The 41,129-nt window shown below is 68.8% G+C and carries 41 protein-coding genes and 1 pseudogene; 17 read left to right on the top strand and 25 right to left on the bottom strand.

The window, feature by feature from the left end; translation table 11 throughout:
• The 4 genes from ftsL to H7I57_RS05465 all read right to left on the bottom strand — a co-directional run.
• Positions 1–987, bottom strand: a 987-nt coding sequence (gene ftsL, locus H7I57_RS05480; RefSeq protein ID WP_264022343.1) for a cell division protein FtsL, incomplete at its 3' end; no start/stop codon positions are given.
• A complete protein-coding gene (rsmH, locus tag H7I57_RS05475) occupies positions 984–2,126 on the bottom strand; it encodes a 16S rRNA (cytosine(1402)-N(4))-methyltransferase RsmH (RefSeq protein WP_264022342.1) in 1,143 nt (380 codons plus the stop codon). The genes rsmH and ftsL, both read right to left, overlap by 4 nt.
• Entirely contained in the window at positions 2,101–2,535 is a 435-nt protein-coding gene (locus H7I57_RS05470; protein WP_264022341.1) for a division/cell wall cluster transcriptional repressor MraZ, read from the bottom strand. The genes rsmH and H7I57_RS05470 overlap by 26 nt, the downstream gene beginning before the upstream one ends.
• 311 nt (positions 2,536–2,846) lie before the next feature.
• Positions 2,847–3,248 (bottom strand): SCO2097 family morphological protein, encoded by a 402-nt coding sequence (locus H7I57_RS05465; RefSeq protein ID WP_264022339.1) that lies wholly within the window; start codon positions 3,246–3,248, stop codon positions 2,847–2,849.
• Between the two features lie 227 nt (positions 3,249–3,475).
• On the opposite strand from H7I57_RS05465, the gene H7I57_RS05460 reads away from it, so the two are divergent.
• From H7I57_RS05460 to H7I57_RS05445, 4 genes are all read left to right on the top strand, one after another.
• Complete coding sequence (locus H7I57_RS05460) at positions 3,476–4,063, top strand: GNAT family N-acetyltransferase (protein ID WP_264022338.1); 588 nt, start codon at positions 3,476–3,478, stop codon at positions 4,061–4,063.
• Positions 4,064–4,110: 47 nt separating this feature from the next.
• The gene (locus tag H7I57_RS05455; protein WP_308204313.1) at positions 4,111–4,800 is read left to right on the top strand and encodes an LppM family (lipo)protein; all 690 of its coding nucleotides are present in this window, start codon (positions 4,111–4,113) and stop codon (positions 4,798–4,800) included.
• A 114-nt stretch (positions 4,801–4,914) separates the two neighbouring features.
• Positions 4,915–5,994 carry a bifunctional (2E,6E)-farnesyl/geranyl diphosphate synthase gene (gene idsA2, locus H7I57_RS05450; protein WP_264022337.1) on the top strand — a complete coding sequence of 360 codons (1,080 nt, stop codon included), beginning with the start codon at positions 4,915–4,917 and terminating at the stop codon, positions 5,992–5,994.
• 4 nt (positions 5,995–5,998) lie between these two features.
• Positions 5,999–7,606 (top strand): alpha-(1->6)-mannopyranosyltransferase A, encoded by a 1,608-nt coding sequence (locus tag H7I57_RS05445; RefSeq protein ID WP_264022336.1) that lies wholly within the window; start codon positions 5,999–6,001, stop codon positions 7,604–7,606.
• On the opposite strand, the gene H7I57_RS05440 is transcribed toward H7I57_RS05445, so the two are convergent.
• Positions 7,527–7,931 (bottom strand): Rv2175c family DNA-binding protein, encoded by a 405-nt coding sequence (locus H7I57_RS05440; RefSeq protein WP_264022333.1) that lies wholly within the window; start codon positions 7,929–7,931, stop codon positions 7,527–7,529. The two genes, H7I57_RS05445 and H7I57_RS05440, sit on opposite strands and share 80 nt — an antisense overlap.
• Positions 7,932–7,991: 60 nt before the next feature.
• Here H7I57_RS05440 and H7I57_RS05435 point away from each other — a divergent pair, with 60 nt between their 5' ends.
• Entirely contained in the window at positions 7,992–9,212 is a 1,221-nt protein-coding gene (locus tag H7I57_RS05435) for a protein kinase domain-containing protein (protein ID WP_264022331.1), read from the top strand.
• A gap of 16 nt (positions 9,213–9,228) precedes the next feature.
• Here the strand turns inward: H7I57_RS05435 and H7I57_RS05430 are convergent, their stop codons facing one another.
• The 3 genes from H7I57_RS05430 to H7I57_RS05420 form a co-directional block, all read right to left on the bottom strand.
• A complete protein-coding gene (locus H7I57_RS05430) occupies positions 9,229–10,629 on the bottom strand; it encodes a class II 3-deoxy-7-phosphoheptulonate synthase (protein ID WP_264022330.1) in 1,401 nt (466 codons plus the stop codon).
• A gap of 62 nt (positions 10,630–10,691) precedes the next feature.
• Positions 10,692–11,171 (bottom strand): polyadenylate-specific 3'-exoribonuclease AS, encoded by a 480-nt coding sequence (locus H7I57_RS05425; RefSeq protein ID WP_264022329.1) that lies wholly within the window; start codon positions 11,169–11,171, stop codon positions 10,692–10,694.
• 15 nt (positions 11,172–11,186) lie between these two features.
• Positions 11,187–12,059 (bottom strand): hypothetical protein, encoded by an 873-nt coding sequence (locus H7I57_RS05420; protein WP_264022328.1) that lies wholly within the window; start codon positions 12,057–12,059, stop codon positions 11,187–11,189.
• Between the two features lie 84 nt (positions 12,060–12,143).
• On the opposite strand from H7I57_RS05420, the gene H7I57_RS05415 reads away from it, so the two are divergent.
• Positions 12,144–13,424 (top strand): glycosyltransferase family 87 protein, encoded by a 1,281-nt coding sequence (locus H7I57_RS05415; RefSeq protein ID WP_264022327.1) that lies wholly within the window; start codon positions 12,144–12,146, stop codon positions 13,422–13,424.
• A 10-nt stretch (positions 13,425–13,434) separates the two neighbouring features.
• Here H7I57_RS05415 and H7I57_RS05410 read toward each other — a convergent pair whose 3' ends face one another.
• From H7I57_RS05410 to H7I57_RS05390, 5 genes are all read right to left on the bottom strand, one after another.
• On the bottom strand, positions 13,435–14,160 hold the full coding sequence (locus tag H7I57_RS05410) for a lysophospholipid acyltransferase family protein (protein WP_264022325.1): 726 nt from the start codon (positions 14,158–14,160) through the stop codon (positions 13,435–13,437).
• A 117-nt stretch (positions 14,161–14,277) separates the two neighbouring features.
• Positions 14,278–14,673, bottom strand: a complete 396-nt coding sequence (locus H7I57_RS05405) for a hypothetical protein (RefSeq protein WP_264022324.1) — start codon at positions 14,671–14,673, stop codon at positions 14,278–14,280.
• Positions 14,670–15,956 (bottom strand): ArsA family ATPase, encoded by a 1,287-nt coding sequence (locus H7I57_RS05400; RefSeq protein ID WP_264022346.1) that lies wholly within the window; start codon positions 15,954–15,956, stop codon positions 14,670–14,672. Before H7I57_RS05400 ends, H7I57_RS05405 begins: the two co-directional genes overlap by 4 nt.
• Complete coding sequence (locus H7I57_RS05395) at positions 15,949–16,386, bottom strand: SRPBCC family protein (protein WP_264022322.1); 438 nt, start codon at positions 16,384–16,386, stop codon at positions 15,949–15,951. The genes H7I57_RS05400 and H7I57_RS05395 overlap by 8 nt, the downstream gene beginning before the upstream one ends.
• 104 nt (positions 16,387–16,490) lie before the next feature.
• Positions 16,491–16,889: an SRPBCC family protein gene (locus tag H7I57_RS05390; protein WP_264022321.1), complete on the bottom strand. Its 399-nt coding sequence runs from the start codon at positions 16,887–16,889 to the stop codon at positions 16,491–16,493.
• Between the two features lie 109 nt (positions 16,890–16,998).
• On the opposite strand from H7I57_RS05390, the gene H7I57_RS05385 reads away from it, so the two are divergent.
• A complete protein-coding gene (locus H7I57_RS05385) occupies positions 16,999–18,807 on the top strand; it encodes an AMP-dependent synthetase/ligase (protein WP_264022345.1) in 1,809 nt (602 codons plus the stop codon).
• Here H7I57_RS05385 and H7I57_RS05380 read toward each other — a convergent pair.
• The 4 genes from H7I57_RS05380 to H7I57_RS05365 form a co-directional block, all read right to left on the bottom strand.
• Positions 18,804–19,940, bottom strand: coding sequence for a glycosyltransferase family 4 protein (locus tag H7I57_RS05380; protein WP_264022344.1), 1,137 nt, complete (start codon positions 19,938–19,940; stop codon positions 18,804–18,806). The genes H7I57_RS05385 and H7I57_RS05380 overlap by 4 nt on opposite strands.
• Positions 19,937–20,788 (bottom strand): peptidase, encoded by an 852-nt coding sequence (locus tag H7I57_RS05375; RefSeq protein ID WP_264022320.1) that lies wholly within the window; start codon positions 20,786–20,788, stop codon positions 19,937–19,939. Before H7I57_RS05375 ends, H7I57_RS05380 begins: the two co-directional genes overlap by 4 nt.
• Positions 20,757–21,896 (bottom strand): peptidoglycan hydrolase RipC, encoded by a 1,140-nt coding sequence (gene ripC / locus H7I57_RS05370; RefSeq protein WP_264022319.1) that lies wholly within the window; start codon positions 21,894–21,896, stop codon positions 20,757–20,759. Before ripC ends, H7I57_RS05375 begins: the two co-directional genes overlap by 32 nt.
• A gap of 151 nt (positions 21,897–22,047) precedes the next feature.
• Positions 22,048–22,302 (bottom strand): hypothetical protein, encoded by a 255-nt coding sequence (locus tag H7I57_RS05365; protein ID WP_264022318.1) that lies wholly within the window; start codon positions 22,300–22,302, stop codon positions 22,048–22,050.
• A gap of 111 nt (positions 22,303–22,413) precedes the next feature.
• Here H7I57_RS05365 and H7I57_RS05360 point away from each other — a divergent pair.
• Positions 22,414–24,204 (top strand): annotated as a pseudogene (locus H7I57_RS05360) (DEDD exonuclease domain-containing protein); the annotation flags it as partial.
• On the opposite strand, the gene trpD reads toward H7I57_RS05360, so the two are convergent.
• Positions 24,142–25,236 (bottom strand): anthranilate phosphoribosyltransferase, encoded by a 1,095-nt coding sequence (gene trpD / locus H7I57_RS05355; protein ID WP_264022317.1) that lies wholly within the window; start codon positions 25,234–25,236, stop codon positions 24,142–24,144. The pseudogene H7I57_RS05360 and the gene trpD overlap by 63 nt on opposite strands.
• 68 nt (positions 25,237–25,304) lie before the next feature.
• Between trpD and ctaE the strand changes: the two genes are divergently transcribed.
• From ctaE to qcrB, 4 genes are all read left to right on the top strand, one after another.
• The gene (ctaE, locus tag H7I57_RS05350) at positions 25,305–25,916 is read left to right on the top strand and encodes an aa3-type cytochrome oxidase subunit III (RefSeq protein WP_264022316.1); all 612 of its coding nucleotides are present in this window, start codon (positions 25,305–25,307) and stop codon (positions 25,914–25,916) included.
• 83 nt (positions 25,917–25,999) lie between these two features.
• Positions 26,000–26,836 (top strand): cytochrome bc1 complex diheme cytochrome c subunit, encoded by an 837-nt coding sequence (gene qcrC, locus H7I57_RS05345; protein WP_264022315.1) that lies wholly within the window; start codon positions 26,000–26,002, stop codon positions 26,834–26,836.
• On the top strand, positions 26,833–28,041 hold the full coding sequence (gene qcrA, locus H7I57_RS05340) for a cytochrome bc1 complex Rieske iron-sulfur subunit (RefSeq protein ID WP_264022314.1): 1,209 nt from the start codon (positions 26,833–26,835) through the stop codon (positions 28,039–28,041). The genes qcrC and qcrA overlap by 4 nt, the downstream gene beginning before the upstream one ends.
• On the top strand, positions 28,038–29,711 hold the full coding sequence (gene qcrB / locus H7I57_RS05335) for a cytochrome bc1 complex cytochrome b subunit (protein ID WP_264022313.1): 1,674 nt from the start codon (positions 28,038–28,040) through the stop codon (positions 29,709–29,711). Before qcrA ends, qcrB begins: the two co-directional genes overlap by 4 nt.
• 77 nt (positions 29,712–29,788) lie before the next feature.
• Here the strand turns inward: qcrB and H7I57_RS05330 are convergent, their stop codons facing one another.
• The 4 genes from H7I57_RS05330 to ctaC form a co-directional block, all read right to left on the bottom strand.
• The gene (locus H7I57_RS05330) at positions 29,789–30,454 is read right to left on the bottom strand and encodes a DUF2561 family protein (protein ID WP_264022311.1); all 666 of its coding nucleotides are present in this window, start codon (positions 30,452–30,454) and stop codon (positions 29,789–29,791) included.
• A gap of 16 nt (positions 30,455–30,470) precedes the next feature.
• The gene (locus H7I57_RS05325) at positions 30,471–31,385 is read right to left on the bottom strand and encodes an MmpS family transport accessory protein (RefSeq protein ID WP_264022310.1); all 915 of its coding nucleotides are present in this window, start codon (positions 31,383–31,385) and stop codon (positions 30,471–30,473) included.
• Between the two features lie 209 nt (positions 31,386–31,594).
• Positions 31,595–32,014 (bottom strand): cytochrome c oxidase subunit 4, encoded by a 420-nt coding sequence (locus H7I57_RS05320; protein ID WP_264022309.1) that lies wholly within the window; start codon positions 32,012–32,014, stop codon positions 31,595–31,597.
• Between the two features lie 8 nt (positions 32,015–32,022).
• Positions 32,023–33,072, bottom strand: coding sequence for an aa3-type cytochrome oxidase subunit II (ctaC, locus tag H7I57_RS05315; RefSeq protein ID WP_264022308.1), 1,050 nt, complete (start codon positions 33,070–33,072; stop codon positions 32,023–32,025).
• 216 nt (positions 33,073–33,288) lie between these two features.
• On the opposite strand from ctaC, the gene asnB reads away from it, so the two are divergent.
• Positions 33,289–35,259: an asparagine synthase (glutamine-hydrolyzing) gene (gene asnB, locus H7I57_RS05310; protein ID WP_264022307.1), complete on the top strand. Its 1,971-nt coding sequence runs from the start codon at positions 33,289–33,291 to the stop codon at positions 35,257–35,259.
• Between the two features lie 7 nt (positions 35,260–35,266).
• On the opposite strand, the gene H7I57_RS05305 is transcribed toward asnB, so the two are convergent.
• Positions 35,267–36,241 (bottom strand): carbohydrate kinase family protein, encoded by a 975-nt coding sequence (locus tag H7I57_RS05305; RefSeq protein WP_264022305.1) that lies wholly within the window; start codon positions 36,239–36,241, stop codon positions 35,267–35,269.
• A 239-nt stretch (positions 36,242–36,480) separates the two neighbouring features.
• Between H7I57_RS05305 and H7I57_RS05300 the strand changes: the two genes are divergently transcribed.
• The gene (locus H7I57_RS05300) at positions 36,481–37,161 is read left to right on the top strand and encodes an Rv0361 family membrane protein (protein WP_264022304.1); all 681 of its coding nucleotides are present in this window, start codon (positions 36,481–36,483) and stop codon (positions 37,159–37,161) included.
• 56 nt (positions 37,162–37,217) lie between these two features.
• On the opposite strand, the gene H7I57_RS05295 is transcribed toward H7I57_RS05300, so the two are convergent.
• Entirely contained in the window at positions 37,218–37,592 is a 375-nt protein-coding gene (locus tag H7I57_RS05295; protein ID WP_264022303.1) for a HesB/IscA family protein, read from the bottom strand.
• Positions 37,589–38,740 (bottom strand): glycerate kinase family protein, encoded by a 1,152-nt coding sequence (locus H7I57_RS05290; RefSeq protein WP_264022302.1) that lies wholly within the window; start codon positions 38,738–38,740, stop codon positions 37,589–37,591. The genes H7I57_RS05295 and H7I57_RS05290 overlap by 4 nt, the downstream gene beginning before the upstream one ends.
• Positions 38,741–38,825: 85 nt before the next feature.
• On the opposite strand from H7I57_RS05290, the gene H7I57_RS05285 reads away from it, so the two are divergent.
• From H7I57_RS05285 to H7I57_RS05275, 3 genes are all read left to right on the top strand, one after another.
• On the top strand, positions 38,826–39,512 hold the full coding sequence (locus H7I57_RS05285; protein ID WP_264022301.1) for a DUF3043 domain-containing protein: 687 nt from the start codon (positions 38,826–38,828) through the stop codon (positions 39,510–39,512).
• A gap of 8 nt (positions 39,513–39,520) precedes the next feature.
• A complete protein-coding gene (gene cobT, locus H7I57_RS05280; RefSeq protein ID WP_264022300.1) occupies positions 39,521–40,561 on the top strand; it encodes a nicotinate-nucleotide--dimethylbenzimidazole phosphoribosyltransferase in 1,041 nt (346 codons plus the stop codon).
• Positions 40,558–41,129 (top strand): adenosylcobinamide-GDP ribazoletransferase (locus H7I57_RS05275; protein ID WP_264022299.1); only part of this gene is annotated, 572 nt, incomplete at its 3' end. The genes cobT and H7I57_RS05275, both read left to right, overlap by 4 nt.

The following is a 41,129-nucleotide window of genomic DNA, read 5'->3' as shown; positions in this document are numbered from 1 at the left end:
CACGACCCCCGGGGCCAGGTGCGACGGGTCCGCACCCACCGGAGGTGCCGCGAGCTGGTCAGCCGGTGGAAGCACGCCGGCTGCCGGTTCCTGGGGCGGCGGCAGCGGCGCGGGTCCCGGTGCAGGCAGCTGACCGGGAGCGGCATGCGGGACCTCGACGCCGGGGGCGACGCCGAGCGGGACGGGGGGTGCGCCGGGCGCGGCCGGACCCGCCAGCGGACCGGGCGCGGTGAGCGGACCTGTCAGTGGTGCGACCCGGACCGGAACCTCACGCGGTTCCACCACACGCGGGGCCGGCGGCGGGGGCGGCACGGGGTCTGCCAGCGGCGCATTCAGTGGAGGTGGCGGGATCCCCTCGGCCGGCTTGGGTGTGCCGACCACGACCCAGTTGCCCGACGGGTCCTGCACCAGGTGTGCGGTGTCCCTCGACGGGATCATGCCCAGATTGCGCGCGGCCTCGGCCAGTGCCGGTGCGGCCTGGGCTTCGAGCACATCGCGCTCGAGTGCTTCCTTCTGCTGCATCAGCGCCTCGTTGAGCTGGCGGGCGTGGCCCAGCTGGTAGGAGCGCTCGGCGGCATCGGTGGACAGCCACAACGTCACACCCAGTCCGAGCCCCAGGGCGGCGATGATCAGCACGACGAACGGGACCCGAGCGACCAGCGTGCGGGGGTTCAGCTCGACGGAGGCCAGCCGGACCAGGATTCGCTCGCGCAGCGGGGGACGGACAACCTTGGGTGCCTTGGCCTTGCGCGCCTTGGCACGAGCCTTGGCCTGGCTGGCGCTCTTCGGTCGTGCGGGATGATCAACCGGCCGAGGTGTCGGGCTGGTCTGCGGGGCCGACCGTTGCGGTCGGCCGTCGCGGGTCGGCGTGCGCCTGCGGGGCGGCGCGTCGACCATCCGCCTGGCCTCGCGGGCCGACTCACGCCCGCGGCGCGTCTGCGCCTTCTTCTTCGATGCGGTGCCGCGTGCAGGCCGCTTTGCCTTCATCGCTGTTCTCCCCCAACTCGTTCGAGCGCACGCAGCCGAACCGGGGCGCTTCGTGGATTCCGTTCGATCTCGTCGGCCTCTGCCCGTTCAGCTCCCCGGGTCAGCGCGACGAATTCCGGCCCGTACCCGGGCAGTTCGACCGGCAGGCCCGGCGGCGTCCGGGAAGCGGTCGCTGCGGCGAACTCGGTCTTGACGATCCGGTCCTCCAGGGACTGGTAGGCCATCACCGCGATGCGGCCGCCCGGGCGCAAGGCCGCCAGCGCCGCGGGTATGGCGTGGCGCAGCGACTCCAGTTCGGCGTTGACCGCGATGCGCAGCGCCTGGAAAGTGCGCTTGCCCGGGTGCCCGCCGGTGCGCCGCGCCGGCGCCGGAATGGCCTGGTACAGCAGCTCGACCAGTTCGCCGGTCGTCGAGAACGGTGTGGAGGCGCGGCGGCGCACGATGTGTGCGGCGATGCGACTGGCGAAGCGCTCCTCGCCGAACTCGCGCAGCAGGCGCGTGAGCGCCTTCTCGTCGTAGGTGTTCAGGATCTCCGCCGCGGTCAGCGGCGATTCCGGGTCCATCCGCATGTCCAGTGGCGCGTCCGTCGAGTACGAGAAGCCGCGCTCCGGACGGTCGAGTTGCATCGAGGACACCCCGAGGTCGAACAGGATTCCGTCGACTTGCCCTGCGGGGCAACCACTTCCGGCTATCGCCTCGGCGATACCGTCGTAGCGGGTGCGTACCAGCGTGACACGGTCGGCGTACGGTGCGAGACGCTCACCGGCGATGCGCAGCGCATCGGGATCGCGGTCGAGGCCGATCAACCGGAGGCCGGGGAACCGGGTCAGGAATCGCTGCGCATGGCCGCCGGCACCGAGCGTCGCATCCACCAGCGTGGCACCGGCGCCATCGAAGGCCTGCCGGGTCAGCGCCGGGGCGAGCAACTCGACACAGCGGTCGAGCAGAACCGGAACATGTGGCTCGTCGTCCACCATCGCAGCACCCCGAGGGATTGTGGCGGCCCCTGCAATGTGGTCCCTGCCCGAGTGAGCGGACCTGACGTCGGGGAAGTACGTCAGGGCCGGTTCGGGCAGAGGCCACACTGCACGGGCCTGCGGGCCAGTGGCCAGATCAAAGAATGTCGCCGAGTGCTTCATCGCTGGCCGCGGAGAAGTTCTCTTCGTGAAGCTCCTGGTAGTCGTTCCACGCCTGCGCGTCCCAGATCTCCAGGAACTCGATCGAACCCGTCACCACGCACTCCTTGGTCAGGTTCGCGTAGCGGCGGTGCTCTGCGGAGAGCGTGATCCGGCCTTGTGCGTCCGGGTACTGCTCGTCGGTGCTCGCAGCCAGGTTCCGCAGATAGGCGCGAGCCTGTGGGTTTCCCCGCTTGGCCTTGGCCGAGACCTCGGCGATCATCTCCTCGAACTCGGCCCGCGGATGGACAGCCAGGCTGTGATCTTGGCTCTTGGTGACCATCAACCCTCCTGCCAGTGCGTCGCGGAACTTGGCGGGCAACGTCAGTCGCCCTTTGTCGTCGAGCCGTGGCGTGTAGGTGCCGAAGAACATCTCGTCACCTCGCAGACCTTCTACTTCACGCCTTGCCCGCCTTACGGAACCCCGGTCGCTCCGTTGTCCGCCACTTTACCCCACAATCCCCCACTTTGCTCCAAATCTTGTGCCGCGTTTCACCGACCTCCCCACTCACGCTGCTCGGCCGGCCAGCCGCGCCGCGGCATGTCGACCGACCAAGCCGCTACCGCGTAGAAAAATGCCAGCTCAACTGGCTGAAACGAACACAGGCACACCAGGTGGGGAGATGTGGGGCAAAAAGAAGGGGCAGTCCTGTCGGACTGCCCCTGAACCGGCGAAGAAAAGGCCTACTCGTCGAAACGACGGCGGAAGCGGTCTTCCATCCGGCTGGTGAACGAGCCGCCGCCCTTGGCACGCTTCTGGCGCTGCGGGCCGACGTCGGTGGGCGTGCGATCACGGGCGGCGCCGCCGCGGGGGCCGGTGATCGCGAAGACCACACCTGCGAACATGACGATGAAGCCGATCACCGACAGAATCGGGAAGCTGCCGATCATCGTGGCCTTGAACGCCACCCCCGACACGAGCATTGCCAGCCCAACGACGAAGAGCGCGGCGCCCTGAATGCGGCGCCTGGTCGATGGTGCGCGCAGAGTTCCACCACGAACGCTGGACGCGAACTTGGGGTCCTCGGCATAGAGCGCGCTCTCGATCTGGTCGAGCATGCGCTGCTCATGATCGGAGAGTGGCATTCGTCCCTCCCTCTTGCCGTGGGGCGTCGCAGTCGTTCGAAGTCGGAGAGTGCCCGTGTACGCGCACTTAACAGTAATGATACGAGCTGAATCTGACGCGTACCACCTAGTTCGACGCACGATTCTATGACGGACACCGCACCGGGGAACCGGCACCTCACCTACCCGCCAACCCACCGGATAATAGGTGGCGGCCGCACGACTGACCCATCGGGAGGAAAAGATCCTTGGCGACGACTCTCATCGAACTGTCGCCGAGCGATATGGCGCACCGTCTCGGCGACGCTTTGGCGGTGTACGTCGACGCCATGCGCTACCCGCGTGGCACCGAGGATCAGCGGGCGTCGATGTGGCTGGAGCACACCCGCAGGCGGGGCTGGAAAGCCGTCGCCGCCATCGAAGACCCCGAGGACACCGACGGCACCACGCCGACCGCGGGGCCGCTGCTCGGTGTGGCCTACGGCTACTGCGGCGCCCCCGACCAGTGGTGGCAGCAGCAGGTCGTCGCGGGACTCCGCCGCAGCGGTGCCGACCAGGAACACATTGCCGACCTGATGAACAGCTATTTCGAACTGACCGAACTGCACATCCACCCACGCGCCCAGGGCCGCGGGCTCGGCGAGGCTCTGGTGCGGCGGTTGCTCGATGATCGCGGCGAACAGCACGTCCTGCTGTCCACGCCGGAGATCAACGGCGAGGCCAACCGGGCATGGCGGCTGTACCGCCGCCTCGGCTTCACCGACGTCATCCGCGGCTATCACTTCGCGGGCGATCCGCGGGCATTCGCGATCCTTGGTCGCCCTTTGCCGCTGTAGTGCCGCACACCGGCCCCGGGTAACCGGTCGTCTGGCACGATGACCTGGTGCCGACCCGTCATCGCACTCGCAAGCGTCTGCTCGCCCTGGTTTTGCTGCTGTTGATGTTGGCGCCGACGCTCATCGGCTGCGTACGGATCAGGGCGTCGATCACCGTGTCGCCGGACGACCGGGTCTCGGGCCAGATCGTCGCCGCCGCCATCCCCCGCGACGAGAACGACAAGGGGCCACAGCTGCTCAACAGCCTGCCGTTCGCGCAGAAGGTCGCGGTGTCCGAATACAGCCGCGACGACTACGTGGGATCGCAGGCGGTGTTCTCCGACCTCTCGTTCGCCGAACTGCCGCAGCTCGCGGCGATGAACCGCGACGCGGCGGGCGTCGACATCTCGCTGCGCCGCGCCGGTGACCTGGTGATCCTCGAAGGCCGAGCCGACCTCACCTCGCTCAGCGATCCCGAGGCCGACGTCTCGCTGAGCGTGTCGTTCCCCGGCGAGGTGACGTCGACCAACGGTGACCAGATCTCCTCCGAGGTCGTCGAGTGGAAGCTTCGTCCCGGCGTGGTCAGCACGATGAACGCGCAGGCGCGCTACACCGACCCCAGCGCCCGCTCGTTCACCGGCGCCGCGATCTGGCTGGGGGTGGGTTCGTTCGTGGTCGCGGGCATCATCGGCGTGCTGGCCTACAACAGCAGGGACCGATCCCCCCGGCCGGGCGAACCACTCGAGCACCCGCAGTAGGCGCGCGGGCGGCCTGACTTGCTACAACTCCGGTCGCACGCTCTACTCTGATGGACACTCGGGGGCAGAGTCCGACGGACTGAAGATGAGCACAGAAAGGGGCGCCCGCTGACCGTGGATGCAGCGGCACCGTCAGCCGTCGAGCTGGCCGCAGCCGTCACCGAGCAGTTGCGGGTTTACCTCCGTGAGCGCCGTCGAGATGCCGCCTATATCGGCGCGGACTACGCCGTGCTGACCGAGGCCGTCGAGGAGTTCGTCCTTCGCGGCGGCAAACGGCTACGCCCGGCGTTCGCGTACTGGGGCTGGCGCGCCGTGGCCGGCACCGAGCCGAGCCCCGACGTGCTCCGGCTCTTCTCGGCACTGGAGCTGCTGCACGCCTGTGCGCTGGTGCACGACGACGTCATCGACGCCTCCGCCACCCGGCGCGGTCTGCCCACCGTGCACCGCATCTTCACCGAACGCCACCGCACCAACAACTGGCACGGATCCCCGGAGCAGTTCGGTCTCTCCGCCGCGATACTCCTCGGTGATCTCGCCCTGGTCTGGGCCGACGACATCGTCGCCTCGGCCGAGATCGACGCACAGGCCCAGCGGCGGGTGCAGCGGGTGTGGGCGGCGATCCGTACCGAGGTGCTCGGCGGTCAGTACCTCGACATCGTCTCCGAATCCAGCGGTTCGGAGACCGTCGGTTCGGCGCTGACCGTCAACATCTACAAGACGGCGTCCTACACGATCTCGCGTCCGCTGCAACTCGGGGCCGCCGCGGCCGCCGACCGCCCCGACATCCTCGAGGCTTTCCACGAGCTGGGCACCAGCCTGGGCGTGGCGTTCCAACTGCGCGACGACGTCCTCGGCGTGTTCGGCGATCCCGCCGTCACCGGCAAGCCCTCCGGTGACGACCTGCGGTCGGGGAAACGCACCGTGCTGCTGGCCGAGGCGATCGAGCTCGCCGAGAAGCGCGACCCTGCCGCCGCCAAGCTGCTTCGAGACTCGATCGGCACCGAACTGACGGACGTGCAGGTCAAAGAGGTTTGCATGGTGATCGAGTCGGTGGGCGCGCTCGCCGCCGTGGAGAGCCGGATCGACACACTGACGCGCCGCGCGCTCGACATCCTCAATTCCGCACCGATCGACGCGCGCGCCAAGTCGGGGCTCTCCGAACTCGCCAGATTGGCCGCGAACCGGACGGCATAGCAGCATGACGACGCCCGCGCCGGCCCAGACCCCGAGAACCGGTCTGCCAGAGTATTTCTCGCAGCGGCTCCGTCCCCATCTGGGGCGGCTGAAGGCGTTCGCGCTGTCGCCGGAGGCCCGCCCCGCGCTGGTCGGGGCGCTCGGAGCCACGCTGATCACCGCGGGTGGACTCGGTGCGGGCAGCACCCGACTGCACGACCCGGTGCTCGAATCGCTGCACCTGTCCTGGCTGCGGTTCGGGCACGGGCTGGTGCTGTCCTCGCTGCTGCTGTGGGGCGGTGTGGCGCTGATGCTCATGGCGTGGCTATGGCTGGGCCGGCGAGTGGTCGACCGGACTGCCACCGAGTACACGATGATCGCCACCACCGGATTCTGGCTGGCTCCGCTGCTGCTGAGCGTCCCGGTGTTCAGCCGCGACACCTACTCGTACCTGGCCCAGGGCGCACTGCTGCGCGACGGCTTCGACCCGTATGCCGTCGGCCCGATCGACAATCCGAACTCGCTGCTGGACAACGTGAGTCCGATCTGGACTACGACGACGGCGCCGTACGGCCCGGCGTTCATCCTGGTGGCGAAGTTCGTCACGATGCTGGTCGGCAACGACGTCGTCGCCGGGACGATGCTGCTGCGGTTGTGCATGCTGCCCGGCCTGGCGCTGCTGATCTGGGCGGCGCCGAAAGTAGCCCGTCACGTCGGCGCCAGCGGCGCGGCCGCGCTGTGGATCTGCGCGCTGAACCCGCTGGTGATCATCCACCTGATGGGCGGCGTGCACAACGAGATGCTGATGGTGGGGCTGATGATGGCGGGCATCGCGCTGACCTTCCGCGGCCGCCACGTGTCGGGTGTCACGCTGATCGCGGTCGCGGTCGCGGTGAAAGCGACGGCGGGACTGGCACTTCCATTCACGGTGTGGGTATGGGCACGCGGGCTGCGCGACCGCCGCGGCTTTTCCGGCGTGAAGGCGTTCGCCGCGGCCACCGCCGCCTCGCTGATGGTGTTCGTCGCGGTGTTCGCCGTGCTCTCCCTCGTTGCCGGAGTCGGACTGGGCTGGCTCACCGCGCTCGCCGGGTCGGTCAAGATCATCAACTGGCTGACCGTGCCCACCGCGACCGCCAACCTGATCAACGCGGTCGGGGGTCTCTTCATCCCGGTGAACTTCTACGCGGTGCTCGAGACCACCCGCATCATCGGGATCGCGGCGATCGCGATCTCGGCACCGTTGTTGTGGTGGCGATACCGCCGCACCGACCGGGACGCGCTGGTGGGGATCGCGTTGCTGATGGGCGTCGTGGTGCTTTTCGTGCCGGCCGCGCTGCCGTGGTACTACACCTGGCCGCTGGCGATCGTCGCCGCGGTGGCCCAGTCGCGGCGGGCGATCGCGCTCATCGCCGGCGTGTCGACGTGGATCACCGTGATCTGGAACCCCGACGGTGCGCACGGGATGTACTCGTGGGTGCGCGTGCTCCTGGCCATCGCGTGCGCCGCAGGTGCGTGGTACTGGCTCGCCAAGGCCCCGGTGCCGGAAACCGGGGTCAGTACGCCATCGCCTGCGCTCGACGAACCACCTCGCGGGCCTGATGCGAATGCAACGCATCGACCGGGCGAGCGTTAGCCTGCCGCTCGGTGGAGCCGTCACGGGTGATCGTCAGCGACTCGTCCGGGGTGAAGAGCCAGCGCATGATCTGGGTGTCGCCGTAGCCCCCGTCGTGCAGGACGACCAGCAGGCCGGACAGGCTCTTGACCACGTGTCCGGTGTCGTCGAAGAAAACCTTGGGCACGACGACGGTGCCGGCGCGGCGGACCGCGACCAGGTGTCGTTCACGGAGATGCTGATGCACTTTGGTCACGGGGATGCCGAGCAGATCCGCCACGGTGGGCAGGTCGTACACGGCCTCGTCGGGATCCAGAACGTCATCGGCAGTCGGAATGCTGCTCACCGCACAGAGTCTAGGTGCACGGGACCGCCTTGGACGGACGCTTGGCCGACGGCTCGTACCATGTGTCCGATGGAGACGCACCAGCACGCCGACCCGCTGAGCGGGGCCGTGCTGGACGGGCGCTACCGGGTGGACAGCTTGATCGCGACCGGAGGCATGTCCGGGGTGTATCGCGGGCTGGATCTGCGATTGGACCGCCCGGTGGCATTGAAGATCATGGATTCGCGCTACGCAGGCGACGAGCACTTCCTGACCCGGTTCCAACGTGAGGCTCGGGCGGTGGCGCGGCTGAAGGATCCCGGTCTGGTGGCGGTGTACGACCAGGGTGCCGGAACCCCGGCCGGTCATCCTCCCTTCCTGGTGATGGAGCTGATCGAGGGAGGCACGCTGCGGGAGCTGCTCCGGGAACGCGGCCCGATGCCGCCGCATGCCGTCGCCGCGGTGCTGCGGCCCGTGCTCGGTGGTCTCGCCGTGGCACACCGCGCCGGGCTCGTGCATCGGGACATCAAGCCCGAGAACATCTTGATCAGTGACGACGGCGAGGTGAAGATCGCCGACTTCGGGCTGGTCCGCGCGGTCGCCGAGGCCAAGATCACCTCGACCAGCGTCATCCTGGGCACCGCGGCGTACCTGTCACCCGAACAGGTGAGCACCGGTGACACCGATTCACGCGGCGACGTGTATTCCGTCGGCGTGCTGGTCTTCGAGTTGTTGACCGGCACCACCCCGTTCACCGGGGACACCACGTTGGCGGTGGCCTACCAGCGGATGGATCATGACGTCCCCCCGCCGAGTTCGGTGATCAACGGAGTCCCGAGACAGTTCGACGATCTGGTGCACTGCGCGACCGCTCGGGATCCCGCGGAACGGTTCGCCGACGCCGCCGAGATGCGCGATCAACTCGAGACGGTGGTCCGGGAGCTCGCCCTTCCGCCGTTCCGGGTGCCCGCACCCAGGAACTCGGCTCTGCACAACTCGGCGATCGAGCCGACGGGGCCGCACGATGCCACCGACGACCTCGACAAACCCACCGACGGCGCCGGTGTGGGCAGGCGCACCAGGGTGTTCACCCGAGACGAGCTGCCCGCCGATTTCGATGACGACGACGAAGACCGGCCCCTCACAGGACGATTCGCCGGAATCGAGCTCACCGAGTTCTACTGGGCGCGGCAGCGAGCCAAGCGGGTGCTGTTCTTCTGGGTGGTCGCCGTGATCACCCTGGCCGGGTCGGCGGCCGCCGGGGCGTGGGCGCTCGGCACCAACCTGAGCACCCTGCTGTGACGGCCGGCCGCGACGATCAGTCGCGCAGCATCTCCGCGACCAGGAAGGCCAACTCCAGCGACTGCTGGGTGTTCAGGCGCGGGTCGCACGCCGTCTCGTAGCGGCCGGCCAGGTCGGTGTCCGAGATGTCTTGCGCGCCACCGAGACATTCGGTGACGTTCTCACCGGTGATCTCGACGTGGATGCCGCCGGGGTGGGTGCCCAGGGCATGGTGCACCTCGAAGAAGCCCTGCACCTCGTCGACGATGCGGTCGAAGTGGCGGGTCTTGTAGCCCGTCGACGACTCATGGGTGTTGCCGTGCATCGGGTCGCACTGCCAGATGACCTGATGACCGGAGGCCTGCACCTTCTCGATGATCCCCGGCAACACGTCGCGGACCTTGCCGTTGCCCATCCGGCTCACCAGTGTCAGGCGTCCGGCCTCGTTGCGGGGGTCGAGCCGCTCCACGTACTCCACCGCCAGCTCCGGCGACGTCGTCGGGCCGATCTTGACGCCGATCGGGTTGGCGATCACCTCGGCGAACGCGACGTGCGCACCGTCGAGCTGACGGGTCCGCTCACCGATCCACACGTAGTGCGCCGACAGATCGTAGAGCTTGGGGCTGGTCTGTCCGTCGTCCGCGCCGTCATAGTCGAGCCTCAGCATGGCCCGCTCGTAGTCGAGCACCAGCGCCTCGTGGCTGGCGTAGATCTCGGCGGTCTGCAGGTTGCGGTCGTCGACGCCGCAGGCGCCCATGAAGCGCAGCCCCCGGTCGATCTCCCCGGCCAGCGCCTCGTAGCGGGCACCCGCGGGCGAGGTCCGGACGAACTCCCGGTTCCAGTCGTGCACCTTCTGCAGCGACGCCATCCCCGACGACGTCAGCGCGCGCACCAGGTTCATCGCGGCGCTGGCGTTGGCGTAGGCGCGTACCAGCCGCGACGCGTCGTGATCGCGCACCGAGGCGTCCGGCGCGAAGCCGTTGACCATGTCGCCGCGGTAGGACTTCAGGCCCAGCGCGTCGATGTCGGCCGACCGCGGCTTGGCGTACTGGCCCGCGATGCGCGCGACCTTGACCACCGGCATGCTCGCGCCGTAGGTCAGCACCACCGCCATCTGCAGCAGCGTGCGGATGTTGGCGCGGATGTGCGGTTCGGTGTTGTCGACGAACGTCTCGGCGCAGTCCCCGCCCTGGAGCAGGAACGCCTCACCGCGTGCGACCGCCGCGAGGTGCGTCTTGAGCCGCTCGATCTCCGACGGCACCGTAACCGGCGGGACGCTCTCCAGCACCGTGCGCATCGCCTTCGCCTGGTCCGCCGGCCAACTCGGCTGTTGCAGAGCAGGCCTGGCCAGCGCCGCGTCCAGTCGCTGCCTCAGGTCCTCGGGCAGCGGCGGGAGGTCCGGCAGCTGGTCGATGGGTACGTCGACGGTCCAATTCACCCGTCCATGGTAACCGCGGGTCAAACCGGCTTTCACACCTGCGCGCCGGCCGCAGCGGGCACTCAGCCGCCGGTGATCAGCTGGTAGCGCAGCAGATTGTGCTTGGCGTCGACGAGCGCATCGTGGGCATCGCGGGGCCGCGGCGGCATCCGCGGGCAGTCGTGCTCCTCCCAGAACTGCCGCAACTCGCGGGTGAAGCGCGGGATCGCCGGTGGCAGATCGGTCATCGGCCCCCACAGCTGGCAGAGCACCACATGGTCGTAGGCGCCCACCCACGCCCACAACTCGATCGGTTCGTCACCGTCGATGCCGAAGAAGTCCTCGAGTTCCGTACGGATCGTCCGCCGCGATCGCCACAGCGGCGAGGCCGGCGACGGCAGTTTGGGCAGCACATGCTTGCGCACCCACCGACCGGCCCGCTCGGGGTCGAATTCGGTTGAGATGGCGTAATATTCGCGACCGTCTTCGGCGGCGACACCAATGGAGATCAACTCGATGGTGCGGCCGTTGTCGATGAACTCCGTGTCGTAGAAGTACCGCACAGTTATGTGACTTCCTCACCTGACGGGGTTGCGATCCGGTGGCGCGGGCGCGGCGTGGATCTCGCGGTCGAGTTGTTCGTCGACCTTGGCATCGTCGGGGAACTTCGGCATCCCCGCAATGGCGTCCTGCAGCCACAGCTTGGCCTGAACGACGGGCCTGCGCAGCCAGCGCTCGCGTTCCAGCGCCCGGTGCATCTTGCGGGGCCGGTTCGTGTACCGCCACCGTGCCCACGGCGCATGGGGCCGCGACAGCCGGACCGCACCGATGACCAGCAGTGGCGTGATGAACATGCCCACCAGACCGGTCCACACCTTGCCTTTGAGCAACACGATCACCGCCAGGCACAGCGTCACGACCGCCGCCGCGACCACGATGGCCCGCGCGAGGACAGACTGATCGCTGCGCCAGATGTCGATGTCGAAGAACGACAGCGGGCTGAACCCGAGGATCAACAACCCGGCCACCGCGACGGCGACGAACACCGCGTCGACCGAGGTCCGCCCGTCTTCGGCCCAGTACACGTCGGACAGGTGCAGGATCAGCGCGAACTCGTCGAGGACCAGCGCCGCCCCGATACCGAAAAGGATTGACGCGGCCGTGAACTCGGGTACTCCCCCGTCGACCGCGAGCGTCACCATCGACACCCCGGAGACCATGACCAAGATCACACCGATCACCACGTGGTGGATGTGCAGCCCCCCGCCGGCCGAGATGTTGCGGGGCTGCCACCACTTGCGGGGTGCGTCGCTGCCTGCATGGCTACGGATGTACCGCACGATCGTGCGGGTCACGAAGAACGTCAGGATGAACGCCACCAGGCAACACACCAGCGGCAGCCGCGACGGCGGAACGGAGAAGTCGAGGTGGAGGTCCAGGGTCGGGCGCACCCAGAAAACTTACGCCGACCTGCGCGTGTCTAGGCCGGGATACCCGCCGACTCGCCGATCGGCACCGATAGTCTGGTCCGCGACATGAGGACTTGGCGGTCGCCCGGCGGGGCTGGTTGGAGGCCAACGCTCGCGTGGCGGCTGTTTCAGCTGATGACCGCGGCGGCGTTGGCCTGGGCGGCGTGGCGGCTCCTCGGGCACACCCCGTACCGCATCGACATCGACGTCTACCGGATGGGTGGGCAGGCCTGGCTCGACGGTCGGCCGCTCTACGCCGACGGCGCGATCTTCCAGACCAAGGGCGGCCTGGACCTGCCCTTCACCTATCCGCCGCTGGCTGCCGTCCTGTTCTCCCCGTTCGCGCTGTTGTCGCTCGACGGCGCCAGCGTGGCGATCACCCTGACCACGCTGATCCTGCTGGTGGTGTCGACGGCGATCCTGCTGACGCGCCTGGACGTGTGGCCGACGACCCGCGTCACCGGGGAGCCGGCGTGGGCTCGACGCGGGTGGCTGGCCGCGGCGATCGTCGCGCCCGCGGTGCTCTTCTGCGAGCCGATCCGGTCGAACTTCGACTTCGGCCAGATCAACGTCGTGCTGATGACCCTGGTGATCGCCGACTGTGTGCCGCGCCGGACGCCGTGGCCGCGAGGGATGCTCCTGGGCCTCGCGATCGCGCTCAAGCTGACACCGGCGGTCTTCCTGCTGTACTTCCTGCTGCGGCGGGACACGCGGGCGCTGCTGGTCACCGCGGCGTCGGCGGTAGTGGCGATGCTGCTCGGCTTCGCATTCGCGTGGCGGGACTCGTGGGAGTACTGGACCGAGACGGTCCGCAACACCGACCGCATCGGCACCGCGACGCTGAACACGAACCAGAACATCGCAGGCGCGCTGGCCCGGTTGGGCCTCGGCGAGGGTGAGCGATTCGTGCTGTGGACGGTGGCATGCTTCGTCGTGCTGGGCCTCACGATCTGGGCCGGGCGCCGCGCCCTGCGCGCCGGGCAGCCCGTGTTGGCCCTGATCTGCGTGGCGATGTTCGGGCTCGTGGTGTCGCCCGTCTCGTGGTCGCATCACTGGGTCTGGGCGGTGCCCGCGGTCGTGGTGACGGCAGTGCTGGCGGTGCGGCTGCGCAACGTCGCGCTGGGCGCCGTGGCGGCGGTCGGGCTGGCGCTGATGGTGTGGACGCCGATCAAGCTGCTGCCCGAGCACCGCGAAACCGCGGCCTCACTGTGGCGCCAGCTCGCCGGGGGGTCTTATCTCTGGTGGGCGCTGGCGGTGATCATCGTCACCGGTGTCGTCGCTGTCCGCGACCCCGGCCACGACACCGCGTCCGTGGACTCTGCGCCCGTCTCCGCCGTCAAGGCTTAGCGCGGCCGCTTCAGCCTGCGGCCGCCTCAGGGAGCCGTGTCGGCGGCTTCACCGCTCCCTGTTCTTTTCCCTCTTTGATGTCCGCCGCGTAGAGGTCGACGTATTCCTGCCCGGACAGCCGCATCAGCTCGTACATCACTTCGTCGATGACGGCCCGTTCGATGAACCGGTTGCCCGCGAGCCCCTCGAAGCGACTGAAATCCATCGGCTCGCCGAACTTGACCTGGACCCGGCCGAACTTCCACATCTTGCTTCCGGGAGGGTTCACCACGTCGGTGCCGATCATCGCGACCGGAATCACCGGGACCTGCGTCTGCAGAGCCAGCCGCGCCAGTCCGGTCTTGCCCTTGTACAGCCGCCCGTCGGGCGAGCGGGTGCCCTCGGGGTACATCCCCAGCAGCTTGCCCTCCCCGACGATGCGCTGTGCGGTCGTCAGCGCGGCCTGGGCGCTGTCGGCATCGGTGCGGTCGATGGGCACCTGGCCGGCGACGGTGTAGAACCACCGCATGAACCACCCCTTGATGCCGGTGCCGGTGAAGTACTCGGCCTTGGCCAGGAAGGTGATCCGCCTGCTGACCACCAGCGGCAGATAGAAGCTGTCGGCCACCGCGAGGTGGTTGCTGGCGAGGATAACTGCTCCGGATTGCGGAACATGCTCAAGCCCTTCGACTTTCGGGCGTCCGAGCAGGGTCAGCAAGGGGCCCATGAAGACGAACTTGAACAGCCAATACCACATGGACCCTCCGCATCACCCGACCGCGGTCGGCCATTGTGCCCGACCGTCGGCACGGTGCTCTGGGACAACCTTACCCACGGTGTGTGCGTGCGACCACAGATGCGCACTCACCGCCGCTCACTCGTCGATGATCACCGTGATGTGCTGATAGCGGCCCGGCTCCGACGGCGTGGTCGGGTCCTGGGGCGACGGCCCGGCCGGAGGTGCGCCGTCGGGTTCCGGCGGCGGGGTCCCGGCCGTGTCGAGATTGTCGACCATCGCCTTGACCAGGGTCAGCAGCGCGACGCTGTGCTCGGCGACCACGTTCAGCAGGGGGTGCTGCTCACCGGAGATCAGTGCGGCGAGCGCGCAGACGGGGCACCAGACCTGTTCACACTTGCCAGGGCCGCCGGCCTGGGCCCTGGCCGCCGCAAGGCGCACCGCAGGGTCGAGGCGTTCCAGGATCGACTGCGCGAGCTGGCGCAGTTCGGGACCGATGTCCGAATGGCGCGGGCCGGTGCGGGACTCGTTCAAGCCGGCCACACCTCCGGGTTCGGTCGAAATCGCACTGTCAGCTCGCTGCCACGGAGCGCGGCGTCGATGACGATGCACCGGCGCAGCACCGATGCCAACCGGACACGGCGCCGCATCGCTCCGACGCCGATGATCAGGTCGTCGTCGACCCTACCCAACGACAACGCCGACGAGTCGACCTGCGGCAACTCCAGCCGTAGCCGGTAGACGGCGTCGAGCCCGCTGCCGGACTCCCTGTCGACGACCGGCCGCAACGGACCGGGAGGCGGTGAGCCGTCCCTGCGGCGGGCGCAGTCGAGCAGTTCGCCGAGCGCCTTCGGCCCGATCGGCTCACCCGCCAGGTGGGGTACCAGGACCAGTTGCACGTCGGGAATCACGCGATCGAGTTCGTCGAGCACGGTCCGCTGCTCGGATATCCGCTCCGCGTACCAGTCGAAGGCCGGATGCTCGGGGAGGTTGCGGTATTCGAACGAATCATCTTGTACCAGAACCTGGTTGACGATCAGCTCATCGACCTGCACACCCATCAGCGCCAGAGAGCCCAGGGTGCGGACCGCCTCGGCCGCGACCACCCGCTCGGCGGTCATCACCAGGTGGGCGCTGACCCGCGAACCGTCGGTGAGCAGGGTGCTGAGCTGCTCGGTACCCGCGCCGATCCGCTCCACCAGGGCGATCACCGCCGCCGAGCGCCCATCGTCGGCGCTGGACAACCGGCGGTGCCTCGGCCAGGCCCGCTCGAGGTAGAGGGCGAACGTCGCAGGCAGCGTGAGCATCCGCATCGCGTCGGCGGTCGACGCGCAGTCCACCACGACCAGGTCCCACTGCCCCGAGTCGGCGAGCTCACCGACCTCGTGCAGTCCGAGCACCTCCTGGACTCCCGGCAACGCCGAAAGCTCTTCTGGGGCAATATCACCGAGGTCGGAGTCGGGAAACCTCTCGGACAGCGGGGCGGCGATCTCCCGCCACCGGTTCGCCAGCAGTGCCAGGGTGTCGAGTGCGAGGGCGTCCAGGGACCCGCCGCCGGACGCCGCGGTGTCGAGGTCGGCCAGCACCCGGGTGGGCTCACGCCTGCCGGTGGGCCTGATGGTCGCACCGAGCACGTCACCGGTCGAATGCGCCTGGTCGGTGGACACGATCAGGACCCGCATCCCGGCGCGCGCAGCACGCACGGCCGTCGCGGTCGCCAGCGTCGACTTACCCACGCCGCCCTTGCCGACGAAAAGACTGATCCGGGTTGCCCCGGACGCCCGGGCCGCGTCGGCGGCGTGCCTGCCCTCAGTCAGCCTCGACTCGTTTCTTCAGGTCCTTCAGTGCGGTATCCGTCAGCCGCCGTTCAGCCTTCCTTTTCAGCAGGCCGATCATCGGGATGACCAGGTCGACCGACAGTTCATAGGTGACATCTGTTCCGGATCCCTTGGGCGCCAAGCGATATGCACCGTCGAGAGACTTCAGCAACGTGCTCGACACCAGCGACCACGTCACCGAGTTGCGGTCGGCGGGCCACCTGTAGGTCAACACCATGGTGTCCTTGAGAACCGCGGCGTCCAGAACCAGCCTGGCCACCTTCGGATAGCCGGCATCATCGGTCTCGAGGACCTCGGTCTCCTTGTACTCGGCGACCCAGTCCGGATAGGAGCCGATGTCGGCGATGACGTCCATCACCGTCGAAGGATCGGCATCGATGTAGATGGTCTGTGCCGTCTTGTCCGCCACTGAAATCATTCCCCGCTAGGTCTTGGTCGCTGGCCAAAAATCTACTCTCCCGTCACCGGCCTGGCCCCCGTACCGGCGTTTGGGGGCGCACCCGGGCGGCTGGATCAGGCCAGCCGCGACACTCCCACCTGCCGTCCGGCCTCCAGCTTGCGTTTCACCTCGAAGGCCATGTCCTTGCCCGCCACCCGGCGCCGATGGTTCATCTTGGGGAGGTTCATCTTCGCCAGTTCCCATGCCGCGACGCCGGACGGCTCGGCGTGCAGGAAGTAGTGCAGCACGACACCGTCCGGACCGCTGCGCACCTTCTCCAGCCAGATCTCCATCGTCCCCGTCAGCGCGCCGGTCACGGTCCAGCGCTGACCGACCTCGCCCCGGTCCTCCACCACCGTCAGCCGCAGGTCGGGCCACCACCGCCGCCAGTTCGCCGGGTCGGCGACCGCGTCACCGACCGCGACCGGGTCAGCCGCGATGAACGTCTCGTCGGCGATCTGGAAGCTGTTCATGACAGACAAGCTTCACACATCACGGGGTATCGGGATCCGTCGGCCGACTACGCTGGACATGGTCAAGTTGTTTGTCGAGCCGCCTGAGAATCACGAGAGGGCCTCCACCGTGCGCGAGTTCAGCGTTCCCGCATCATTCACCGTCGGCGAGCACGACAACATCGCCAGCTCCGTCTACGACCACGAACGTGACGATCCCGACCACGTGATCTTCCAGCGTCTCGTCGACGGCGTCTGGGTCGATGTGACGTGCCGCCAGGCCGCCGGCCAGATCCGTTCGGCAGCAAAAGGTTTGATCGCCCACGGCGTTCAGCCCGGGGATCGCGTCGCGATCCTGTCGGCAACGCGCTACGAATGGCCGATCCTGGACTTCGCCATCCTGTCGATCGGTGCGGTGACGGTGCCGATCTACGAGACCAGTTCGGCCGAGCAGGTGCAGTTCGTGCTGGCCGACTCCGGCGCGGTCGCGGCGTTCGCCGAGACCGACGCCCATGTCGGCAGGATCGAGCAGTTGCGGGACGGGTTGCCCCAGCTGCGCAGGGTCTACTGCATCGAGGGCGCCGCGGCGGCGGCCCTCGACGAGTTGGCCGAAGCGGGTGAGAGTGTCGACGCCACGGCCGTCGACGAGCGGCTGGCGGGTATCCGGTCCGCCGACCCGGCGACCTTGATCTACACGTCGGGCACGACCGGGCGGCCCAAAGGATGCCAGCTGACGCACTCCAACCTGCTGTACGAGACCCGCGGCGCCAAGGAGTGCTTCCCCGATCACCTGACCAAGGGCGAGAAGCTGCTGGTCTTCCTGCCCCTGGCGCATGTGCTGGCCCGCGCGCTGACCATCGGCGCCTTCGCCGGCGGGGTCACGCTCGGCTTCACCAGTGACATCAAGAACCTGGTGCCGATGCTGGCGGTGTTCAAGCCGACGCTGGTGGTGTCCGTGCCGCGGGTGTTCGAGAAGGTGTACAACACCGCCGAACAGAACGCCGAGAACGGCGGCAAGACCAAGATCTTCGCGGCCGCGGCAGACACCGCGATCGAATGGAGCAAGGCCCAGGACACCGGCGGCCCCGGGCTGCTGCTCAGGCTCAAGCACGCGCTGTTCGACAAGCTCGTCTACGGCAAGCTGCGGGCCGCACTCGGCGGCAACTGCCGCGCCGCGATCTCCGGCGGCGCCCCGCTGGGCGCGCGGCTCGGCCACTTCTACCGCGGCGTCGGACTGAGCATCTACGAGGGCTACGGGCTCACCGAGACCAGCGCGGCGATCACCGTGAACCGAGTGGGCGACCTGCGGGTCGGCTCGGTCGGCAAGCTGCTTCCCGGCAACAGCATGAAGCTGGGCGAGGACGGCGAGGTGCTGGTCAAGGGCGGTGTGGTGTTCCACGGCTACTGGGGCAACGAGTCCGAGACCGCGGCGGTGTTCACCCACGGCTGGTTCCACACCGGTGACCTCGGCTCGATCGACGACGACGGCTTCGTGACGATCGTCGGTCGCAAGAAGGAGATCATCGTGACCGCCGGCGGCAAGAACGTCGCCCCGGCGCTGCTCGAGGACCGGCTGCGCGCCCATCCGTTGATCAGTCAGGCGATGTGCGTCGGCGATGCGCAGCCGTTCATCGCCGCGCTGATCACCATCGACCCGGAGGCGTTTGCCGGCTGGAAGGAACGCCACGGCAGGGACGCGGGCGCATCGGTGGCCGACCTGTCCACCGATCCCGATCTGCAGTCCGAGGTCGAGCTGGCGGTCAAGGACGCCAACGAGGCGGTCTCCAAGGCCGAGCAGATCCGCAAGTTCCGCATCCTGCCGGTCGACTTCACCGAGGACACCGGCGAGCTGACGCCCACGCTCAAGGTCAAGCGCAAGATAGTGGCCGAGAAGTTCGCGGCGGACATCGAGGCGCTCTACGCCAAGGCGTCGGCCTAGAGCAGCCGGGCCAGGCGTTCGGCCTGCCGCTGCCACTGCCAGTTGTCGACGACCCAGCGGCGGCCGGCCTCGCCCATCGCCGCGGCACGGCGGGGGTCGGCGAGCAGGTCGCCGACGGCGGCGGCGACGGCCCCGACGTCCCAGCCGTCGACGACCAGGCCCGTCTCCCCGTGGAGCACTGTTTCCGGCGCGCCGCCCGACCGGCCCGCCACCACAGGTACCCCGCAGGCCGACGCCTCCAGGTACACGATGCCCAGTCCCTCGACGTCCAGGCCGGCGCCGCGGGTCCGGCACGGCATCGCGAAGACGTCGGCCATCGCGTGGTGTGCGGGCAGTTCGTCGCCCGGCACGCCCTCGGTGAAGACCACGTGCTCGGCGACCCCGAACGAGTGGGCGAGGCGGTGCAGCGACGTTCGGTAGGGCCCGCCACCGACGATCACCAACGCGGCGCCGGGCACCCGTTGCCGGATCGCGGGCAACGCCCGGATCAGCATGTCCTGCCCCTTGCGCGGCACCAGCCGGGACACGCAGACCACCACCGGCCGCCCACCGAGCCGGTACCGGGCGCGCAGTTCTGCCCGCGCCACTTCGTCGGGGACGAAACGGTCGGTGTCCACGCCCGGCGGCACCAGCTCGAGGGCCGCCCGGGGCCCGAACGCCGACGCGAACCGGCCCCTGGTGTAGGAGCTGATGTAGGTGACGACGTCGGTGTCGTCGCCGATGCGGCGCAGCGCCGTTCGCGCCAGCGGCAGCATCGACCAACCGACCTCGTGGCCATGGGTGCTGGCGATGACCCGGTCGGCTCCGGCAGAGCGGGCCAGCGGGCTCAGCAGGGCCAGTGGGGCGGCGGCGCCGAACCACACGGTGTCCACGTCGCGGTGGCTGATGAGCCGGCGCATCCGCAACGCGACCGTCGGCTCGGGCACCATCAGGGTCCCCGGGTGGCGCACGACGTCGTAGCCTGCGGCCGCGGCGGCCTTGTCGTAGTCCGGCGCGCCCTTCCACTTCGGCGCGTACACGGTGATGGTGTGGTCACCCGAGCCGACCAGGTGGGTGACCAGCGCCTCGAGATAGGACTGGATGCCACCGCGACGCGGTGGAAAGTCGTTGGTGACCAATAGAACCCGGCTCATCGAATCGAACTGCTCTGCCAGTCCCGCCACCCGGTGAGCACCGCGGGCAGCTCGACCCCGAGCGCCTGCGTGACTGCGGTCGGGAAGTCGGGATGGCCGTGCCCGCACGCGGCGACGTACAGGGCCCGCAACCGGTCGGTCCCGTAGGTCTGGGCGACGTAGGTGGCCAGCGACCAGGCCCGGTCGTAGGCGGCCGAGCGACCAGGGCCCGGGGTGGCCAACTCGGCGTCGGTCGGCAGCTGCGCCGACAGCGTCGTCGGCATCGCCGCGGGCACCGGGCGACCGACGAAATCGGCGACGCCCTCGGTGAGCCACACCGGTGCGTCGGCGGCGGTGTCGGTTCGCGCGGCGAAGTGGAAGAGCTCGTGGCGCAGCACCATCCGCAGGTCCGCGTCATTCATGGAGGCGGCGGCCGGCGCGAACATGATCCGGTCCGCGGTGGTCGTCGCGGCGACGTCGAGGCCGCCGCCCGCCAGGGTCGCGAACTGGTGCTGCGATCCGGCGACGACGACAGGGATCGCCGTGGGCCACTGCGCACCCCAGAACGCGGTGACCGCGTCGGCGGCGCCGGGGAGTTCGGTGGCGACGCGGTCGAGCAGCGCGGGCCCGCCGGGGGCGCCCATGTCGATCAACTGCGCGGTGCGGCCGTCCGGCGTGGCCACCACACGTGAGGCATCGCTGGGAGCGGTGGACGACGGCGGCGCGGCGACCGCCGGACCCGCCGGGACGGTCTGCGGACCGGCCACCAGCAGCACCGCGCAGATCAGCTCGGCGCCGAGAACCGCGCCGAGCCGACGTCGATCCAGCGCGCGGGCCTCAGTAGCGCCGGACGTTGTGGATCGGCGCATTGTCCACGGGGGCGACTCGCACCGGTGTGCCGTAGGTGGACGCGTGCACCATCATTCCGTCTCCGATGTAGATGCCGACGTGCGACGCATCGGAGTAATAGGTGACCAGGTCACCGGGCTGCATCTGATCGCGCGACACCGCCTGACCGCCCCGCGCCAGTGCCTGGCTCGAGTGTGGCAGCGAGATCCCGGCCTGCTGGAAGGACCACATCACCAGGCCGGAGCAGTCGAAGGCACTCGGGCCGGACCCGCCCCACGAGTACGGGGAGCCGATGCGGCTCAGCGCGGCCTGGATCACCGTCGTCGAGGCGGGGGAACCGGGAGCCGCGATATCGCCGGGCGGGATCGCGCCGGGGACACCTGGCAGGGGTTCGGGCGCCGGGGGCGCGGCCAGCACCGCAGGATCCTGGCCCGGCGGCACCGCGCCCGGCGGCGCGGGCGGTGGCGGCGGCATGGCGGCCAGCACCTCCCGCTGGACCGGGGTCAGCGCCTCGTACTGCGACTTGACGACCGCGATCTGCACCTGCAGCTGGCTCTGCTTGGACTGGAGGTCGGCGCGCACGGCGGCCGCCTGCTCGGCCGCTGTCTTGGCCTCGGCGGCGGACGCGGCCGAGGCCTGCTCGGCGAGCTGCGTCTGCCGGCCCAGCTCGCGGTAGCCGGCCATCTGGGCCTGCATCTCATGAGCCATCACGCGCTGCACGGCGAGCTGATCGATGAGCCCCTGCGGTGAGGACGCGGTCAGCATCGCGTCGAAGCCCGAGGTCCGACCGCCCATGTACTGAGCGGCGGCGAGCGTGTCGACCGACTGCTGGAACCGGTCGAGCTGCGCCTTGGCTGCCTCCACGGCCGCGATGTCGCTCGCGTGCTTGGCTTCTGCGGTCTGCTGGATCTCCAGCTTGTTGTTCAGATCGAGCTGCGCCGAGTGCATCGCCTCGGTGGTCTGTTCGGCCTGTCGGGAGAGTTCGTTGAGCTTTGCCAGCGCATCGTCGGCCGGATCGGCCTGCCCCTGTCCTGCCAACACCGACAGCGAAACGATCAAACCAGCTATCACGGTGATGATGAGTCGCCAAGAACGACGGGTGCTCCGGTGCGCGCGAACGAGCCTCAAGATTTGCGTCCTTCAACTGCCGTAACGAGCCGCCTCGAACTGCTCTTAGGTCTCAGATAGGTTACGAAACGGCATCGGCCTTGTCCAACAGGAGACGCAAATTTAACAGTCCCTCCGGTGCGGGACCGACCGGCCGTCTCACCGCGTGTCGTCAGGCAACTCCGGAGCTTCCCTGCCGGTGAACCGGGACGAGGCGCAATCGCGGGGCCAGGCCCACTTCGGCCAGCACTTCCAGCGCCAGGCGCTCGTCGACGAGCAAAGTTTCGGGCACGCCGAGCAGCACACTCACGACGCAGTCCTGGCATCCCACTCCTCGGACAGCGCAGTCATCACAGTCGATCGTCACCGTTCCAGCCTCAGTTCCGGGGTCGGGCGGTTCGCCCGGTGGCCGCTGATCCCGTGCCATCGCAGTCGTCCTCTCGTCGGAGTCATCCGCACGCTATCGACGGGTACCGACAAGTCGGCTCCACGGCGTTTCCCGGCCGACGTTGTCGGGGCCCGCGCCTACGGTCAGCGCATGGGTCAGCTGAGCTTTGCGGACATTGATCCATCCGCGGATCCTCTCCCAACGCCGACACTGCGGGAAACCACGTTCGTCGTCGTCGACCTCGAGACCACCGGCGGCAGGCCGACAGGCGACAGGCATGACGCGATCACCGAGATCGGCGCGGTCAAGGTCCGCGGCGGCGAGATCCTCGGCGAGTTCGCGACACTGGTCGACCCGGTTCGCAGCATCCCTCCCCAGATCGTGGCGCTGACCGGCATCACGTCGGCGATGGTCTACGACGCCCCCCGCATCGATTCGGTGTTGCCCGCTTTCCTCGAGTTCTCCCGAGGCGCAGTGCTCGTCGCCCACAACGCCGGATTCGACATCGGCTTCCTGCGAGCGGCGGCAGAACGGAACCACCTTCCGTGGCCCAGGCCGTCGGTGCTGTGCACCGTCCGGTTGGCGCGCCGGGTGCTCACCCGCGATGAGGCGCCCAGCGTGCGACTGTCCGCACTGGCGCAGTTGTTCGGCGCTTCCACCAGGCCCACCCACCGCGCCCTCGATGACGCCAGGGCGACCGTCGACGTGCTGCACGCGCTGATCGAGCGGGTCGGCAACCAGGGGGTGCACACCTATACGGAACTGCGTTCGTACCTGCCGGACGTGACGCCTGCGCAGCGCAGCAAGCGCCACCTCGCCCGGGGCCTGCCGAGGAGTCCCGGGGTGTACCTGTTCCGCGGCCCGTCCGCCGAGGTGCTCTACGTGGGCACCGCCGTCGATCTGCGACGGCGGGTGGCGCAGTACTTCACCGGCGCCGACCCGCGTACCCGGATCAAGGAGATGGCGTCGCTGGCCACCGCGGTCGACCACGTCGAGTGCGCCCACGATCTGGAGGCCGGTGTCCGGGAGCTTCGCCTGCTGGCCGCCCACGCGCCGCCGTACAACCGGCGGTCGAAGTTCCCCAAGCGCTGGTGGTGGTTGAGGTTGACCGACGAGGCGTTCCCCCGGTTCACGACCGTACGGACGCCGCGCAGTGACAGCGCCGTCGGACCGTTCCGGTCCCGCGCCGACGCCGCGGAGGCCGCCGCGCTGATGGCCCGGTTCACCGGCGTGCGCACCTGCACCAACCGGCTGGGCCGTTCGGCGGTGCACGGACCGGCCTGCCCCGAGCGAGAGGTGTCCCCCTGTCCCGCCGCCCGGGGCCTCGGCGCCGCCGAGTACGCCTGCGCCGCACAGGAGGCGGTCGCGCTCATGGAAGGCCGCAGCAGCCGCCCGCTGACGGCGGCGCTGGCGCAGATCGCCGAGCTGTCCGACCGCCACCGCTACGAGACGGCCGCGCGGTTGCGCGACCATGCCGCGGCCACGATCGACGTGCTGTGGCGCGGTCAGCGGCTGCGGGCGCTGGCGTCGATCCCCGAGTTGGTGGCCGCCAAGCCCGACGGCGACCGCGGCTGGCACCTCGCGGTGATCCGGCACGGCCAACTGGCCGCCGCGGGCCGCGCTCCCCGTGGCGTACCGCCGATGCCGGTCGTGGACGCTCTGAGCGCCTGCGCGCAGTCGGTCCTGCCGACGGCCGAACCGCTGGGTGGCGCGCTCGTCGAGGAGACGGCGCTGCTGACCCGCTGGCTCGCCCAACCCGGCGTCCGGATCGTGCGCACCGACGCGGGCTACTGCTCACCGCTCGGCGCCGCCGGGCGGTGGTCGCACTGGGCCGCATCGGCACGCTCGGCGCGCCTGGCCGCCGATCAACTCACCGACTCAGAGCTGCTGCGTGAACCGCACCCAACGCGCGAGCAGCTCTTCGGCCGCCCCGGAATCGATCGCGTCGGTCGCCCGGGCCAGGCCGGACTCCCAGGCCGGAACCCACTTGGCGTCGCTGGATAACCCGGCGTGCGCCACCATCGCGCCCGCGGCGTTCAGCAGGACGGCGTCGCGCACCGGACCCTTCGCCCCGGCGAGCACCGCCCTGGCCTCCGCCGCGTTGGACTCCGCGTCTCCGCCGACCAACTCGGAGATCTCCGCCCGCTTGAACCCGAACGCGCCCGGGTCGAAGGTCAGTCGCTCGACGGTGCCCGCCTGCACCCGCCAGATCGTGCTCGTCGTCGTGGTGGTCAGCTCGTCGAGCCCGTCGTCACCGTGGACAACCAGAACGCTCGAGCCGCGGGCGGCGAACACGCCCGCCATCACCTCGGAGAGATCGCCCCACGCGCAGCCGATCAGCCCGGCCCGCGGTGTGGCCGGATTGCTCAGCGGACCGAGCAGGTTGAACACCGTCGGCACGCCGATCTCGCGCCGAACCACGCCCGCATGCCGGTAGGAGGGATGGAACTGCGGAGCGAACGCGAAACCGATGCCGACCTCCGCCACGCTGCGGGCCACCTCTTCGGGCCCGAGATCGATCCGGAGCCCGAGCGCCTCGAGGGTGTCGGCGCCACCCGAGAGCGAGGACGCGGCACGGTTGCCGTGCTTGACCACCGGCACCCCCGCGGCGGCCACCACGATCGCGGCCATGGTGGACAGATTGACGGTGTTGGCGCCGTCGCCACCGGTCCCCACGACATCCACCGTGGCGGTGCCGATCTTGTCTGTCGGGACGCGCCGCGCATGCTTGAGCATGATGTCGGCCAGTTCGGTCACTTCCGCCGCCGTCGGGCGCTTCATCTTCATCGACACGCCGAACGCGGCGATCTGTGCGGGCGTCGCGGTGCCGGTCATGATCTGGTCCATCGCCCACGCCGCCTGGCCCGGCACAAGCGACTGACCTGTGGTCAACCTGCCGAGAATCACCGGCCACGTGGGCGTGGCACCCGGCTCGTCGTGGGATGCGGAGGGCCTGGGCGGAAGGGAAGTCACCGGAAGATTATGACGAATTGCTGTACCCGGGTGGAGTTCAACAACTACAAAGCGTCATACTTGCTCCTGTGACGAGCGCTGTAGGGACCTCGGGAACGGCAATCACGTCGCGCGTACATTCGCTGAACCGACCGAACATGGTCAGTGTCGGCACCATCGTGTGGCTGTCCAGCGAGCTGATGTTCTTTGCTGGCCTCTTCGCGATGTATTTCACTGCGCGCGCTCAGGCCGGCGGCAACTGGCCGCCTGAGCCCACTGAGTTGAACCTCGCCCTCGCGGTGCCGGTCACCTTGGTGCTGATCGCGTCGTCCTTCACCTGCCAGATGGGCGTGTTCGCCGCCGAACGCGGCGACGTCTTCGGGCTCCGCCGGTGGTACACGCTCACCCTCGCCATGGGCACGTTCTTCGTGCTCGGCCAGGGGTACGAGTACATCCATCTGGTCGAAGAGGGAACCACCATCCCGGGCAGCGCCTACGGCACCGTCTTCTACCTCGCGACCGGTTTCCACGGTCTGCACGTCATCGGCGGTCTCATCGCGTTCGTCCTGCTGCTGGTGCGCACCAAGATGAGCAAGTTCACCCCCGCGCAGGCCACCGCCGCGATCGTCGTGTCGTACTACTGGCACTTCGTCGACATCGTGTGGATCGCCCTGTTCGCCGTCATCTACTTCGTTCGATGACACGAATGGAACGAAATATCTCCGACGACAGCGACATCTCTACTGACGATGCCTCTCAGAACAAGCCGATGCGAAGGGGTTCGATGACCAGCAAGGCCCGCTCAGCCGGGACGCCGGCGACAGTGAAGCGTCGTCGGCTGCGACGGCGCCTGTCGGCCGCACTGCTGCTGACGACCGGACTGGCCGTCGCCGGTGGCCTGGCGGCCACCCTGACACCGTCACCCCAGGTGGCCGTCGCCGACGAGTCGGCCTCGGCCATGCTGCGCACCGGCCAGCAGCTCTATGACACGTCGTGTGTGTCATGCCACGGTGTGAACCTGCAGGGTGTCGCCGATCGCGGTCCCAGCCTGATCGGTGTCGGCGAGGCCGCCGTCTACTTCCAGGTGTCGACGGGCCGGATGCCCGCGATGCGCGGCGAGGCCCAGGCCCCGAAGAAACCGGCCCAGTTCGACGAGGCCCAGACCGACGCACTCGGTGCCTACATCCAGGCCAACGGCGGCGGCCCGGTGGTGCCCCGCGACGAGAACGGCCAGATCGCCCAGCAATCCCTGATCGGCAACGACGTCGCCCGCGGCGGCGACCTGTTCCGGCTGAACTGCGCGTCGTGCCACAACTTCACGGGCAAGGGCGGCGCGCTGTCGTCGGGCAAGTACGCCCCCGATCTCGGGAACGCGACCGAGGCACAGATCTACACCGCGATGCTGACCGGTCCCCAGAACATGCCGAAGTTCTCCGACCGGCAGCTGTCGCCCGAGGAGAAGCGCGACGTCGTGGCCTACGTCCGGGAGGCTGCTGCGACGCCGAGCCCCGGTGGCCTCGGGCTGGGCGGCTTCGGCCCCACCTCTGAGGGCATGGTCGCGTGGATCGTTGGAATGGTGGCCATCATCGCGGCCGCCCTTTGGATCGGAGCACGGGCATGAGCGACGACCGCGACGGCCTCAAGGGAACCGACACCCCTGGTCAGACCGGCGTACCGGGCCAGCCCACCGACGCCGAGCTCGCCGCGATGTCGAAGGAAGAGCTGCTCGAACTGGGCGGCAAGCTCGACGGCGTCGAGATCGTCTACAGGGAAGAACGGTGGCCGGTCCCGGGCACCAAGGCCGAGAAACGTGCCGAGCGCACGGTGGCGTACTGGCTGCTGCTGGCCGGGTTCTCGGGCCTGGCGCTGCTGCTGATCTTCCTGTTCTGGCCATGGGAGTACCAGCCGTACGGGTCCGACGGTGAGTTCCTTTACACGTTGACGACCCCGCTCTACGGCCTGACGTTCGGATTGTCGATCCTGGCCATCGGCGTCGGCGCGGTGTTGTACCAGAAGAAGTTCATCCCCGAAGAGATCGCCATCCAGGAGCGTCACGACGGCAGCTCCCCCGAGCTGCACCGCAAGACCGTGGCAGCCAACCTGAGTGATGCGCTTGAAACCTCAACGCTCAAGCGCCGCAAGATGATCGGGCTCTCGCTCGGCATCGGGTTCGGCGCCTTCGGGCTGGGCACGCTCGTGGCGTTCGTCGGCGGGCTGATCAAGAATCCGTGGAAACCCGTCGTGCCGACCGCCGACGGCATGAAGGCCGTGCTGTGGACGTCGGGCTGGACCCCCAGGTTCGAGGGCGAGACCATCTTCCTGGCCCGGGCCACCGGCAACCCCGGCGAGTCGCCGTACGTCAAGATGCGTCCGGAAGACATCGACGCGGGCGGCATGGAGACGGTGTTCCCGTGGCGCGAATCCGATGGCGACGGCACCACGGTCGAATCCGAGCACCATCTGACCGAAATCGCATACGGCGTGCGCAATCCCGTCATGCTGATCCGTATCCGGCCCGGTGACATGAACAGGGTGGTCAAGCGAAAAGGCCAGGAGAGCTTCAACTTCGGCGAGCTCTTCGCGTTCACGAAGGTGTGCTCACATCTGGGCTGCCCGTCCTCGCTCTACGAGCAGCAGACCTACCGCATCCTGTGCCCGTGCCACCAGTCGCAGTTCGACGCGCTGCACTTTGCGAGGCCGATCTTCGGTCCGGCGGCCCGTGCGTTGGCGCAACTTCCGATCACCATCGACCAGGACGGCTACCTGGTCGCCAACGGTGACTTCATCGAACCCGTCGGACCGGCATTCTGGGAGCGCACCTCATGAGCCCACGACCCACCATGGCCGAGATCGCCGCCAAACAGGGCAACGCGATCGATTCGCGCTACCACCCCTCGGCGGCGGTGCGCAGGCAGCTCAACAAGGTCTTTCCGACCCACTGGTCGTTCCTGCTCGGTGAGATCGCGATGTACAGCTTCATCGTGCTGCTGCTCACCGGGGTCTGGCTGACGTTGTTCTTCGATCCGTCGATGGCTCACGTCAACTACGACGGGGTGTACCAGCCGCTGCGCGGGGTGCAGATGTCGCGAGCCTATGAGACGACCCTCGACATCAGCTTCGAGATCCGCGGCGGGTTGTTCGTGCGCCAGGTCCACCACTGGGCAGCGCTGCTCTTCGCCGCCTCGATCATGGTTCACCTCGCCCGCATCTTCTTTACCGGCGCATTCCGACGTCCGCGCGAAGCCAACTGGGTGATCGGGTCGCTGCTGCTGATCCTGGCGATGTTCGAGGGCTTCTTCGGCTACTCGCTGCCCGACGATCTGCTGTCGGGCACCGGCCTGCGCGCCGCGTTCTCGGGCATCACGATGGGCATTCCGGTGGTCGGCACCTGGATGCACTGGGCGTTGTTCGGCGGCGACTTCCCCGGCGATATCATCATCCCGCGGCTCTATGCGCTGCACATCCTGCTGATCCCCGGCATCATCCTGGCACTCATCGGCGTGCACCTGGCGCTGGTGTGGTTCCAGAAGCACACCCAGTTCCCCGGGCCCGGCCGCACCGAGACCAACGTCGTCGGCGTGCGTGTCATGCCGGTGTTCGCGGTGAAATCCGGCGCATTCTTCGCCGTGACCCTCGGCATCCTGGGCCTGATGGGCGGACTGCTGCAGATCAATCCGATCTGGGCGCTCGGTCCGTACAAGCCCTCTCAGATCTCGGCGGGCAGTCAGCCGGACTTCTACATGATGTGGACCGACGGGCTGATCAGGCTGTGGCCGGCCTGGGAGTTCTACTTCTTCGGTCACACCATCCCCCAGGGTGTGTGGGTCGCGGTCGGGATGGGCGTGATCTTCATGCTGCTGATCGCCTATCCGTTCCTGGAGCGGAAGTTCTCGAAGGACGACGCGCACCACAACCTGCTGCAACGTCCACGGGACGCCCCGACCCGCACCGCCGTGGGCGCCGCGGCCATCTCCTTCTACATCCTGCTGACGTTCGCGTGCATGAACGACATCATCGCGCTGAAGTTCCACATCTCGCTCAACGCGACGACGTGGATCGGGCGCGTCGGCATGGTGTTGCTGCCCGCGATCGTCTACTTCGTCGCCTACCGGTGGGCGGTCGGACTTCAGCGCAGTGACCGTGAGGTGCTCGAGCACGGCATCGAGACGGGCATCATCAAGCGGCTCCCGCACGGCGCCTACGTCGAGCTACATCAGCCGCTCGGCCCCGTCGACGAGCACGGCCACGCGATCCCGCTGGAGTACCAGGGTGCGGCACTGCCGAAGCGGATGAACAAGCTGGGCTCGAGTGGCGCGCCCGGTTCCGGCAGCTTCCTGTACGCCGATCCGGTCTCCGAGAACGAGGCGCTCGAGCAGGCGACGCACACCGCGGAGCGACGGGCTCTGACCGCGTTGAAGGAGCACCAGGATCGCATCAGCGGGTCCAACGGCTCCCCCAACGGCTCCCCCAACGGCTCGACCAACGGTCACCACTAGGAACCGAACCGATCGCTCACCACTGATCCGTCTCAGCCATCACGGCTGGGACGGATCAGTTGTCTCACCGGTCTTGCTCAGCCCTCGAGGAGGGCGCGCAGTTCACGCAGGAAGTACCACGGGATGGCCACCATCCCCACCGTGATCACGCCGGCCAGGCCGTAGAGCACCCAGGCGACGGTGTCGCTGGCGACGGCCATCAGGTAGGTCGACACCCCGGTCAGCAGCGTCGCGACGCCCATCGCGGACGCGATCGCGACGGCGGAGCGCAGCCACAGCTGTTCGAGGGCCGCCGCGCCGGCCGGCCGCTGGAGCACCAACGGGATCGGGCCGCTGGGCTCGGCCACCACGGCCGGCGCCCGGAACTTCTCGGTCGGCGCTTCTGCGCCGCGGACCGGGCTCTGGAGTTGCGGCGCGGCCGCCTTGGGCCGCTCGTCGGAAACGGGTTCGGCAGTCGTGGCACGGCGGGCACGCAGAAGCAGCGGCACCGCCGCGACGATCACCAGCGCGGAGACCCCGATGACGGTGTAGAGGACCCACGGCGTGCCCGATTCGGCGCTGGACGCGGTGTGCCCGCGCGACAGGTCGACCAGCGCCACCGTCGCGGCAACCCCCGCCCCCAGCGCGGCCAGCCAGACGGCCGCACAGCTGCCCAGCAGGATGCGGTCGGTGCGGTCGAGCGCGGCCAGGTCGAACCCATTGCCCTGCCGCGGGCGGTCGGCGGTGTCGGTGAGGTATGTCATCAGCGGTGTGGTCTGCCTAGCAACTGGTCTGTGCGGTGTTGTTGGTGTTCGCCGACAGCACGGTGCCGTCGCTCGTGGTGATCGAGCAGTTCAGCCGGCTCACCAGGAACAAGCTGGACGCCTGCACGGAACCGACCTCGGACTGCGAGATCGGGGTGACCGTCAGGGACCACGGGATATACACGTTGCGCTGTGTGCGGCTGCGCCCGGAGGCGTCGATGTAGGTGACGGTGATGATGTCGCCGGGCGCCTTGGTGCCCGTGACGGAGTACGTCACCTGCCGTGGGCCTGCCCTTGTTGTCGTCGGGGGCGGCGGCGGCGGTTCCTCGGTCGTGGGCGGCGGCGGTGGTGGCGCCTCGGTGACGACCGGCGGCGGTGGTGGGGGTTCCTCGGTGACCGTGATCGTCTCGGGCGGAGGCGGCGGTGGTTCCTCGGTCGGGGGCGGCGGCGGGGGCGGTGGCGGTGGGGTCGTGGTGGTGATCTCGTCCTGCACCGGCGGCACCGAACTGGTGGTCGTCTCGGGCGTCGCCAGGTTGTCGGTGTCGGTACGCGTCACCAACACCGACACCGACACCACGAGCGCGACCGCGGCGACGATCGCGACGACGCCGACCACCCACGGCCACCGGGGAGGCGGCGGCGGCTCACCGACATCACCGGCGGCAGGATCGAAGGTGTCGTAGTCGTACAACGACGCGTCGGCCGGTACATACGGACTGCTGACGAACTGGTCCGCCTCCGGCGCCGAGTAGGCCCGCGAATACTGGTCGGTCTGACCGGCGTCGGGGAAATCCGCACCGGCACCACCGTCGGGCGGCGACGTGCCGGCGGCCTCCCGCGTGGGTTCGTCCGAGGACGGCTGGCCGCCCGGCTCCTCACCTGGGAGATCCGAGCCGCCAGAGTCCCGTCCCGGGGGATTCGGCCCGCTCATCTACGTCTATCCTTCTCGACTGCTTCTCCGACGCCGCGGCCGTCGACGGCCCGCGGCGCGTGGGCAACACTACCCAACAGCGGCACCCGACAAGGACGCTCAGTGCGGTGTCCGGGCGAACTCATGCCCGGATTGTGACCTTGTCCGCGACACGCAGACCGCGGTACCGGTGCGCGCCAGGGCGAAGAGCAGAGGACACCGCCAGCGGCTCAGTGCTTCTCGGGTCCCGTGTGGTACTCGAAGACCAGACCCGCGACCGTGGCAAGGACGAAGCAGACGCCGGCGACGATCAGCCACGGGAGCCACATGGCCATGCCCACGGCGGTGATCGAGGCGGACAGCGCGATGAACAGCGGCCACCAGCTGTGCGGGCTGAAGAAGCCGAGCTCACCCGCGCCGTCGGCGATCTCGGCGTCCTCGTAGTCCTCGGGGCGGGTGTCGAGACGGCGCGCGACGAACCGGAAGAACGTGCCGATGATCACCGTGAGGCCGGTGGTCAGCACGAGCGCCGTCGTGCCCGCCCACTCGATACCACCCTTGGCGAACATTCCCGTCAGGACGCCGTACACGACGGACGACAGCGCGAAGAACGCCGTCAGGAACTCGAACAACCTGGCTTCGATATGCATGTGCTGTCCTACCTGCTCGCCTGGGGGACCTGCGGCGCCTGCTCTCCGCGGCGGGTGTCGAACGGTTCGGTCGTGATCGCGCGCGGATCCTGACCGATGCCCTGCAGTGCCTCGGCGTTCGTCCTGCCCGCTCTGCGCTGGTCGAGATAGGCCTTGAAGTCGTTGGGCTGAACAACCCGCAGCTCGAAGTTCATCATCGAGTGATAGGTGCCGCACATCTCCGTGCAGCGCCCGACGAACGCGCCGCTGTTCTGGCCCTCGGGAAGGAAGATCTCGCTGACCTGGAAGACGTTGTCGGAGTTGTTCTCCTCGGGGTTGGGCAGCACGTCCCGCTTGAACAGGAACTCCGGCACCCAGAAGCCGTGGATCACGTCGGCCGAGGCGATCTCGAACTCGATCCGCTTGCCGGCGGGCACCACGAGCACCGGGATCTCCGTCGACGAGCCGAGGGTTTCGACCTCGTCGTAATTGAGGTACGAGCGGTCCTCGGGGTTGACACCGTCGATCGCGCCGACGCGCTCCTCGCCGTGGCTGTCCACGCCCTCGGGTTCGGAGACCATCGCCTCCTTGCGCGCATCGTCGGCACCCTCGTAGGTGTACGTGCCGTCGGCGAATTCGACCTTCTGGTAGCCGAACTTCCAGTTCCACTGGAAGGCGGTGACGTCGATGACGACCTCGGGGTTGGGGTCCTTGTGCAGCATCCGCTCCTGCACCACCACCGTGAAGTAGAAGAGCACCGAGATGATCAGGAACGGGGTCACCGTGAGGGCCAGCTCCAGCGGCATGTTGTAGCCGAACTGACGCGGCAGTTCCGTGTCGCCCTTCTTCTTGCGGTGAAACATCACCGTCCAGAAGAGCAGGATGTAGACGATCGCGCCGACGACGAGCGCGGCGATCAGCGAGCCGATCCACAGTTCCCGGTTGAGGTGCGCCTCGGGGGTGATGCCGTTGGGCCAGCCGAGGCCGAGTACCTCGGACCAGCTGCACCCGCTGAGCAGGACCGCCGTCCCGCCCAGGAGCACGGACAATGCCACCAACTTCAGGCCGCGAGCGGACACGTTGGCGCCTCCTTGAAATGTCATCGGACAGTCGACGGACCGCCGGCGGTCAGACGGCTGCACTGGCTACTACGCAGCGTAGACCACACCGGCGGGCAGGAGCGAAGCGACCGGGGAATGTGTTCGGCGGGCAGGAGCGAAGCGACCGGGGAATGTGTTTCGTGCCGGTCTCCGGGTCGGTCTCTCGGCGCCTCGGCGATTAGGCATACTGGCGCGGTGTGCGGACTGCTGGCGCTGGTAAGCGACCCGGGACTCGGGGCTGAGGCCCCCCCCGCCATCGTCGATGCCGTCTCGGGCGCGTCCGCCCTGATGCGCCACCGCGGTCCGGACGAGCCGGGAACCTGGCACGACACCACGGACGCCATCGGTGCGGGCGGGTCTGCGGGGCAGGTTGTGCTCGGCTTCAACCGGCTGTCGATCATCGACATCGCCCACAGTCACCAGCCGTTGCGGTGGGGACCCGACGACGCGCCGGACCGCTACGTGCTGGTGTTCAACGGCGAGATCTACAACTACGTGGAATTACGTGAGGAGCTGCGGTCCGAACACGGCGCGGTGTTCCACACCGACGGTGACGGCGAGGCGATCCTGGCCGCCTACCACCACTGGGGCACCGAGGCGCTGACACGGCTGCGCGGCATGTTCGCCTTCGCGCTGTGGGACAGCGTAGAGCAGGAGCTGTTCTGCGCCCGCGATCCGTTCGGCATCAAGCCACTGTTCATGGCGACCGGACCGGGCGGCACCGTGGTGGGCAGCGAGAAGAAGTGCCTCGTCGAGATGGCCGACCTGCTCGGTGTCGATCTCACCATCGACGAGCGTGCCGTCCAGCACTACACGGTGCTGCAGTACGTGCCGGAACCCGAGACGCTGCACCGGGGAATCCGGCGCCTGGAGTCGGGCAGCTACGCCCGGGTGCGTCCCGGTGGGCGGCCACGCGTGACCCGCTACTTCATGCCCCGTTTCGACGCGGCGCCTTTCGTCGCGAAGAGCGAGCAGAGTCGGTACGACGAGATCACCGCGGTGCTCGAGGATTCGGTGGCCAAGCACATGCGAGCCGACGTGACGGTGGGCGCGTTCCTGTCGGGCGGTATCGACTCGACGGCGATCGCGGCGCTGGCCATGCGCCACAACCCGCGGTTGATCACGTTCACCACGGGCTTCGAACGCGAAGGGTTCTCGGAGGTCGACGTGGCCGTCGCGTCCGCCGAAGCGATCGGCGCCCGGCACGTGACCAAGGTCGTCAGTCAGGCGGAGTTCGTCGCGGCGCTTCCCGAGATCGTCTGGTACCTGGACGAACCCGTCGCCGACCCCGCGTTGGTCCCGCTGTTCTTCATCGCGAGGGAAGCACGCAAACACGTCAAGGTGGTCCTGTCCGGCGAGGGTGCCGACGAGCTGTTCGGCGGCTACACCATCTATCGGGAGCCGTTGTCGCTGAAGCCGTTCGATTATCTGCCGCGCGGCCTGCGCAAGTCCGTCGGCAGGATGGCGGCGCCGCTGCCGGAAGGAATGCGAGGCAAGAGCCTGCTGCACCGCGGTTCGCTGACGCTCGAGGAGCGTTACTACGGCAACGCGCGCAGCTTCTCCGACGAACAACTGCGTTCGGTGTTGCCGCGATTCCGCGACGACTGGGTCCACACCGACGTCACCGCCCCGGTGTACGGGAGCTCGAAGGGCTGGGATCCGGTGGCCAGGATGCAGCACATCGACCTGTTCACGTGGTTGCGCGGCGACATCCTGGTCAAGGCCGACAAGATGACGATGGCCAACTCACTGGAGTTGCGGGTGCCGTTCCTGGACCCCGAGGTGTTCGCGGTGGCCTCGCGACTGCCGTTCGACCAGAAGATCACCAGGGCCACCACGAAATACGCGCTGCGGCGTGCGCTGGAGCCCATCGTCCCGGCGCATGTCCTCAATCGGCCGAAGCTGGGTTTCCCGGTGCCGATCCGGCATTGGCTGCGCGCAGGCGAACTGCTGGACTGGGCGCACTCGATGGTCGGCTCGTCCGCCGCGGGCGACCTGGTGGACCTGGCCGCCGTCCGGTCGATGCTCGACGAACACCGAAGCGGCGCAACCGATCACAGTCGCAGGCTGTGGACGATGCTGATCTTCATGCTGTGGCACGCGATCTTCGTCGAGAAGAGCGTGACGCCTCAGATCAGCGAGCCGACCTACCCGGTGCAGCTCTGATCCGCCGTCACGCCAGCGCTCGGCCGATCTCCTGGCCCGCCTCGGCGCCGTAGGCGTCGCTGAGCCGCTGCACCGCCGACTCGGGGTCCCAGGACCACTCCTGCGGGCCCGGCGCCTCGAGCACCAGTGTCGCCACCATGGACGCGAGCTGGGCCGCCCGCTCCAGCGACAGCCCGGCGTCGCGCCCGGTGAGGAACCCGGCGCGGAATGCGTCGCCGATGCCGGTGGGGTCCTCCTTGCGGATCTCGGGCACCACGTCGACGTGGACGAACGTGCCGTCCCGGCCGACGAGGTCCACACCCTTCTCCCCCAGCGTCGTGACGCGCAGCTGGATCTGCCTCATCACCTCGACCTCGGACCACCCGGTCTTCTGCAGCAGCAGATCCCACTCGTAGTCGTTGGTGAACAGGTAGGTCGCGCCGTCGATCAGCCTGCGGATCTCCTCGCCCGACAGCCTGGCCAGCTGCTGGCTCGGGTCCGCGGCGAATGCCAGGCCCAGGGACCGGCATTCCTCGGTGTAGAGGAACATCGCGTCCGGATCATTGGCACCGATGATCGTGAGGCTCGGCGATTCGGTCCGCTTGACGATGTCGGCCAGCTTGATGTCGCGGGCTTCCGACATCGCCCCCGGGTAGAACGACGCGATCTGGGCCATGTCCTCGTCGGTGGTGCAGACGAACCTGGCCGTGTAGGCCGACTCGGAGACCAGCACGCCGTCGCAGTTCACACCGTGCGAGGTGAGCCACCGCCGGTACTCGTCGAAGTCCTTACCGACGGCCCCCACCAGCGTGGGATTGCCACCCAGCACACCCATCGCGTACGCCATGTTCCCGGCGACCCCGCCCCGATGCACCACCAGGTCGTCGACGAGGAAGCTCAGCGACACCTTCTGCAGGTGGTCGGCGAGGAGTTGCTCGGAGAATCGACCCGGAAAACGCATCAGATGATCAGTTGCGATCGATCCGGTCACCGCAATGGTCACAGGGACCCGCCCTTCATGTCTTCAGTTCCACCCGTCATGATTTCGCCTCTCCATGCTCGACGCACGCATGGACGACGTCGTTCACCCTAGTGTCGACCACCTCGGATACCCCGTGTCGGCCCTGTGGTCGCCCCGTCGGCGGCAGGGGCACCCCCGCCGGTTGCGCTAACCTGCCTATAAGTGCCCGCTCGGCCACTCTAGAGCCCCAGAAGCCGACCGACCTCCCCGGGAGCAAATACATGACTGGTCCGTACCCGCCCCAATACGGCGCTGGACCGGTCGGCCCGCAAATGTATCCGGAGGGTTTTCAGGGATTTGCCCAACAGCCGTATCCACCGGCGACGCAGCCCTACCCCGAGGGCGGTATCGACGGGACTTACCCGGGAATGCTGCCCCCACCGGTTCAGTACCCGCCCCGCAAGCGGCGCAGGTGGATCATCGCGGTCGTCGCGTTACTCGCCATCGCGGCGATCGTGGGCGTCATCGCAGCGGTCACCCTGACCGGTGGACGGGACGAGCAGACCTCCAGCGGCCAGTTGACGGAGTCCGCGGCGCAGGCCGCGATCCAGGACTACCTCGACGCACTGTCCAACGGCGATGACGAGACGGTGGCCAGGCACACCCTGTGCGGGTTGTTCGACGCGGCCAAGGAGCGCCGTGCCGACCTCGCCCTGGCTGGGCTTTCCAGCGACGCGTTCCGCAAGCAGTACAGCAGCGCCGAGGTGACCGCCATCGACAAGATTGTGCTGTGGTCGCCCACGCAGGCTCAGGTGCTGTTCACGATGAGAGTGGAGCCGGCGAGCTCTTCGCGGGGGAATCAACCGCGCGGCGGCGAAGAACAGGCGATCGCCCAGCTGTTGTCACTCGACAACGAGATCCTGGTGTGCTCGTATCTGCCCCGGACAGCCGGCCAGTACTGACCGGCTGCGGCCCGGCGCAGCGTCAGATGCCCGGCGCAGCGTCGGCTGCGGGTGACTCAGTTGAAGGAGTCGCCGCAGGCGCAGGAGCCGGTGGCGTTGGGGTTGTCGATCGTGAAGCCCTGCTTCTCGATGGTGTCGACGAAGTCGATGGTGGCGCCCTGCACGTAGGGGGCACTCATCCGGTCCACCGTGAGTGCGACACCGCCGAACTTCACGGTCAGATCCCCGTCGAGGGCGCGGTCGTCGAAGAACAGGTTGTAACGCAGGCCGGCGCAGCCACCCGGCTGTACGGCGATCCGCAGCGCGAGGTCGTCGCGACCCTCCTGGTCCAGCAGCGCCTTGGCCTTGGTCGCCGCGGCATCCGTCAGGCTCACGCCGTGGGCGTCGGTAGCTTGCTCTGCCTGCACTGCCGACTCGTGCTGAACAGTCATGGACTCTCCTGTGTGGATGTTCGTGGATGAAGCCTTCCCACCTGTGGCTCCACTTCCTCAACGGTACCTTGTTCTGACCGTATTCCCCCATATGTCGACGCCACGACGGATGCCAGGCCGCTGAGCTGGTCGGCCGCGTCCTCGATCGCACGCTGTACCGATTCGGCGTGATCGGTGATGGAGTACGCCCAGGCGATGCCTGCGGCCCCGAGGCTCGATTCGTCCAGGGTCACCTGGCCTGCCAGCACTAACACCGGAATCCGGTGGGCGCGGGCAGCCGAGGCCAGCGCGCTGACGACCTTGCCGTGCAGTGACTGGTCGTCGAAGCGTCCCTCTCCGGTGATCACCAGGTCAGCTGCGGCGACATCGTCGACAAGACCGGTGTGTTCCGCGATGATCGCCGCCCCGGATTCCCGCCGGCCGCCCAGGGCGATCAGCGCCGCGCCGATACCGCCGGCGGCACCCGCTCCCGGATCATCGCCGACGGGGCGGCCCGCGGCGACGGTCAACTCCTCGGCCCATGCCGCCAGCCGGTCCTCGAGCACGGCGACGGTGTCGGGGTCGGCACCCTTCTGCGGGCCGAACACGGCGGCGGCTCCACGCGGGCCGAGCAGAGGGTGTTCGACATCACTGGCGGCGATGAGCTCGATCCCGTCGAGGAGCTCCTTCGCGGCGGTCAGGCCGCCCAGCGCCTCGACCATGCCCCTGCCGCCGTCGGTGCAGCCGCTGCCACCGAGCCCGACGACGATACGGCCGGCGCCGGCCTCACGTGCGGCGGCGACGAGCTGACCGACACCCCTGCTGTGCGCGTCGAGGGCGGTGCGCACCGTCGGCGGCCCGCCCAGCAGCGCGAGACCGCACGCCTGCGCACATTCGATGTAGGCGGTGACCGGCGGGTCGGTGTCGAGCACCCACTGTGCCTCGACGTCGTCGGATAGCGGACCGCTGACCACGGTGGTGTGGACCTCGCCGAGCCGACTGGCCAGCACCTCGACGAACCCCGGCCCACCGTCGGACTGCGGGGCGAGGATGAGGCGGTCCTCGGGTCGGGACCGCCGCCACCCCTGCGCGACAGCCTGGGCCGCCTGCACCGCGGTGAGGCTGTCGCCGAAGCAGTCCGGCGCGATCAGCACGTTCGTCCCCGCCATGCCGGCAGACTATGGCGTCCCGCAACGAGGCGCATACCGAGGACTCCAGTGCCTCCCCGGTGAGCCGAGAAGTAACCTGGCAAGCGTGAAACTGCTGGGCCGCAAGAATGACGACTCCGAGGGGTCGCGGGACACCGGGACATCGGCGCCCGCCGACCCCGACGACACGTCCGCCGGATCGGGCCACCGGGTGACCACCGCTCCCAAGGGCAAGCCGACCCCCAAGCGCAGCGAGGCCAGCCGCAGGCGCGGCCCCGTCGCGCCTGCGCCGTTGACCAGCGCCGAGGCGCGGCGGCGGCGCAAGGAATTGGGTGGCCCGAAGCTGTCCCGTGAGGAGAAGAAGGCTCAGCGCGCCGAACGGCGCACCGAGATGTCCACGCGCCGCGAGAAGATGATGGCGGGTGAGGCCGCGTACCTGCTGCCGCGGGACCAGGGCCCGGTGCGCCGCTACGTGCGTGACGTGGTCGATTCGCGACGCAATCTGCTCGGCTTGTTCATGCCGTCGGCGCTCGGCCTGATCTTCGTCATGCTGGCGGTGCCGTCGGTCCAGGTGCAGGCGATGCTGTCGCCGGCGATGCTGGTGCTGGTGCTGGTCATGGTCATCGACGGCTTCTTCCTGGGTCGCCGGGTGAACCGCCTGGCGGACGAGAAGTTCCCGAATAACACCGAAACCGGTTGGAAACTCGGCTTCTATGCGGCCAGCCGAGCCTCGCAATTGCGCCGGATGCGCGCGCCGCGGCCTCAGGTCGAACGCGGCGCCCGCGTCGTGTGACACCGTCGGTGGCATATTTTCCTGCTGTCCCGACCCCCGACGCCGAGGCGGCGTCCGCCGCGAGGGAACGCCAGAGCATGCTGACGAAGCCGCTCGGTGCGCTGGGCCGGCTCGAGGACCTCGCAGCATGGGTGGCGGCATGCCAGGGCGCTTGTCCCCCAAGGCAATTCGAGCGGGCACGGGTGGTGGTGTTCGCCGGGGATCATGGCGTGACCGCCGCGGGAGTGTCTGCGTACCCGGCCGAGGTGACCGCGGCGATGGTGGCGAACTTCGATGCCGGCGGCGCCGCGGTCAACGTTCTCGCCACGCTGGCGGGCGCGGGGGTGCGGGTGGCCGACATCGCCGTCGACACCGCCGAGCCGCTGTCACCGTCGATCGGCGCGCACAAGATCCGGCGCTCCAGCGGCAACATCTCCTCAGAGGACGCGCTGACACCCGATGAGGTGGTCGAGGCGATCGAGGCGGGCAGGCGGATCGCCGACGAGGAGGTCGACGAGGGCGCTGATCTGCTGATCGCCGGCGACATGGGGATCGGGAACACCACACCCGCGACCGCGCTGGTGGCCGCGCTGACCGACACCGAGCCGGTCGCGGTGGTCGGCAGGGGCACCGGAATCGACGACGCCGGCTGGGGGCGCAAGACCGCCGCGGTGCGCGACGCCCTGTACCGAACGCGCAGGCTCACCGCCGATCCCATTGCGCTGCTGCGGATCTGCGGTGGCGCCGACCTGGCCGCGATGACCGGTTTCTGCGCGCAGGCCGCGGTGCGCCGCACCCCGGTGTTGCTGGACGGCGTCGTCGTGACCGCGGCGGCGCTGGCGGCCGAACGGCTCGCACCCGGCGCGAAGCAGTGGTGGCAGGCCGGGCACCGCTCCACCGAACCGGCACATTCGCTGGCGCTTCGCGACCTGGACCTCGATCCCATCGTCGATCTCGGTATGCGCCTGGGGGAAGGCACCGGCGCGCTGATCGCACTGCCGGTCCTGCGCGCCGCCGTGGCCACCCTCGCGTCGATGGCGACGTTCGAAGAAGCCGGTATCGACACATGATCCGTGCTGTCGCAGGCGCATTCGCGTTCGCGACGGTGCTGCCCACGCCTGCGACGCGCACTGCGACCATCGGGCGCGGCGTGATGACCGCCCTTCCCGTCGCCGGAGCGGCACTGGGGGCATTGGCCGCCGCGACCTTGTGGGCAGGCATGCACGCGTTCGGTGCGGACAGCGCGCTGGCGGGAGCACTGGCGGTGACGGTGCTGCTGGTGGCCACGCGGGGACTGCACATCGACGGCTTGTCGGACACCACCGACGCGCTGGGCTGCTACGGGCCCCCGGAGCGCGCGCTGGCGGTGATGCGTGACGGAGCGGCGGGGCCGTTCGGCGCCGCCGCGGTGGTGGTGACGATCCTGGTGCAGGCTCTGGCGTTCGCCCAGACGGGTTGGTTGGCGGTCCTCGTGGCGGTCACCGCCGGTCGGGTGGCAGCGGTCGCCGCGTGCCGGCGATCGGTTCCGGCGGCCGCGGGCAGCACGTCGGGGGGGCGGGTGGCGGGCACCCAGCCGTTGTGGGTGGTGGGCGCCTGGGCGGCGGGCACCCAGCCGTTGTGGGTGGTGGGCGCCTGGGC

Source organism: Mycolicibacterium pyrenivorans (genome assembly GCF_025821625.1).
Lineage (GTDB): Bacteria > Actinomycetota > Actinomycetes > Mycobacteriales > Mycobacteriaceae > Mycobacterium > Mycobacterium pyrenivorans.
This window is presented reverse-complemented; position numbering and strand designations above follow the sequence as displayed.

What these genes read in the sequence shown, in the direction of transcription:
- H7I57_RS05320 (WP_264022309.1), bottom strand. Translation starts at nt 32,014, where the DNA reads ATGCATATCGAAGCCAGGTTGTTCGAGTTCCTGACGGCGTTCTTCGCG.
- H7I57_RS05390 (WP_264022321.1), bottom strand. Translation starts at nt 16,889, where the DNA reads ATGAACAGCTTCCAGATCGCCGACGAGACGTTCATCGCGGCTGACCCG.
- H7I57_RS05325 (WP_264022310.1), bottom strand. Translation starts at nt 31,385, where the DNA reads ATGAGCGGGCCGAATCCCCCGGGACGGGACTCTGGCGGCTCGGATCTC.
- H7I57_RS05375 (WP_264022320.1), bottom strand. Translation starts at nt 20,788, where the DNA reads ATGCGCCGATCCACAACGTCCGGCGCTACTGAGGCCCGCGCGCTGGAT.
- qcrC (WP_264022315.1), top strand. Translation starts at nt 26,000, where the DNA reads ATGACCAGCAAGGCCCGCTCAGCCGGGACGCCGGCGACAGTGAAGCGT.
- H7I57_RS05415 (WP_264022327.1), top strand. Translation starts at nt 12,144, where the DNA reads ATGAGGACTTGGCGGTCGCCCGGCGGGGCTGGTTGGAGGCCAACGCTC.
- qcrB (WP_264022313.1), top strand. Translation starts at nt 28,038, where the DNA reads ATGAGCCCACGACCCACCATGGCCGAGATCGCCGCCAAACAGGGCAAC.
- H7I57_RS05465 (WP_264022339.1), bottom strand. Translation starts at nt 3,248, where the DNA reads ATGCCACTCTCCGATCATGAGCAGCGCATGCTCGACCAGATCGAGAGC.
- qcrA (WP_264022314.1), top strand. Translation starts at nt 26,833, where the DNA reads ATGAGCGACGACCGCGACGGCCTCAAGGGAACCGACACCCCTGGTCAG.
- H7I57_RS05330 (WP_264022311.1), bottom strand. Translation starts at nt 30,454, where the DNA reads ATGACATACCTCACCGACACCGCCGACCGCCCGCGGCAGGGCAATGGG.
- H7I57_RS05290 (WP_264022302.1), bottom strand. Translation starts at nt 38,740, where the DNA reads ATGGCGGGGACGAACGTGCTGATCGCGCCGGACTGCTTCGGCGACAGC.
- H7I57_RS05410 (WP_264022325.1), bottom strand. Translation starts at nt 14,160, where the DNA reads ATGTGGTATTGGCTGTTCAAGTTCGTCTTCATGGGCCCCTTGCTGACC.
- H7I57_RS05445 (WP_264022336.1), top strand. Translation starts at nt 5,999, where the DNA reads ATGACGACGCCCGCGCCGGCCCAGACCCCGAGAACCGGTCTGCCAGAG.
- H7I57_RS05300 (WP_264022304.1), top strand. Translation starts at nt 36,481, where the DNA reads ATGACTGGTCCGTACCCGCCCCAATACGGCGCTGGACCGGTCGGCCCG.
- rsmH (WP_264022342.1), bottom strand. Translation starts at nt 2,126, where the DNA reads ATGAAGCACTCGGCGACATTCTTTGATCTGGCCACTGGCCCGCAGGCC.
- H7I57_RS05380 (WP_264022344.1), bottom strand. Translation starts at nt 19,940, where the DNA reads ATGAGCCGGGTTCTATTGGTCACCAACGACTTTCCACCGCGTCGCGGT.
- H7I57_RS05435 (WP_264022331.1), top strand. Translation starts at nt 7,992, where the DNA reads ATGTGTCCGATGGAGACGCACCAGCACGCCGACCCGCTGAGCGGGGCC.
- H7I57_RS05470 (WP_264022341.1), bottom strand. Translation starts at nt 2,535, where the DNA reads ATGTTCTTCGGCACCTACACGCCACGGCTCGACGACAAAGGGCGACTG.
- H7I57_RS05295 (WP_264022303.1), bottom strand. Translation starts at nt 37,592, where the DNA reads ATGACTGTTCAGCACGAGTCGGCAGTGCAGGCAGAGCAAGCTACCGAC.
- H7I57_RS05365 (WP_264022318.1), bottom strand. Translation starts at nt 22,302, where the DNA reads ATGGCACGGGATCAGCGGCCACCGGGCGAACCGCCCGACCCCGGAACT.